At 70.4% G+C, this 57,671-nt stretch carries 49 protein-coding genes and 2 pseudogenes (1 of these 51 only partly in view); 23 read left to right on the top strand and 28 right to left on the bottom strand.

Annotation, left to right across the window (positions count from 1 at the left end; translation table 11 throughout):
• The 3 genes from ABTX18_RS18910 to ABTX18_RS18920 all read right to left on the bottom strand — a co-directional run.
• On the bottom strand, nt 1–243 hold the 5' end (the start) of the coding sequence (locus tag ABTX18_RS18910) for a helix-turn-helix domain-containing protein (protein WP_352123834.1). The gene continues 303 nt to the left of window position 1, outside the view; the window shows 243 of its 546 coding nt (coding positions 1–243); it begins with the start codon at nt 241–243; its stop codon lies off the left edge, out of view.
• 172 nt (nt 244–415) lie between these two features.
• Complete coding sequence (locus ABTX18_RS18915) at nt 416–3,052, bottom strand: ABC transporter permease/substrate binding protein (protein ID WP_352123835.1); 2,637 nt, start codon at nt 3,050–3,052, stop codon at nt 416–418.
• Entirely contained in the window at nt 3,045–4,109 is a 1,065-nt protein-coding gene (locus ABTX18_RS18920; RefSeq protein ID WP_352123836.1) for a quaternary amine ABC transporter ATP-binding protein, read from the bottom strand. Before ABTX18_RS18920 ends, ABTX18_RS18915 begins: the two co-directional genes overlap by 8 nt.
• Nucleotides 4,110–4,484: 375 nt before the next feature.
• On the opposite strand from ABTX18_RS18920, the gene ABTX18_RS18925 reads away from it, so the two are divergent.
• The 11 genes and pseudogenes from ABTX18_RS18925 to ABTX18_RS18975 all read left to right on the top strand — a co-directional run bounded on the left by ABTX18_RS18925 (nt 4,485) and on the right by ABTX18_RS18975 (nt 13,509).
• Nucleotides 4,485–5,393, top strand: a complete 909-nt coding sequence (locus ABTX18_RS18925; protein ID WP_352124012.1) for a 5'-3' exonuclease — start codon at nt 4,485–4,487, stop codon at nt 5,391–5,393.
• Between the two features lie 112 nt (nt 5,394–5,505).
• Nucleotides 5,506–6,354, top strand: a complete 849-nt coding sequence (locus ABTX18_RS18930; RefSeq protein ID WP_352123837.1) for a siderophore-interacting protein — start codon at nt 5,506–5,508, stop codon at nt 6,352–6,354.
• Between the two features lie 220 nt (nt 6,355–6,574).
• Nucleotides 6,575–6,820: pseudogene (locus ABTX18_RS18935) on the top strand (ABA4-like family protein); the annotation flags it as partial.
• Nucleotides 6,821–6,929: 109 nt separating this feature from the next.
• Nucleotides 6,930–7,514: a sigma-70 family RNA polymerase sigma factor gene (locus ABTX18_RS18940; protein WP_352123838.1), complete on the top strand. Its 585-nt coding sequence runs from the start codon at nt 6,930–6,932 to the stop codon at nt 7,512–7,514.
• Nucleotides 7,511–8,290: an anti-sigma factor gene (locus tag ABTX18_RS18945; protein WP_352123839.1), complete on the top strand. Its 780-nt coding sequence runs from the start codon at nt 7,511–7,513 to the stop codon at nt 8,288–8,290. Before ABTX18_RS18940 ends, ABTX18_RS18945 begins: the two co-directional genes overlap by 4 nt.
• 252 nt (nt 8,291–8,542) lie before the next feature.
• The gene (locus ABTX18_RS18950; protein ID WP_352124013.1) at nt 8,543–10,066 is read left to right on the top strand and encodes a molybdopterin-dependent oxidoreductase; all 1,524 of its coding nucleotides are present in this window, start codon (nt 8,543–8,545) and stop codon (nt 10,064–10,066) included.
• Between the two features lie 107 nt (nt 10,067–10,173).
• Nucleotides 10,174–10,824 (top strand): fasciclin domain-containing protein, encoded by a 651-nt coding sequence (locus ABTX18_RS18955; RefSeq protein WP_352124014.1) that lies wholly within the window; start codon nt 10,174–10,176, stop codon nt 10,822–10,824.
• Nucleotides 10,825–10,979: 155 nt separating this feature from the next.
• Nucleotides 10,980–12,518, top strand: a complete 1,539-nt coding sequence (locus ABTX18_RS18960) for an amino acid permease (RefSeq protein WP_352123840.1) — start codon at nt 10,980–10,982, stop codon at nt 12,516–12,518.
• A gap of 4 nt (nt 12,519–12,522) precedes the next feature.
• Nucleotides 12,523–12,756: an ADP-ribosylglycohydrolase family protein gene (locus tag ABTX18_RS18965; protein ID WP_352123841.1), complete on the top strand. Its 234-nt coding sequence runs from the start codon at nt 12,523–12,525 to the stop codon at nt 12,754–12,756.
• On the top strand, nt 12,668–12,964 hold the full coding sequence (locus ABTX18_RS18970) for an ADP-ribosylglycohydrolase family protein (RefSeq protein WP_352123842.1): 297 nt from the start codon (nt 12,668–12,670) through the stop codon (nt 12,962–12,964). Before ABTX18_RS18965 ends, ABTX18_RS18970 begins: the two co-directional genes overlap by 89 nt.
• Before the next feature lie 98 nt (nt 12,965–13,062).
• Entirely contained in the window at nt 13,063–13,509 is a 447-nt protein-coding gene (locus ABTX18_RS18975) for an SPW repeat protein (RefSeq protein ID WP_352123843.1), read from the top strand.
• An 82-nt stretch (nt 13,510–13,591) separates the two neighbouring features.
• Here the strand turns inward: ABTX18_RS18975 and ABTX18_RS18980 are convergent, their stop codons facing one another.
• Nucleotides 13,592–14,272 (bottom strand): TetR/AcrR family transcriptional regulator, encoded by a 681-nt coding sequence (locus ABTX18_RS18980; RefSeq protein ID WP_352123844.1) that lies wholly within the window; start codon nt 14,270–14,272, stop codon nt 13,592–13,594.
• A 157-nt stretch (nt 14,273–14,429) separates the two neighbouring features.
• Between ABTX18_RS18980 and ABTX18_RS18985 the strand changes: the two genes are divergently transcribed.
• The 4 genes from ABTX18_RS18985 to atzF are packed head-to-tail and all read left to right on the top strand — an operon-like array spanning nt 14,430 to nt 21,125.
• Nucleotides 14,430–15,248 (top strand): urea amidolyase associated protein UAAP1, encoded by an 819-nt coding sequence (locus ABTX18_RS18985; RefSeq protein ID WP_352123845.1) that lies wholly within the window; start codon nt 14,430–14,432, stop codon nt 15,246–15,248.
• Nucleotides 15,245–15,868 (top strand): urea amidolyase associated protein UAAP2, encoded by a 624-nt coding sequence (locus ABTX18_RS18990; RefSeq protein WP_352123846.1) that lies wholly within the window; start codon nt 15,245–15,247, stop codon nt 15,866–15,868. The genes ABTX18_RS18985 and ABTX18_RS18990 overlap by 4 nt, the downstream gene beginning before the upstream one ends.
• On the top strand, nt 15,865–19,410 hold the full coding sequence (locus tag ABTX18_RS18995; RefSeq protein WP_352123847.1) for a 5-oxoprolinase/urea amidolyase family protein: 3,546 nt from the start codon (nt 15,865–15,867) through the stop codon (nt 19,408–19,410). Before ABTX18_RS18990 ends, ABTX18_RS18995 begins: the two co-directional genes overlap by 4 nt.
• On the top strand, nt 19,410–21,125 hold the full coding sequence (atzF, locus tag ABTX18_RS19000) for an allophanate hydrolase (RefSeq protein WP_352123848.1): 1,716 nt from the start codon (nt 19,410–19,412) through the stop codon (nt 21,123–21,125). Before ABTX18_RS18995 ends, atzF begins: the two co-directional genes overlap by 1 nt.
• 159 nt (nt 21,126–21,284) lie before the next feature.
• Here atzF and ABTX18_RS19005 read toward each other — a convergent pair whose 3' ends face one another.
• The 12 genes from ABTX18_RS19005 to ABTX18_RS19060 all read right to left on the bottom strand — a co-directional run bounded on the left by ABTX18_RS19005 (nt 21,285) and on the right by ABTX18_RS19060 (nt 33,580).
• Entirely contained in the window at nt 21,285–24,119 is a 2,835-nt protein-coding gene (locus tag ABTX18_RS19005) for a DEAD/DEAH box helicase (protein ID WP_352124015.1), read from the bottom strand.
• Nucleotides 24,120–24,163: 44 nt separating this feature from the next.
• Nucleotides 24,164–25,072 carry a diacylglycerol kinase gene (locus tag ABTX18_RS19010; protein WP_352123849.1) on the bottom strand — a complete coding sequence of 303 codons (909 nt, stop codon included), beginning with the start codon at nt 25,070–25,072 and terminating at the stop codon, nt 24,164–24,166.
• 17 nt (nt 25,073–25,089) lie between these two features.
• Nucleotides 25,090–26,046, bottom strand: a complete 957-nt coding sequence (tatC, locus tag ABTX18_RS19015) for a twin-arginine translocase subunit TatC (protein ID WP_352123850.1) — start codon at nt 26,044–26,046, stop codon at nt 25,090–25,092.
• Nucleotides 26,047–26,095: 49 nt separating this feature from the next.
• Nucleotides 26,096–26,386 carry a Sec-independent protein translocase subunit TatA gene (gene tatA, locus ABTX18_RS19020; RefSeq protein ID WP_352124016.1) on the bottom strand — a complete coding sequence of 97 codons (291 nt, stop codon included), beginning with the start codon at nt 26,384–26,386 and terminating at the stop codon, nt 26,096–26,098.
• A gap of 226 nt (nt 26,387–26,612) precedes the next feature.
• Nucleotides 26,613–26,810, bottom strand: coding sequence for a hypothetical protein (locus tag ABTX18_RS19025; RefSeq protein ID WP_352123851.1), 198 nt, complete (start codon nt 26,808–26,810; stop codon nt 26,613–26,615).
• A gap of 47 nt (nt 26,811–26,857) precedes the next feature.
• On the bottom strand, nt 26,858–27,127 hold the full coding sequence (locus ABTX18_RS19030; RefSeq protein ID WP_352123852.1) for a hypothetical protein: 270 nt from the start codon (nt 27,125–27,127) through the stop codon (nt 26,858–26,860).
• A gap of 26 nt (nt 27,128–27,153) precedes the next feature.
• Complete coding sequence (locus ABTX18_RS19035) at nt 27,154–28,110, bottom strand: helix-turn-helix transcriptional regulator (RefSeq protein ID WP_352123853.1); 957 nt, start codon at nt 28,108–28,110, stop codon at nt 27,154–27,156.
• Between the two features lie 13 nt (nt 28,111–28,123).
• Nucleotides 28,124–29,077, bottom strand: coding sequence for a helix-turn-helix transcriptional regulator (locus tag ABTX18_RS19040; RefSeq protein ID WP_352123854.1), 954 nt, complete (start codon nt 29,075–29,077; stop codon nt 28,124–28,126).
• 151 nt (nt 29,078–29,228) lie between these two features.
• Nucleotides 29,229–29,600: an FKBP-type peptidyl-prolyl cis-trans isomerase gene (locus tag ABTX18_RS19045; RefSeq protein WP_352123855.1), complete on the bottom strand. Its 372-nt coding sequence runs from the start codon at nt 29,598–29,600 to the stop codon at nt 29,229–29,231.
• Nucleotides 29,601–29,643: 43 nt separating this feature from the next.
• Nucleotides 29,644–30,600, bottom strand: coding sequence for an FKBP-type peptidyl-prolyl cis-trans isomerase (locus tag ABTX18_RS19050; protein WP_352123856.1), 957 nt, complete (start codon nt 30,598–30,600; stop codon nt 29,644–29,646).
• Between the two features lie 140 nt (nt 30,601–30,740).
• Nucleotides 30,741–32,102 carry a Pup--protein ligase gene (pafA, locus tag ABTX18_RS19055; protein ID WP_123468669.1) on the bottom strand — a complete coding sequence of 454 codons (1,362 nt, stop codon included), beginning with the start codon at nt 32,100–32,102 and terminating at the stop codon, nt 30,741–30,743.
• Between the two features lie 218 nt (nt 32,103–32,320).
• Nucleotides 32,321–33,580: an MFS transporter gene (locus ABTX18_RS19060; protein WP_352123857.1), complete on the bottom strand. Its 1,260-nt coding sequence runs from the start codon at nt 33,578–33,580 to the stop codon at nt 32,321–32,323.
• 131 nt (nt 33,581–33,711) lie between these two features.
• On the opposite strand from ABTX18_RS19060, the gene ABTX18_RS19065 reads away from it, so the two are divergent.
• Nucleotides 33,712–34,737, top strand: coding sequence for a LacI family DNA-binding transcriptional regulator (locus ABTX18_RS19065; RefSeq protein ID WP_352123858.1), 1,026 nt, complete (start codon nt 33,712–33,714; stop codon nt 34,735–34,737).
• Between the two features lie 58 nt (nt 34,738–34,795).
• Here the strand turns inward: ABTX18_RS19065 and prcA are convergent, their stop codons facing one another.
• The 6 genes and pseudogenes from prcA to arc all read right to left on the bottom strand — a co-directional run bounded on the left by prcA (nt 34,796) and on the right by arc (nt 40,665).
• A complete protein-coding gene (gene prcA / locus ABTX18_RS19070; protein WP_352123859.1) occupies nt 34,796–35,671 on the bottom strand; it encodes a proteasome subunit alpha in 876 nt (291 codons plus the stop codon).
• Between the two features lie 59 nt (nt 35,672–35,730).
• Complete coding sequence (gene prcB, locus ABTX18_RS19075; protein WP_352123860.1) at nt 35,731–36,576, bottom strand: proteasome subunit beta; 846 nt, start codon at nt 36,574–36,576, stop codon at nt 35,731–35,733.
• Nucleotides 36,528–36,719: pseudogene (locus ABTX18_RS19080) on the bottom strand (endonuclease domain-containing protein); the annotation flags it as partial. The pseudogene ABTX18_RS19080 and the gene prcB, both read right to left, overlap by 49 nt.
• Nucleotides 36,720–36,810: 91 nt before the next feature.
• On the bottom strand, nt 36,811–37,029 hold the full coding sequence (locus ABTX18_RS19085) for a ubiquitin-like protein Pup (protein WP_352123861.1): 219 nt from the start codon (nt 37,027–37,029) through the stop codon (nt 36,811–36,813).
• Nucleotides 37,030–37,149: 120 nt separating this feature from the next.
• Nucleotides 37,150–38,661 carry a depupylase/deamidase Dop gene (gene dop / locus ABTX18_RS19090; RefSeq protein ID WP_352123862.1) on the bottom strand — a complete coding sequence of 504 codons (1,512 nt, stop codon included), beginning with the start codon at nt 38,659–38,661 and terminating at the stop codon, nt 37,150–37,152.
• Between the two features lie 237 nt (nt 38,662–38,898).
• On the bottom strand, nt 38,899–40,665 hold the full coding sequence (arc, locus tag ABTX18_RS19095; RefSeq protein ID WP_352123863.1) for a proteasome ATPase: 1,767 nt from the start codon (nt 40,663–40,665) through the stop codon (nt 38,899–38,901).
• A gap of 241 nt (nt 40,666–40,906) precedes the next feature.
• Here arc and ABTX18_RS19100 point away from each other — a divergent pair, with 241 nt between their 5' ends.
• On the top strand, nt 40,907–41,218 hold the full coding sequence (locus ABTX18_RS19100; protein WP_352123864.1) for a ferredoxin: 312 nt from the start codon (nt 40,907–40,909) through the stop codon (nt 41,216–41,218).
• Between the two features lie 82 nt (nt 41,219–41,300).
• On the opposite strand, the gene ABTX18_RS19105 is transcribed toward ABTX18_RS19100, so the two are convergent.
• From ABTX18_RS19105 to ABTX18_RS19115, 3 genes are all read right to left on the bottom strand, one after another.
• Nucleotides 41,301–41,885, bottom strand: a complete 585-nt coding sequence (locus ABTX18_RS19105) for a hypothetical protein (protein WP_352123865.1) — start codon at nt 41,883–41,885, stop codon at nt 41,301–41,303.
• A 278-nt stretch (nt 41,886–42,163) separates the two neighbouring features.
• Nucleotides 42,164–43,069 carry a tRNA (adenine-N1)-methyltransferase gene (locus ABTX18_RS19110; RefSeq protein ID WP_352123866.1) on the bottom strand — a complete coding sequence of 302 codons (906 nt, stop codon included), beginning with the start codon at nt 43,067–43,069 and terminating at the stop codon, nt 42,164–42,166.
• Between the two features lie 61 nt (nt 43,070–43,130).
• Complete coding sequence (locus ABTX18_RS19115; RefSeq protein ID WP_352123867.1) at nt 43,131–44,381, bottom strand: site-2 protease family protein; 1,251 nt, start codon at nt 44,379–44,381, stop codon at nt 43,131–43,133.
• A gap of 172 nt (nt 44,382–44,553) precedes the next feature.
• Between ABTX18_RS19115 and ABTX18_RS19120 the strand changes: the two genes are divergently transcribed.
• Both ABTX18_RS19120 and ABTX18_RS19125 read left to right on the top strand, forming a co-directional pair.
• Nucleotides 44,554–45,399 (top strand): RecB family exonuclease, encoded by an 846-nt coding sequence (locus ABTX18_RS19120; protein WP_352124017.1) that lies wholly within the window; start codon nt 44,554–44,556, stop codon nt 45,397–45,399.
• A gap of 9 nt (nt 45,400–45,408) precedes the next feature.
• The gene (locus tag ABTX18_RS19125; protein WP_148016141.1) at nt 45,409–46,080 is read left to right on the top strand and encodes a response regulator; all 672 of its coding nucleotides are present in this window, start codon (nt 45,409–45,411) and stop codon (nt 46,078–46,080) included.
• A 33-nt stretch (nt 46,081–46,113) separates the two neighbouring features.
• Here the strand turns inward: ABTX18_RS19125 and ABTX18_RS19130 are convergent, their stop codons facing one another.
• The 3 genes from ABTX18_RS19130 to metH form a co-directional block, all read right to left on the bottom strand.
• Nucleotides 46,114–47,706, bottom strand: coding sequence for an ABC transporter substrate-binding protein (locus tag ABTX18_RS19130; RefSeq protein ID WP_352123868.1), 1,593 nt, complete (start codon nt 47,704–47,706; stop codon nt 46,114–46,116).
• Nucleotides 47,707–48,067: 361 nt separating this feature from the next.
• Nucleotides 48,068–48,769 carry an HAD family hydrolase gene (locus tag ABTX18_RS19135; RefSeq protein ID WP_352123869.1) on the bottom strand — a complete coding sequence of 234 codons (702 nt, stop codon included), beginning with the start codon at nt 48,767–48,769 and terminating at the stop codon, nt 48,068–48,070.
• 119 nt (nt 48,770–48,888) lie between these two features.
• A complete protein-coding gene (gene metH / locus ABTX18_RS19140; protein WP_352123870.1) occupies nt 48,889–52,401 on the bottom strand; it encodes a methionine synthase in 3,513 nt (1,170 codons plus the stop codon).
• A 239-nt stretch (nt 52,402–52,640) separates the two neighbouring features.
• Here metH and ABTX18_RS19145 point away from each other — a divergent pair, with 239 nt between their 5' ends.
• The 4 genes from ABTX18_RS19145 to ABTX18_RS19160 all read left to right on the top strand — a co-directional run bounded on the left by ABTX18_RS19145 (nt 52,641) and on the right by ABTX18_RS19160 (nt 57,646).
• On the top strand, nt 52,641–53,405 hold the full coding sequence (locus tag ABTX18_RS19145; RefSeq protein ID WP_352124018.1) for an IclR family transcriptional regulator: 765 nt from the start codon (nt 52,641–52,643) through the stop codon (nt 53,403–53,405).
• 232 nt (nt 53,406–53,637) lie between these two features.
• Nucleotides 53,638–54,429, top strand: a complete 792-nt coding sequence (locus ABTX18_RS19150; RefSeq protein ID WP_352123871.1) for an MIP/aquaporin family protein — start codon at nt 53,638–53,640, stop codon at nt 54,427–54,429.
• A 56-nt stretch (nt 54,430–54,485) separates the two neighbouring features.
• Nucleotides 54,486–56,027: a glycerol kinase GlpK gene (gene glpK / locus ABTX18_RS19155; RefSeq protein ID WP_352123872.1), complete on the top strand. Its 1,542-nt coding sequence runs from the start codon at nt 54,486–54,488 to the stop codon at nt 56,025–56,027.
• 5 nt (nt 56,028–56,032) lie between these two features.
• Nucleotides 56,033–57,646: a glycerol-3-phosphate dehydrogenase/oxidase gene (locus ABTX18_RS19160; protein ID WP_352123873.1), complete on the top strand. Its 1,614-nt coding sequence runs from the start codon at nt 56,033–56,035 to the stop codon at nt 57,644–57,646.
• Nucleotides 57,647–57,671: the final 25 nt, after the last annotated feature.

The following is a 57,671-nucleotide window of genomic DNA, read 5'->3' on the forward strand; positions in this document are numbered from 1 at the left end:
GCGCACCACATCGACCGCGCGTGCCGAGTCCGCGGCGGCGCGCAGGCGTGCGGTGGTGGTCTCCAGGGCTTCGGCGACCCGGTCCAGGGAACGGGCGCTGGGCCTGGCCCGCTCGTTCTCGATCTGGCTGAGGAACGGTACGGACAGGCCGCTGCGTGCGGCGACCGCGGCCAGGGTGAGTCCCAGGGATCTGCGCTGTCGGCGGACCGCGGCGCCCACCCGGAGTGTTTCCTTGTCGTCCATTGTCCGGCTCCCTCCCGACTCGCCATCCTTCCGGTTGCGAGCACCTTACGCACACCGTTGGGCGAGTCCGGCCGGGAAAGTGCCGTCCGGACAGCCCGGAAGGGGTGGGTACCGCCGCCGGCGGTACCCACCCCTTTCCGTGCCGCTGCCCCTGGTGGAGCCGCTTTCCCCGTTACGGCTGAGGAGCCATCTTGTCCGCGATGCCCGGGTTCTTGTCCATCCAGGCCTTGACGGCTTCCTCCTCGTGCCCGGCGCCGCGCTGCTGGATCTGGTTCTCCAGGCCGGCGAGCTGGTCCTCGCTCAGCTTGAAGTCCTTGAACCACTTGGTCAGCTGCGGGTAGTTCGCCGGGAACTCCTTGGAGGCGATGGTGTGCAGCCGGTCGCCGTCGCCGAAGGCCTTCTTCGGGTCCTGGAGCTTGGTCATCCCGTACTCGCTGTACGCCCAGTGCGGGGTCCACAGCACTACGGCGATGGGCTTCTTCTTGGCGTACGCGCGCTTCAGCTCGGCCAGCATGGCGGGCGTGGAGCCGTCGACGACCTTGTACTCCTTGTCCAGGCCGTAGCCCGGCAGCACGTTCTTCTTCAGGTTCTCCATCGTGGCCGTGCCCGGTTCGATGCCGACGATCCGGCCCTTGAACTGCGAGCTCTTGCCCTTCAGGTCGGCCAGGGACTTGACGTCCTTGACGTAGTCGGGCACCGCGATCTCGATGGAGGTCGGGCCGTACCACGAGCCGATGTCGGTCAGCTTCGAGCCGTACTTGTCCCAGTAGTTCTTCTGGGTGTACGGCAGCCAGCCGTCGAACTGGACGTCGATCTGACCGCGGGACATCGCGGCGTACATCGGGCCGACCTCGAACTGCTTGAGGTTGACCTTGTATCCCCGGTCCTCCAGGACGGCCTTCCACAGGTACGTGGCGGCGATGTCCTCCTCCCAGGGGAACCAGGCCATCTCGACGGCGCGGTCGCGCTCGTCCTTGCCGTTCGCGCCCTTGGACGAGGCGGCCTTCTTGACCGGGGTCCACTTGTCGGCGACGCCCGGGTTGGCCTTCAGCCAGGTGCGGACGGCCTCCTGCTCCTTGCCGGAGCCGCTCTTCTGGATCTGCGCCTCAAGACTGGTGAGCTGGCCCTCGGTCATCTTGAAGTTCTTGAGCCACTCGCCGACCTCGGGGTTGTCGGCCGCGAAGCCCTTGCGGGTCAGCGTGTGGATGCCGTCGCCCTTGCCCCAGAGGTTCTTGGGGTCCTTGAGCTTGGTGAGGTCGTACTGGTTGTACGCCCAGTGCGGCGACCAGAGCGGAACGACGATCGGTTCCTTCTTGGCGTACGCGCGCTTCAGCTCGGCCAGCATGGACGGCGTGGAACCGTCGACGACCTTGTACTCCTTGTCCAGGCCGTAGCCCGGCAGGATCTTGTCCTTGAGCAGGCCCGTCTCACCGGCGCTCGGCTCGATGCCGACGACCCGGCCCTTGAAGTCGGACCCCTTGCCCTTGAGGTCGTCGAGCGAGTCGACACCCTTCACGTACGAGGGGACGGCGAGCTCCAGGGAGGTCGGGCCGTACCAGGAGCCCATGTCCTCCAGGCGGTCCTTGTACTTCTTCCAGTACGCGGCGTGGGTGACCGGCAGCCAGGAGTCGGTCTCGAAGTCGATCTGGCCGCCCGCCATACCTGTGTACAGCGCGCCGGCCTCGTACTGCTTGACGTCGACCTCGAAGCCGCGCTGCTCCAGCATCTCCTTCCACAGGAAGGTGGAGGCGATGCCTTCGTCCCACGGGATGTAGCCCATGCTGATCTTCTTGCCGGCCCCGATGTTCTCCGGGTCGGAGCTCGCGGTGCTGTCCGTGTCCGAGGAACCGAACAGGCTCATGCTCCCGGCGACGAGTGCGAGGACGACGATGCCGGCCACGGCGACGACGGGCTGCGGGCGGTAGTTCCACACCTTGAGCCCGCCGGCCACCGACTGCGCCCTGGCGAGCGCGCGGCGGGCGAGCGGGGAGACCTCGCGGCCGAGCGCGCTGGTCATGCGGTCCAGGTACATCGCCAGGATGACGATGGAGATGCCCGCCTCGAAGCCGAGTCCGACATCGACGTTGCCGATGGCCCGGTAGACGGAGCCACCGAGGCCGCCGCCGCCGACCATGCCGGCGATGACCACCATGGACAGGCCCAGCATGATGACCTGGTTGATGCCCGCCATGATCGTGGGCAGCGCGAGCGGCAACTGCACCCGCAGCAGGGTGTTGCGCGACGTGGTGCCGAAGGCCTCGGCGGCCTCGACGAGTTCGGCGTCGACCTGGCGGATGCCGAGTTCGGTCATCCGGACGCCCGGGGGCAGCGCGAAGATGATGGTGGCGATGATCCCGGGGACGACGCCGACGCCGAAGAAGATGACGCCGGGAATCAGGTAGACCATGGCGGGCATGGTCTGCATGAAGTCGAGGACCGGCCGGGTCACCGCGCTGACGGTCTTCGAGCGGGACGCCCAGATACCGAGCGGTACCGCCAGGACCAGCGTCACGATGGTCGCGACGAGGACGAGCGTGAGGGTGTCCATCGCCTCGTCCCACAGCTCGACGGAGTCGATGAGGGCGAAGCCGAGATACGCGAGCACACCGGCGATCAGGCCGCGCAGCCACCAGGCGATGACGGCGACGATGCCCGCGAAGAGCAGGGGCGCGGGTGCGGAGAGCACGGCGGCGATGCCGTCGAACATGCCGCTCACCACGGAGCTGATGGCGTCGAAGAGCCAGGCCAGGTGGGTCTGGAGCCAGTCGACGGCGGAGTCGACCCAGTCGCCGAGGGGGAGCCTAAACACTGGCCACCTTCTTCAGGGAGGCCGCGGCGTCCTGGGGAGCCTCGTTGGGGGTCATCGGCTCACCGAGCACGGCGAGCAGCCGGGCCCTCGGCACGACGCCGACGAGTTTGCCCTTGTCGTCGGTCACGGCGACCGCCACCCCGCTCTGCGAGCAGGGGGTGAAGAGCTCGATGATCGGGGTGGACTCGGCGACGGTGGCCGGGGCCTCCCGCAGGACGTCGGCGGGCGTACGCAGTTCCCTGCCGTCGTCGGTCATGGTGCCCATCACCGTGTGCGGCTCGGCCATGACGGCGCCCGCGGTCAGCACCCGGGAGCGGTCGACGTCCTGGGTGAAGGAGGCGACGTAGTCGTTGGCCGGAGTGACGAGGATGTCCTCGGCGGTACCGAGCTGGACGATCTCGCCGTCGCGCATCACCGCGATGCGGTCGCCGAGGCGCATGGCCTCGTTGAGGTCGTGGGTGATGAAGACGATGGTCTTCTTCAGCCGCTTCTGCAGCTCCAGGAGCTGGTCCTGCATGTCGCGGCGGATCAGCGGGTCGAGGGCGCTGAAGGACTCGTCCATCAGGAGCAGGTCGGCGTCGGTGGCGAGCGCGCGGGCCAGGCCCACGCGCTGCTGCATACCGCCGGAGAGCTCGTCGGGCCAGGACTTCTCCCAGCCGGCGAGGCCGGTCATCTCCAGTGCCTCGGTGGCGCGGCGGTTGCGCTCGGCGCGCGGCACGCCCTGCACCTCGAGGCCGTAGCCGGCGTTCTCCAGGACGCTGCGGTGGGGGAAGAGCGCGAAGTGCTGGAACACCATGCTGATCTTGGTCGAGCGGACGTGGCGCAGCTCGGCGGGGCTCAGGGCGGTCAGGTCCTGGCCGTCGAAGAGCACCTGGCCCGCGGTGGGCTCCAGCAGCCCGTTGAGCATGCGCAGCAACGTGGACTTGCCGGACCCGGACAGACCCATCACGACGAAGATCTGGCCCGGTTCCACGGTGAACGATGCGTCGATCACCGCTGCGGTCGTTCCGTCGGCGCGCAGCTCGTCGCGGTCGGTGCCGCTCTTGAGCTTCTGCACGGCTTGATCGGGTCGTCTGCCGAAAACTTTGTACAAGTGTTCGGCTTGCAGCCTTGACACATACACCTCACGCGTTGAACCGAAAACGGTCTGCCACCCCCTCCGGCAGACCGTGGAGCGGTGCGGGTTCGGTCCGCATGGCACGTACACCAGTTGAAAATGCAACGTGGTCCGCTCCGATGGCGCGCCTGCCCCCGCTTATCCGGGGCAAACACAAGAGTGGCCCAGCTCACAAAAGAGCGGCGGCGGTCCGGGAACCGCGTACGCGCTGTCAGTGGGGTGCGGCATCTCCGGCAGCGGCGGCGGTCCGGGAACCGCGACACGGCGGCCACCGTCAGTGGGGTGCGGCATCATCGGGGTGTGACGCGACGCCTGATGCTCCTCGACACCGCCTCTCTCTACTTCCGCGCCTACTTCGGGGTGCCCGACTCGGTGCGCGCCCCGGACGGGACGCCGGTCAACGCCGTGCGCGGCCTGCTGGACTTCATCGGCCGGCTGGTGCAGGACCACCGGCCCGACGATCTGGTCGCCTGCTGGGACGCGGACTGGCGGCCGCAGTGGCGGGTCGACCTGATCCCCTCGTACAAGGCGCACCGCGTCGCCGTGGAGACGGGCGCCGGACTGCCCGACGAGGAGGAGACGCCCGACACGCTCGCCCCGCAGGTGCCGATCATCGCCGCCGTCCTCGACGCCCTGGGCATCGCCCGGGTCGGCGTCGCGGGATACGAGGCCGACGACGTGATCGGCACACTGACCGGCCTGGCGACGGGCCCGGTCGACATCGTCACCGGCGACCGGGACCTCTACCAGCTGGTGGACGACGCCCGCGGGGTGCGGGTGCTCTACCCGCTGAAGGGGGTCGGCACCCTCCAGGCGACGGACGAACCCTGGCTCCGCGAGAAGTACGGGGTGGACGGCTCCGGCTACGTCGACCTGGCGCTGCTGCGCGGCGACCCGAGCGACGGGCTGCCGGGCGTTCCCGGCATCGGCGAGAAGACGGCGGCGAAACTGCTGGACGCGTTCGGCGATCTCGCCGGGATCATGGCCGCGGTCGACGACCCGGCCGCAAAGCTGACGCCCTCGCAGCGCAAGCGGCTCGACGAGGCCCGTGACTACCTGGCCGTAGCGCCGACCGTGGTCCGGGTCGCCGGTGACGTACCCCTGCCGGAATTCGACCCCGCGCTGCCCGCCGATCCCCGCGATCCGGCGACCCTCGAAGCGCTTGCGGACCAGTGGGGACTGGGCGGGGCGCTTCAGCGCCTGCTCTCCACACTCGCCGGCTGAGGTGTTAAGTTAGGTAACCCTAAGACCGATGGTTCCCTGTATGGGCATTCCCGTGCGCAGGCATTCCCGCACGGGGCCACCGGTCCGGCATCCGTAACAGGGAGACAACTTCGTGGCAGAACGACCGGCGCGGCAGGCACCCAAGGCGCAGGGTGCGCAGGTCCTGCGCACCGAGCAGATCACCCCGCACATGATCCGGGTGGTGCTCGGAGGTGACGGTCTCGCCGACTTCACGCTGTCCGGCTTCACCGACCACTACGTCAAGCTGTGCTTCGCGCCCGAGGGCGCCGACTACGGCCACCCCTTCGACATGGCCCGCATCCGCGAGGAGTTCCCGCGCGAGCTCTGGCCCACGACGCGCACGTACACGGTGCGTTCGTGGGACCCGGCCGCGCGGGAGCTGGCGATCGACTTCGTCGTGCACGGCGACGAGGGCCTCGCGGGCCCGTGGGCGGCCCGCGCCGCAGCGGGTGACCTGATCACCTTCCTGGGTCCCGGTGGCGGTTACGCCCCCGACGCCTCGGCCGACTGGCACCTGCTGGTGGGCGACGAGAGCGCGCTGCCGGCCGTGGCCGCGGCGCTGGAGCAGATGCCCGCCGGTGCGGCGGGGCACGCGTTCATCGAGGTCGCGGACGCCTCGGAGGAGCAGAAGATCGCGTCGCCCGACGGCATCGAGGTGACCTGGCTGCACCGGGGTGAGCGCCCCTTCGGCGAGGCGCTCACCGCCGCGGTGAAGGACCTCGAGTTCCCCGCGGGCGACGTCCAGGCGTTCGTCCACGGCGAGGCGGGCTTCGTCAAGGAGATCCGCCGCCACCTGCGGCTCGACCGCGGCATCCCGCTGCCCCAGCTGTCGATCTCCGGCTACTGGCGGCTCGGTCAGAACGACGACGCCTGGCGCTCCGTCAAGCGCGAGTGGAACGAGCAGGTGGAGCGCGAGCAGGAGGGCGGCGGCGCCGCGTAGCCCCCGGCACCCGCACCCTCGCACTGTGCCCCGGTCCGCGGACCGGGGCACAGCCATGTGCGCGGGGCCACGGGCCCAGGGCCCGTAGCGAAGGCGGGCGGGCACGTCCCACCTCATCGCCCAGCGGGCACGTCCCACCTCATCCGCACATGGGAGGGCGGGCACGCTCCACCTCGTCGACAGCCGGACGCCGCCCCCATCCCCGCGGGCTCAGTCGCCCGCCTCCTCGCCGCTGACCGTCCTCCCGGTGCTCGCCGTGTACCTGACGATGGCCGTTCCGGTCTTCCCCGAGCTCTGGACGGCGGTGAGCAGCCCGGACATCGTGGGCCCGCTGCTGGTGCTGACAATCCTGCTCTCGCCGTTCGGGCTGCTGCTCTTCCTGGTGCTGCGCGCGGCCCGTTCGCGCCGGACGCGGCCCGGGAGCGAACGCCCGGGCCGGGCGGGGAGTGTGGCGGCGGGCCGTTGACGGACGCCTCGGGGAGGACGTGGAAGCATTTCGCCCCCTGACCAATCCGCGCTGCCATCGGCTCCGAATCACCTGGCGAGACCGATGAGCATCCTTGGAGGGCGCCCGCGTGAAGGAAGCCGTACACATCAGCGGACCGGCCCCGGCGGGGCCCGATCTCCAGGAACTCCTGGGGAGGGTCGCCCGGGGCGATCAGGACGCCTTCTCGCAGGTGTACGAGACGATCTGCGGGCCGGTGCTCGGACTGGTGCGCAGCGTGCTGCGTGACCCCGCCCAGTCGGAGGAGGTCGCGCAGGAGGTGCTGGTCGAGGTGTGGAGCACGGCGCCGCGCTTCCAGGCCGCCCGTGGCAGCGCCATGAACTGGGTGCTGACGCTGGCCCATCACCGGGCCGTGGACCGGGTGCGCTCGGTGGAGGCGACGACGGCCCGGGAGCACCGGGCCGCGCTGCTCGACCGCACACCCGCCTTCGACGACGTCACCGAGCAAGTGGAGAGCCGGCTGGAGCGGGAGCAGGTACGGCGATGCATGCGGACGCTCTCCGAGCTGCAACGGGAGTCCGTCACCCTGGCCTACTACCGGGGGCTGACCTATCGGGAGGTGGCGGAGCTGCTCGCGGCGCCGCTGGGCACGATCAAGACCCGACTGCGCGACGGACTGATCCGGCTGCGCGACTGCCTGGGGGTGAGCGCATGAGCGACGCCGCACTGCACACACTGACCGGGGCCTACGCCCTGCACGCCTTGCCGGAGTCCGAACGCCGGGAGTTCGAGAGGCATCTGAGCGACTGCGAGGCCTGCTCCGTGGAGGTGCGCGAACTCTCGGAGACCGCGACCCGGCTCGGGCTCGCCGTCACGGCCGCGGCGCCGCGGGAACTGCGCGAGCGGGTGTTGCGGGAGATCGCGACCGTACGCCAGGAGCCGCCGTCCGCCGGACGTGGCGTCCACGCCTCGGCCACCGCCCGCACCGCCGCGGGCCGGACCCGGCGGTGGCCGGCGTTCGCCCTGGCGGCGAGCCTGGCCGCCGCGGCGGGCTTCGGCGGTGTCGCGGTGTGGCAGAGCCAGGAGGCCCGGGACGCCCTGAAGGAGGCCCGTGCCACGCAGGAGCGGAGCGAGCGGCTCGCCGGGGTGATCGCCGCGCCCGACGCACAGTCGCGGTCCGGCCCGCTGAAGGGCGGCGCGACGGGGACCGTGGTGGTCTCCCGGAGCCAGGACCGCGCCGTGTTCCTCGCATCGGGGCTGGCCGAGGCGCCCAGCGGCAAGGTCTATCAGCTGTGGTTCGACGACGGCGGCACCATGCGCTCCGCAGGCCTGCTGCATGGTTCGGGCGCGGTCTCGACGACGTACGCGGCCCTGCTCGACGGGCCGGTGGACGGCGCCACGGGCATGGGCGTCACCGTCGAGCCCGCAGGCGGCTCGGCGCAGCCGACGTCGGCCCCGCTGGCCTTGATGAACCTGCCGTCGGCTGCGTGAACGGAGCCTTGGAGGGTCTCGGGCGCCGGTGCCGATCCGTCGGGCCGCGCGAACGAACCGCGGACCGGTGCCGGGACCCGGTTCGGCCGACCGGCCGGGGCGAACCTTCACTCATGCGGGTGACGGACCAATCCGCCGGGCGCCGGGCGACGAATCCTGGTCGTGAGTGAAGAGCGGAACGAAGAGCAGTACGGGGCCCGAGGGTCCCGGCGGTCCCGCTGGGCACGTGCGGCCTTCGCCGCGCTCAGCGGTCTGATCGCCGGGTTCTGTGCGCTGGCCGTCGCCGAGCTGGTGGCAGCGGTCGTCCGTCCCGAGGCGGGTCCGGTCGCGGCGGTGGGCGGTGCGGTGATCGACCGCACTCCCCCGGCGCTGAAGGACTTCGCCGTACGGAATTTCGGCACGAACGACAAGCTGGTTCTGCAGCTGGGAATCCTGACCCTGCTGGCGGTCTTCGCCATGGCGGTCGGGGTGCTGGCCCTGCGGCACCGGCTGCTGGGTTCAGCGGCCGTACTGGTTTTCGGGGTGGTCGGGGCCGTCGCGGCGGCCGGCCGGCCGGAGGGCCACGTGTCCGACGCGCTGCCCTCGGCGGTGGGTGCCGTGGTGGCCGCGGGAGTGCTGTATCTCCTGGCGGGGCTGCTGGCCTCCCCCGCATCCGGTGGAACGGGCGGGGAGCGGGATCACGGCGCCTTCGACCGGCGGCGCTTCGTCATCGTGGCGAGCGCCGCGGCGGCGGCCTCGGTCGGCGCGGGCCTGCTGGGACGGCGGCTCACCTCCGCCGTGCAGGCCGGGGCAGCCGCCTCGCGGGAGGACCTGGTCCTGCCCGCACCCGATGCGGTGGCGCCGCCCGTACCCGCGGGCGCCGACCTGCGGATCCGGGGGCTGAGCTCGTTCGTCACCCCGAACAAGGACTTCTACCGGGTGGACACGGCGTTGGTCGTGCCGCGCGTCGATGCCGGCGAGTGGCGGCTGCGGATCCACGGCAAGGGCGTGAAGAGGCCCCTGACGCTCAGTTTCCAGGACCTACTGCGCCGGGAGATCGTCGAGCGCGACATCACGCTGACCTGCGTCTCCAACGAGGTGGGCGGGCCGTACGTCGGCAACGCCCGGTGGATCGGTGTACGGCTGGCCGATCTGCTGCGGGAAGCCGGCGTGAAGCCCCCGTCCCGGGGCGGACCCGCCGATCAGATCGTGGCGCGTTCGGTGGACGGCATGACGATCGGCACCCCGGTCGAGGACGTCATGGACGGACGCGACGCGCTGCTCGCGCTCGGCATGAACGGGGAGCCGCTGCCCTTCGACCACGGCTTCCCGGTCCGGATGGTCGTTCCCGGCCTGTACGGATACGTGTCGGCCTGCAAGTGGATCAAGGACATCGAGCTCACCACGTTCGACGACTACGACGCCTACTGGGTCAAGCGGTCCTGGTCACGGCAGGCCCCCATCAAGACCGAGTCCCGCATCGACACCCCCCGTCCCTTCGCCTCCCCGAGGGCCGGCACGGTCCCGGTCGCCGGAGTCGCCTGGGCCCAGCACCGCGGCGTCCAGCGGGTCGAGGTCCGCGTGGACGGCGGCCCGTGGCACACCGCGCGGCTGGCGGCGGAGGACAGCCGGGACACCTGGCGCCAGTGGATGTGGGAGTGGCCGGCCACCTCCGGCAGCCACACCCTCGAGGTCCGCGCGACGGACCGCACCGGCGCCACCCAGACCGACCAGCGCGTCGGCACCGTACCCAACGGTGCGACCGGCTGGCACTCGGTGGTGGTCGACGTGTCCTGAGCCGACCTCCCCACTCCGCTTCCGTACGGAACGCCCCACTCTGCCCACACCCCGAACCAACTACCGCTCGTGACATGTCAGTCACTCATCCGCACCAGGAGAACATCATGAAGGTCACCCACGCCCGTCGCGCCGCTGTCGCCCTCTCCGCGGCGATCGTGCTGCCGCTGGCCCTGACGGCCTGCTCCAGCGACTCGAAGGACAGCGCTTCCGGCTCCTCCGCGAGCTCGGCGAAGGCCCCGGAGGCGGCCTCCACGCCCGCCGACGACACGACGCCCATGAACAAGCCCTTCGGTCCGGCCTGTTCGACGGTGCCCAAGGACGGCGCGGGCTCCTTCGACGGCATGGCGAAGGACCCGGTCGCGACGGCCGCCTCGAACAACCCGGCACTCTCGACGCTCGTCACCGCGGTCAAGAAGGCGGGTCTCGTCGACACCCTGAACAACGCCCAGAACATCACGGTGTTCGCCCCCACCAATGACGCCTTCGCCAAGGTCCCGAAGGCAGACCTGGACAAGCTTCTCGCCGACAAGGCCGCGCTCACCAAGGTCCTCACCTACCACGTGGTGGGCCAGAAGCTGACGCCGCAGCAGCTGGAGAAGGGCTCCTTCGACACGCTGGAGAAGAGCGAACTGACGACGTCGGGTTCGGACATGGCGTACACCGTGAACGACTCCTCGAAGGTCGTCTGCGGCAACGTCCAGACCGCCAACGCGACGGTCTACATCGTCGACACGGTCCTGATGCCCGCCCAGTAGCAGATCTCCCGCGCGGGGCTTCGCGGCAGCACCCCCGGCAACCCGCCGACGGGAGTGAGCACTTCGGCCCCGCGCGGACACGGCCGCGTCACGCCCCCGAAACAGCGTGTCCCTAATTTCTGTCGCCCGACAGGAAATCGGCGACAGGGGCTGACATGACCGCCACCGCACCAACGGACGTACGACCGGATCCCACCGGAACCGGCCAGGGCGACGACCACGCCTCCCTGGCCGGTTTCGGCTACCGCCAGGAGTTGCACCGCTCGATGGGGCGCTACGCCTCGTTCGCCGCCGGCTTCTCCTTCATCTCCGTCCTCACGACCGTGTTCCAGTTTTTCGCGTTCGGCTTCTCCTTCGGCGGGGCCGCCTTCTTCTGGACCTGGCCGGCCGTCCTCGTGGGCCAGCTGCTGGTGGCCGCGTGCTTCGCCGAACTCGCCGCGCGCTACCCGCTGTCCGGGGCCATCTACCAGTGGGCGACCCGGTTGAGCACACCCGCCTTCGGCTGGTTCGCCGGCTGGATCATGGTGATCGGCCAGATCGTCGTGGTCGCCGCCGCCGCGCTCGCGCTCCAGGTGGTGCTGCCGGCCATCTGGTCCGGTTTCCAGCTGGTGGGCGGGGATCCGGCGCCCACCACGGCGACGGGCGCCGCCAATGCCGCAATCCTCGCCGTGGTGCTCCTGGCCCTCACCACGACGGTGAACCTCCTCGACAACAAGGTCATGTCGGCGGTCAACCGGGTGGGGGTGACGGCCGAGATCATCGGGGCCGTACTCATCGTCGTCCTCCTCCTCACCCACACCGAACGCACCCCGGGCGTCACGCTGCACACCGGCGGGCAGGGCGGCGCGCTCGGGGCGCTGCTGATCGGTTCGTTCACGGCGGCCTACGTCCTGATCGGCTTCGACAGCGCGGGCGAGATGAGCGAGGAGACCCGCTCGCCGCGCCGCACGGCCCCGCGCACGATCCTGCTCGCCCTGGCCTCGGCCGGGGTGCTCGGCGGACTGCTGGTGCTCGCCGGCATCCTCGCCGCGCCCGACCTGGCCGACGGCCGGCTGGCCACCGAAGGCCTCTCGTACGTGCTCACCAGCAGCCTCGGGGACGGTGTCGGCCGGATTCTGCTCGCCGATGTGGCGGTGGCCGTGGCAGTGGCCACGCTCGCCATCCAGACGGCCGGTTCCCGGATGCTGTTCTCGATGGCGCGCGACGGGGTGCTGCCCTTCTCGTCCCGGCTCGCCAAGGTCTCCCCGCGCACCGGAATGCCCGCCGCCCCCGCCCTGTTGGTCGGCGCGGCGGCGGCGGCGCTCGGGCTGCTCAATCTGGCGTCCCCCGAGGCGTTCCTGGCCATCGGCACCACGTGCATCGCGATGCTCTACCTGGCGTACGCCATGGTCACGGGCCCCATGCTGCTGCGCCGCCTGCGCCGCCTCCCCCTCTCCCCCGCCACCGGCCCGCTCCACGACGAGACCGGTAAACCCCTTTTCTCGCTGGGCCGTTGGGGGCTGCCGGTCAACGCGCTGGCCTTCGCCTACGGGGTGGTGATGACGGTCAACCTGGCCTGGCCGCGAGCCGCGGTGTACGACCCGGCGGGCGGGCACTGGTACTTCCAGTGGTTCACGGTGCTCTTCCTCGCGGCCACGGTGCTGCTGGGCGCCGCCTACCGCGTGTACGCGAGGCGGTCGCCCTCCGTACGCTGACGGGATGAACTCCCTGAGCAGGCAGGACAGGGCGGCGGGCGCGGTCGTCGGATCGGCGGTCGGCGACGCGCTGGGGGCGCCCTTCGAATTCGGTCCGGCGGGCGTCTACTCGGCCCGCTTCCCGGACGGCGCCGGCACGATGTGCGGCGGTGGCGGCTGGGACCCGGGCGAGGCCACGGACGACACGCAGATGGCCCTACGAGGACGCACTGGCCGCCGCGCTCGACGTGGGCGGTGACACCGACACGGTGGCGGCCGTGACCGGGGCGCCGGCCGGTGCGGTGTACGGGCTCGGGGCGATCCCCTCGCGCTGGACCGGGCCGCTGCACGTTCCGCTGCCCGGGTACGGGGACCGCGTGCTGCGTACACCGGATCTGGTCGTGCTGGCCGGACGGCTGGACGGCCGGCGAACGGATGCGGTTCCTGCGGATATTCGACTGCCTTGACCCTACACATAAGGGACAAATAAGAGCAGAATGGCAGAGCAGGCCACTTCTCATCCACCGTGTCGGCCAAGGCCTGCAGGATCGAAGGAGACGAACTCATGTCAAACGTCTCGCATGCCGGCCACGACATGGCCGGACACCCGGATGTCTCGGAAATGAGTGACCGCTACGCCCGGATGATGGGCGGCCGCGATGTCGCGCTCGTGGACGCACCCGTATTCCTGGTGGGCCTGTACTGCGCCATATCGCCCTGGGTGCTGCACTTCACGACCTCCCAGACCCCCCTCGTCACCAACAACCTGATCATGGGCATCGCGATCGCCGTGCTGGGACTGGGCTTCACGGTGATGCCGCAGCGCATGTACGGCCTGAGCTGGGCCATCTGCGCCATAGGCGCCTGGATGATCATCTCGCCCTGGGTGGCGGGCAGCAGCCCGGACGTGGGCGTCGTGCTGAACAACGTGATCATCGGCGGTCTGGCCGTCCTGCTGGGGCTGGTCTGCGCGGGCGCGTCCATGAGGAGCGGCACCAAGGGCCGCGTCTAGAACTGTTCGTTCGCCCCACAGCAGGAAGGATTACCCTCGTCGGCCGGGTCCGCGGGAAGCGGACCCGGCCGACGAACGTGCGTCATTCGCCGGGTACCGCAACCCCAGGTCCCCGGTCCTGACGCACCACCCCCACGATCCGCAGCGCCGCGTCCGCCGTCGCCGCCGCGAAAGGCTGCGCCGCCCGCTCCGGGCCCGACAGATGCACCAGGATCACGCCCTCGATGAGCCCGAACACGAGGTCGGTCCGCAGCCGTGCCTCGTCCGCGCCGAGCACCGCGCCCGCCTCGGTGGCGGCCACCAGTTCCCCGTACGCCGACCGCAGCGCCGCCCGCACGCGGTGGAAGTCCGCGAACCGCTCGGCCCGCACTTCCGGCAGCACGTACAGCGCGCCCAGGTTGTACGGCCCCCCGCACAGCAGCGCAACGTCCGCCCGGCACAGCTCCCACAGCCGGTCCTCGGCCGGCCGCGCCCCGTCCGCGAGCAGCTTCTCCGCGAGTGCGAGCGACGGGGCCACGGTGGACTCCAGGAGCGCCGCGAGCAGGTCCTCCTTGCCCGCCACGTAGTGGTACATCGTCGCCTGGCGCATGCCCGCCCGTTCGGCGACGGCCCGGGTGGTGGTCGCCGCGTATCCCCGGGTGGTGAACAACTCGGCCGCCGCGGCCAGGAGTTCCTCCCGGGCGGATAGTCCGCTGTCCGGTCGCTGGGTGGCGCGGGGGCGGCCGACCCGGCGGACGCCGCCGGCATCTGAGGTGCTGGGCATGGGGCCGATCGTCGCACATCCCCGCCCGCCGCGATCTTGGTGAGTACTCGGTAACTCCCGTGCAACGTACGGGCAATGACCACGACTCCACGGCGCCCTAATTTCTGTCGCGCGACAGAAACAAGCGTCGGCACCACGTCGAGCCGGAGGTTGAGCCATGGCCACAGCGACCACACAAGGGGCCCGGGACCACGCACGCGCCCAGGGCGGCTCCCGCACCGGGTCCATGCCGGTGGTGCCCGCCACCGACTGGCCGGGCGCCACCCCCGGCACCCCCGTCTGGGCCGAGACGGTCGCGGGCGGCAACTACACGCACCGCGTGCTGGCGCGCGGCACCGAGCTGCGGCTCACCGACCTCGCCGGTGACGCCTGCGCCCATCTGCTGCTGTACGCGGACGGGCGCCCGTGGGAACGGCTCAACACCGCGGACACCGTGAAGGTCCAGTGGAACGCCTATCTGGGCGCGGGCCGGCTGCTCCTCTCCGACCAGGGGCGGGTGCTCGCCTCGCTGACCGCCGATTCCTCGGGCCGGCACGACGCCCTGTGCGGCACCTCCACCCTGCGGCGGAACACCGAGCGGTACGGAGACGGCACACCCCAGTCGCCCTCCCCCGCAGGCCGGGAGCTGCTGAAGCTGGCCGCGCTGAAGAACGGCCTGGAGCCGCGCGACCTGCCGCCGTCGCTCTCCTTCTTCCAGGGCGTACGGATCCGGGCGGACGGCACCACGGAGTTCACCGGCTCGGCCGGCGCGGGCGGCTCGGTGACGCTGCGCGCCGAGCAGGACCTGACCGTGCTGATCGCGAACGTCCCGCACCCGCTGGACCCCCGCCCCGCCTACACCAGCACGCCGCTGGAGGTGCTGGCCTGGCGCGCACGGCCGACCGCGCCGGGCGACGGGCTGTGGGACGCCACGCCGGAGGGCCGCCGCGCCTTCCTCAACACACTCGACTTCCTCACCGCCCGGGGGCTCGCATGACCACGTCCGCCACGGTCCTCTCCACGACCGTCGTCCCCGCCCGCGCCGCCTGGTCCGCGACCGTCCGGGCGGGTGAGCACCTCACGCTCACGGATCTGCACGGCAACCAGGCGGTGGACTTCCTGGTGTACGACGCCGACGACACGGCGGTCCGCTACAGCGCGCCCGACACGATCCAGGCCGGTGGCGGCATCTTCCTCACCACCGGCAGCGTGCTGATGTCGAACGAGCACACCCCGCTGATGAAGGTCACCGCCGATACCTGCGGCCGCCACGACACGGTCGGCGGCGCCTGCTCCAAGGAATCCAACACCCTGCGCTACGGCCACCACACCTGGTCGCAACACGCCTGCGTGGACAACTTCCTCGCGGAGGGCGCCCGGCACGGGCTCGGCAAGCGCGATCTGGTGTCCAACATCAACTGGTACATGAACGTACCCGTGGAGCAGGACGGCACGCTCGGCATCGTCGACGGAATCTCCGCCCCCGGGCTGAGCCTGACCCTGCGGGCCGAGACGGACGTGCTCGTACTCATCTCCAACTGCCCGCAGATCAACAACCCCTGCAACGGCTTCGATCCCACGGCGGTCCAGGCCACGGTGACCGGGACGAGCCGATGAGCTTCGACACGCTGCTGATCGCCAACCGCGGCGAGATCGCCGTCCGCATCATCCGTACGGCCCGCCGCCTAGGTCTCCGTACGGTCGCCGTCTTCTCCGACCCGGACCGGTCGGCTCCGCACGTCCGCCTCGCCGACGAGGCGGTACGGCTGGGACCGGCACCCGCCAAGGAGTCCTATCTGGACGCCGACCTCGTGCTGAAGGCCGCCAAGGACACCGGTGCCGGGGCCATCCACCCCGGTTACGGATTCCTTTCCGAGGACGCGGAGTTCGCCCGGCGCTGCGAGGACGCGGGCATCGTCTTCGTCGGCCCGACCGCCGCCCAGCTGGAACTCTTCGGCGCCAAGCACACCGCACGCGCCGCGGCCGAGGCGGCGGGCGTGCCGCTCGCCCCCGGGACCGGGCTCCTGCCGGACCTGCCCTCGGCACTGGCCGCCGCGGAGGGCGTCGGCTACCCCGTGATGCTGAAGGCCACGGGCGGCGGCGGCGGGATCGGCATGTCGGCCTGCCGGTCGGCCCCGGAACTCGCCGACGCCTGGGAGCGGGTGCAGCGGGTCGCCGCCGCCTCGTTCTCCTCGGCCGGAGTCTTCCTGGAACGCCTCGTGGAGAACGCCCGCCACGTCGAGGTGCAGGTGTTCGGCGACGGGAGAGGCAAGGTGGTGACGCTCGGCGACCGCGACTGCTCCCTTCAGCGCCGCAACCAGAAGGTCCTGGAGGAGGCCCCGGCCCCCGGCCTCCCCGCTCACATCCGCGCTCAACTGACCGACAGCGCACGGGAGCTGTGCGCCTCGGTCGGCTACCGCTCGGCCGGAACCGTGGAGTTCGTGTACGACGCCGCACGCGCCGAGGCGTACTTCCTCGAGGTCAACACCCGCCTCCAGGTAGAGCACCCGGTCACCGAGGAGATCCACGGCGTCGACCTCGTCGAGTGGATGCTCCGCCTGGCCCAGGGCGACACCTCGGTCGTACAGCAGCCGGACGCCCCGCACGGCCACGCCGTGGAGGCCCGCGTCTACGCCGAGGACCCGAGCCGCGACCACCGCCCCGGTGCCGGCCTGCTGACCCGGGTCGACTTCCCCCGGGGCGAGGGCCTGCGGGTGGACGGCTGGATCGAGACGGGCACGGAGGTGACGACGGCGTACGATCCGATGCTGGCCAAGGTCATCGCGTACGGCAGCGATCGCACCGAGGCCCTGGCCCGGCTGGACGCGGCGCTCGCCGCCACGCGTATCGACGGCATCGAGACCAACCTCGGGCTGGTCCGGGCCGCGCTGGCCGACGAGCGGGTCCGTACCGCCACGCACTCCACGGCCACGCTCGCCACGATCGACGACCCGACGCCCCGCATCGAGGTGGTGGCCGGCGGCACCCTCACCACTGTGCAGGACTGGCCGGGCCGCACCGGCTACTGGCAGGTCGGGGTGCCGCCGTCGGGCCCCATGGACGATCTGTCCTTCCGCCTGGGGAACACGGCTCTCGGCAACGCGCCGGGCGCGCCCGGCCTGGAGTGCACCCTCCAGGGCCCCACCCTCCGCTTCACCCACCCCACGACCGTGTGCGTCACGGGCGCCCCGGCTCCGGTGACCCTCGACGGCGCGACCGTCCCGCAGTGGGAGCCGCTGACCATCCCGGCCGGTGCCACGCTCGCGATCGGCGCCCCGGCGGAGCACGGGCTGCGGACCTACGTCCTGTTCGCCGGCGGCGGTCTGGACGTCCCCGCGTTCCTGGGCAGCGCGGCCACGTTCACGCTCGGCGGCTTCGGCGGGCACGGCGGCCGGGCCCTGCGCACCGGCGACGTCCTGCACGGCGGCGGCCGGGCGCCCGAGGCCCTCCCCGTACCGGTGCCCGAGCGGCCCCGCTTCACCGCCGGCTGGCGGATCGCCGCGGCCGAGGGCCCGCACGCGGCGCCCGAGTTCTTCACCGAGGAGGACATCCACGACTTCTACGCGGCCGACTGGAAGGTCCACTTCAACTCGGCCCGCACCGGTGTCCGCCTCATCGGCCCGAAGCCGCGCTGGGCCCGCGCGGACGGCGGTGAGGCCGGGCTGCACCCGTCCAACATCCACGACACTCCGTACTCCGTGGGCGCGGTCGACTACACCGGCGACATGCCGGTGCTCCTGGGCCCGGACGGCCCCTCGCTCGGCGGCTTCGTCTGTCCGGCGACGGTGGTGACGGCCGAACGCTGGAAACTGGGCCAGCTGCGCCCCGGCGACACCGTCCGCTTCATGCCGGTCACGGTGACCGGCGAGCCCCGCCCGGAGATCACCGACGGCGGCATCCTGTACCGCGACGACGTCCTCACCTACCGCCGCAGCGGCGACGACAACGTGCTGGTCGAGTACGGGCCGATGCAGCTGGACCTCGCCCTGCGCATGCGCGTCCACGCCCTCATGGAGGCGCTGACGGAAGCGGCCGTTCCCGGTATCACCGGTCTGACGCCGGGCATCCGCTCGCTCCAGATCCAGCTCGACCCCACCGTCCTCGCCCAGACCGAACTGCTGGAGCTGCTGCACCGCACCGAGGCCGCGCTCCCGCCCACCGACGCCCTGACCGTCCCCTCCCGCACCGTGCACCTCCCGCTGTCCTGGGACGATCCGGCGACCCGGGAGGCCATCGCCCGGTACATGGCGGGGGTACGGGACGACGCGCCGTGGTGTCCGTGGAACATCGAGTTCATCCGCCGCGTCAACGGCCTGGAATCGGTCGACGACGTCTACCGCACGGTGTTCGACGCGGAGTACCTGGTGATGGGCCTGGGCGACGTGTATCTGGGCGCACCGGTGGCCACCCCGCTGGACCCGCGCCACCGCCTGGTCACCACCAAGTACAACCCGGCCCGGACGTGGACGGCGGAGAACTCCGTCGGCATCGGCGGCGCGTACCTCTGTATCTACGGCATGGAGGGCCCGGGCGGCTACCAGTTCGTCGGCCGCACCACCCAGGTCTGGTCGGGCTGGCAGCAGCGCGGCGCCTTCGAGCCGGGCTCACCGTGGCTGCTGCGCTTCTTCGACCGCATCAAGTGGTATCCGGTGGAGGCGGACGAGCTCCTGGAACTGCGCGCGGACATCCTCTCCGGCCGCTTCGTCCCGCGCATCGAGGAGGGCGAGTTCTCGCTGGCCCGGTACGAGGATTTCCTGGCCCGGAACGCGGAATCGATCGCCGCGTTCCGTACCCGCCAGGGCGCGGCCTTCGCCGGTGAACGGGACGCGTGGGAGGCCGCGGGCGAGTTCGCCCGGGCCGACGCGGCCGACGCCCCGGCGCCGCCCGCGGCCGCGGTGACGGTGCCTCCGGGCGGCCACCTGATCGAGGCCGAGTTCGCGGCGTCGGTCTGGCAGCTCGATGTGGCCGAGGGCGACACGGTGACGGCCGGTCAGCCGCTGCTGGCGCTGGAGGCGATGAAGATGGAGTCCCGGGTGCACGCCCCGGCGGACGGCGTGGTGGAACGCGTCCTCACCCGGCCGGGCGCCCAGGTCGAAGCGGGCACCGCTCTGATCACCCTGGCGCCACCCACCCGTACGAACCGAGGAGCACACCTCTGATGCCCACGCCCACGCTCACCCGGGTCCGCGCGGCGTACGCCCGGATCGAAGCGGTGGACCGCCCGGAGATCTGGATCGGTCTGCGGCCGCAGTCCGCCCTGGAGGAGGAGGCCGGCGCCCTCGACACCCGGCTGGCGGCAGGAGAGTTCCTGCCGCTGGCGGGCCGCCTGCTGGCCGTCAAGGGCAACATCGACGTGGCCGGCCTGCCCACCACGGCGGGCTGCCCGTCCTACGCGTACGAACCCGCCGCCGACGCCCCCGTGGTGGCGCGCCTGCGTGCCGCGGGGGCTCTGGTGATCGGCACGACGAATCTGGACCAGTTCGCCACGGGTCTGGTCGGCACCCGCTCCCCGTACGGCGCGGTCCGCAACGCCTTCGACCCGGATCGCGTCAGCGGCGGTTCCAGCTCCGGTTCGGCCGTCGCCGTCGCACTCGGCATCGCGGATCTGGCGCTCGGTACGGACACGGCGGGCTCCGGCCGGGTCCCGGCGGCCTTCAACGGCATCGTGGGCCTGAAGCCGACCCGCGGTCTCGTCCCCGCCGACGGCGTGGTCCCCGCCTGCGCGAGCCTGGACTGCGTCACCGTCTTCGCCCGTACGCTCACCGAGGCTGAGGCGGCGCTCTCGCTGATGTCCTCCCCCACCACCACCCCCGCCGTCCCCGCGCGCGTCCCGGGTCCCTGGCGGATCGCGGTGCCGTCCGCGGAACAGCTGGGCGAACTGGACCCCGGCTGGGCGGAGGCCTACGCGTCCACGGCGGCCCGCCTCCGGGCTGCGGGCGCCGTCCTGCTTCCCGTCGACCTGACGCCGTTCACGGAGGCGGCGGCCATGCTCTACGAGGGGGCGTTCGTCGCGGAGCGCTACACCGCGGTGGGCGCGTTCGTCGACAGCGGCCCCGCCGGCCTGGACCCCACGGTGGCGGGCATCATCACCGCGGCCCGGGACCTCCCGGCCCACCGCCTGTTCGCGGACCGGGACCGGCTGGCCCGGCTCCGTAGCGCGGCCGAGGCCGCGCTCGGCGACGCGGACGCGCTTCTGCTCCCCACCACGCCCGGCCACCCCACCCTCGCCGAGGTGGCGGCCGACCCGCTGGCCACGAACGCCCGGCTCGGCCGGTTCACCAACTCCACCAACCTGTTCGACCAGTGCGCGGTGGCCGCCCCCGCGGGCGAGGTGGCCGGCCTGCCGTTCGGCGTGATGCTGATCGGCCCGGCCCACACGGACGAACGCCTGACCCGGATCGCCGCCCTGCTGACCCCGCCCGTCCAGCTCGCGGTGGCCGGCGCCCACCTGACGGGCGAGCCGCTCAACCCTCAGCTCCTGTCCCTGGGCGCCCGGCTGATCCGCACCACGACGACGGCCCCCGTCTACCGCCTGCACGCCCTGCCGACCGACCCGCCCAAGCCGGGCCTGGTCCGCACGGACAAGGCAGGCGCCGCCATCGAAACAGAGATCTGGGAACTCCCCGCCGAGGGCCTGGGCACCCTCACGGCAGCCCTGCCGCACCCCATGGTGCTGGGCCGGGTGGACCTGTCGGACGGCACAACGGCCGCGGGCTTCCTCTGCGAGCCGTACGCGGTGGAGGGATCGCAGGACATCACCGGATACGGCGGCTGGCGCGCCTACAGATCGAGCCAGGAGGGCATCCCCGGCACCCTTCTCAGCTCCCGCACCACTTCCAGCCCTTCCGCCCCTTTCAGCCCCTCCGGCGATTGAGGAGCGGGGGTCCGGGGCGGAGCCCCCGGTTACGGGGCGGGTAGGGGACAAGCCCGCCGCAGGCGCACCGCACCCACAGACGGACCGCACAAGCGCCCGCCCCGCAGGGCAAGCGCCCGCCCCGCAGGCGACCAAGGACCCGGGGGCAAAGCCCCCACCTCACCCCACAGAGCTGTAAGCCACCACGCCCCGCAACACCTCATCAACCGCCTTCCGCGCATTGCGCCCCACCGAACTGCCCTCGCGCGGCGCCGCCGCGGCCACCTGCCCCAGCACGTCGATGACCTGCTTGCACCACCGCACGAAGTCCCCCGCCGGCATCTCCGCCTCGCGCAGCACCTCGTCCAGCGTCCGGCCGGACGCCCACATGTAGACCGCCCAGGCGAACCCGAGATCGGGTTCGCGCTGTCCGACCCCCTCCGCCTGGCGGATCTTGAAGTCCTCCTCCAGGGCGTCGAGCCGACCCCAGATGCGAACCATCTCGCCCATCGCGGTCTTCGCCGGCCCGGACGGCAGCTTGGGCGCCACCGCGTCATCGGCCTGCCGGGCCTCGTACACGAGCGCCGACACGCATGCCGCGAGCTCGGCGGGGTTGAGGCCTTCCCACACCCGGGCCCGCAGGCATTCGCTCGCCAGCAGGTCCAGCTCGCCGTACAGCCGGGCCAGCCGCTTGCCGTGCTCGGTGACCTCGCTGCCCCGCAGATAGTCGAGCTCGGTGAGCAGGGCCACGATCCGGTCGAAGGTGCGGGCGATCGTGTTCGTCCGCCCCTCGATGCGCCGCTCCAGCTGCTGCGTGTCCCGCTGCAGCCGGTGATACCGCTCGGCCCACCGCGCGTGGTCCTCGCGCTCGTCGCACCCGTGGCAGGGGTGGGCGCGCAGCTCGGCCCGGAGGCGGGCGATCTCGCGGTCGTCGGCGGCGGCGGACCGGTCCCGGCGGTGCCGGTCCGGCACGATGTGCCCGGCCTTCGTGCGCAGCGCGGACGCCAGGTCGCGGCGCGACTGCGGCGAGCGCGGGTTGAACGACTTCGGGACGCGCATCCGCTCCAGCGCCTCGACCGGCACCGGGAAGTCGATCGAGGCCAGCCGCTTCACCTGGCGCTCGGCCGTGAGCACCAACGGACGCGGCCCGTCGTGGTATTCGAGCCCCCGGTGCCCGTGCCCGTTGGTCCGCCCCGCGGGCAGCCCCGGGTCGAGGACGAGCGCGAGACCGGCGAACTTGCCGGTCGGCACATGGATGACGTCACCGGGCTTCAGCTTCTCCAGCGACGCCGCGGCGGCGGCCCGCCGCTGCGAGGCGCCCTGCTTGGCGAGGTCCGTCTCGCGGTCCTTGAGGTCGCGGCGCAGCCGCGCGTACTCCTCGAAGTCACCGAGGTGGCAGGTCATGCCCTCCCGGTAGCCCTCCAGGCCCTCCTCGTTCTTCTGGACCTGGCGGGAGATCCCGACGACCGAGCGGTCGGCCTGGAACTGGGCGAACGAGGTCTCCAGCAGCTCGCGCGAGCGGTGCCGCCCGAACTGGTGGACCAGGTTGACGGCCATGTTGTACGAGGGCCGGAAGCTGGAGCGCAGCGGATACGTGCGCGTGCCCGCGAGTCCGGCCAGGGCGCCCGGGTCCATGCCCCGCTGCCACAGCACCACGGCGTGGCCCTCGACATCGATGCCCCGACGGCCGGCCCGGCCGGTCAGCTGGGTGTACTCACCGGGGGTGATGTCGGCGTGCTGCTCGCCGTTCCACTTGACGAGCTTCTCCAGGACCACGGAGCGCGCGGGCATGTTGATGCCGAGCGCGAGGGTCTCCGTCGCGAAGACCGCCTTGACGAGCCCGCGGACGAAGAGCTCCTCGACGACCTCCTTGAAGGTCGGCAGCATCCCGGCGTGGTGCGCGGCGATGCCCCGCTCCAGGCCTTCGAGCCATTCGTAGTAGCCGAGGACGTGCAGGTCCTCGGTGGGGATGGACGCCGTGCGCTGCTCGACGATCTCCCGGACCAGCCGGCGCTTGTCCTCGTCGTTGAGCCGCAGTCCGGCGTGCAGGCACTGCTGCACGGCGGCCTCGCAGCCGGCCCGGCTGAAGATGAACGTGATCGCGGGCAGCAGCCCCTCGGCGTCGAGCCGGTCGATGACCTCGGCCCGCGACGGTGTCCAGATCCGGCTGCGCTCACGCCGCTCGCGCTCGCGGTCCGCCTCGCGGACCATCTTCCCGCGGCGGCGTTCGCGCGGGTTGTATCCGCGCTGGATCTCCATGCGGGCGAGCCGGACCAGGTCGGGGTTGACCTCGCGGCGCCCGGACCCGCGGCCGCCGTGGTCGCTCTCCTCCTCGAAGAGGTCGTACATCCGGCGGCCTGCCAGCACGTGCTGCCAGAGCGGCACGGGCCGGTGCTCGGAGACGATCACCTGGGTGTCGCCGCGGACGGTGTCCAGCCAGTCGCCGAACTCCTCGGCGTTGGACACGGTCGCCGACAGCGACACCAGGGTGACGGACTCGGGGAGGTGGATGATCACTTCCTCCCAGACGGCGCCCCTGAAGCGGTCGGAGAGGTAGTGCACCTCGTCCATCACCACGTGACCGAGGCCGTTCAGCGCCTGGGAGCCCGCGTACAGCATGTTCCTCAGCACCTCGGTGGTCATGACGACCACCGGTGCGTCGGCGTTGACGCTGTTGTCCCCGGTCAGCAGGCCGACCTTGTCCGCGCCGTAGCGCTTGACCAGGTCGGCGAACTTCTGGTTGGACAGGGCCTTGATCGGCGTGGTGTAGAAGCACTTGCGGCCCTGGGCGAGAGCGAGGTGCACGGCGAACTCGCCGACGATCGTCTTGCCCGAACCCGTCGGCGCGGCGACGAGCACGCCCTTGCCGGCCTCCAGCGCCTTGCACGCCTCGATCTGGTAGGGGTCCAGATCGAACTCGTACATCTCGCGAAACGGGCCGAGCGCGGTCGCCCGTTCGGCGGCTCGGATACGGGAAGCCTGGTATCGCTCAGCTGGTGAGAGGTCCTCTGTCATCTTGTCCACGAGCCTACCCGCCGCCTCTGACAGTCACTCGATCTTTAATCGCCCGTGGTGGAAAGCGCCCCCAGCACCCGTGCGGCACCCGGTACGCAGGTGGCGGTCAGCGGCAGCGGGCCGAGCGGTTCACCGTCCGCGTACGCGGTGACACCGACCGCTTCGAGCGCGATGGAGGACACCCGGTGCACGGTGACAGCCGGGTGGCCGAGGTGGGTCCCCTTGTAGACCTTGGGGAACACCTTGAGAAGGGTGGTGCGGCTGCAGTCGCCGACGACGGTCACGTCGAAGAGGCCGTCGTCCATGACGGCGTCCGCGCAGATCCGCATGCCGCCGCCGTAGGTCGATCCGTTGCCGACGGCGATGAGCGTCGCCTCGATCTCCCGGAACGGTCCGCCGTCCAGGCTGATGCGGTACGCGATGGGCTCGAAGGCGGCGAGTTCGGCGAGGATCGCCAGGTCGTACTTGAACCGGCCGCCGACCCACCGCATCCGGTTGCCGCGGTCGTTGACGCGCGAGTCGAAGCCGGAAGCGAGCACGGACCCGAACCAGCGCTCACCGACCCGGCCGAGGTCGATCTCGCGGACGGCGCCGCCCTTGAGTGCCTCGGCGGCCAGCCGCCCCGCCGCGGCGGGGTTCCGTATCGGCAGGCCGAGGGCGCGCGCGAAGTCGTTGCCCGTACCGACGGCGACGACACCGAGCGGGGTCAGGGTCCCGGCGACGGCCTGGAGGGCGAGGGACATCATCCCGTCCCCGCCGACGGCTATGAGCGCGCCGGTCCCCCCGGCCACGGCCTCCCGCGCCCGCCGCAGCGCGTCGTCGGCGTCCTCACCGAGCACCGTACGGACGGAGAATCCGGCGTCCCGCAACGCCGAAGCGGCCGGCTGCGCGGCGTGCGCGCCCCGGCCGCGTCCCGCGGTGGGATTGACGAAAAGGGTGATCTCGCTGGTCACCCGCCGGACCCTACAGCTCAGGTGATGTCGTCGTAACCGTTGAGCCGGCCCGATCGTCCGCCGTCCTGTTCGCCGTCGGCCTGTGCGGGCAGCGACGCCGACACGTTCTCCATGTCGCCGATGTCCTCGGGGGTGAGGTCCAGGTCCGAGGCCTCGTCGTCGTCCAGCTCGGCGTCGGGGTTGTTGCGACGCCTGCGCCGGTCGTTGGCGATACAGATGCCGAGCGCGATGAAGTACAGCAGCACGATCGGTGCGGCGAGTGCCGTCATCGTCAGCGGGTCACCCGTCGGGGTGGCGACCGCGGCGAAGACCGTGATGCCCATGATCATCGCGCGCCACCAGGACGCGAGCCGCTTGGCCGTGAGGACGCCGGTGAAGTTCAGCAGGACGAGCAGGAGCGGCAGCTCGAAGGCGAGACCGAACACGATCACCATGCGCGTGACGATGTCGAGATAGTCGTCCACGGGCAGCAGGTTCGTCGTGTTGTCCGGCGTGAAGTCGAGCAGCACCGCCGCGGTCTGCGGCATCAGGATGTACGCGAGCGCGGCTCCCACGCAGAACAGCGGCACCCCCGCGCCGACGAAGCTCAGCGCGTACTTCTTCTCGTTCTTGTGCAGACCCGGGGCCAGGAACGCCCAGAGCTGGTAGAGCCAGACCGGAGTGGAGAACACCACCCCCGCCATGAGGGAGACCTTGAGGGCGATGGAGAACGGCGCGACCAGACCGTTCACCGTCATTTCGGCGCAGGGGCGGCCGTTCGCCTGCTTCTTCTGGCCGTCGGTGCACCCCACCGACTCCAGGATCGGGCGGATCAGGAAGTCGATCACGTCCTGGTAGAAGAAGGCTGTGACCGACGTGATGACGACGACCGCCACCACCGCGATCATCAGTCGGTTACGCAACTCACGCAGGTGATCAACGAGAGGCATCCGCCCCTCGCCGTCCTTCTCCTGCTTGCGGGCAGACTTGAGCAACCCACTTCCCTCGTTTCGTGCGGCAGCCTTCGGACGAATCCGTCAGCTTTCAGCTCTGGGTGGTGGGCTTCGCTTCGTTCACCGGGCGGGAGCTCGTCACATCGCCGGGAGCGGCCTGGATCGTGCGCGCGGCGGCGGGCTGCTGAGGCACCTGGTCGGCGACCGTGTCCGTCGTGGGCGCCGGCTCGTCGTCCTTCTTCATCGCCTTGGCCTCGCTCTTGAGGATGCGGGCCGACTTGCCGAGGGAACGGGCCATGTCGGGAAGCTTCTTGGCGCCGAACAACAGCAGGATGACAGCGATGATCAGGATGATCTCGAGAGGCTTCAGATTGCCCATGATGTGCTTCCTTCTCGCTGAGGCGGCTGGAGGGGGGCTCGCTGCCCTGGGGTCGGACACACGTCCGGCCATTCGCTGCGAGCGATCGTAACCCGCGGGAGTAAACGCGAGGCAATGCCCGTGCATACTTTCCGGGCGGCCCGCCCCTCCTGCCAGGGCCGTCACCAGCAGCGTACCCTCCGCCACCGGGAAAAAGGAGGCCGCGCCCCTCCGGATCGAACAGGCCCCGCTAGCGCAGGCTTTCGCCCGTGGCGGCGAGTTTCTCCGCCGCGCGCTCCAGGTCCTCGGCCGCCCGGTTGATGCGCTGAGTGGTGCGTGTCACCTGGTGACCGAGGCGCTGGGCCTCGACGAAGACCTTGACGGCCAGCACGCCCAGGACGGCGATCCCGAGGAATCCCAGGGCGATGGCGAGCATGGGCCAGAACATGCGCAGTGCCTCGATGTGTCTCGTATCCGATGGTCCGCGGTGATGCCTCAGGCACCGGTGTGCAGGCGCAGCGTCCGCACGCCGCCGCCCGTGAGGAGTTCCACTATCCGCTCCCCCGCGGGCCGGCGGACGGACGCGTCGCACGCGGGACAGGTGAAGGAGTAGAACGTGGTACGGCTGCTCGCGCCGATCGCGAGCCGGAACTCCGCCGCGGCCAGTTCGAACCGCTCGCGGCACTCCGGGCAGGCGGCCTTGAACCGGACGGATTCGGGAACGACCACGGTCGACACATCGGAAATACCGGATATCACAGACATGTTTCCCCTGCCCCTCTGGTATTCCCTCACGCCAGGCCGTCGTACGCGGCGAGCGCCGCCCGGGCCGCTGTCCGGGCGCTCCGTGCCAGCTCCGGCGGCGAGACGATGCGCCCCTCCCCGCCGAGCCGGAGCGCGAGCCTGCGCAGGGAGGCGGGGTCGGGGGTGCGCAGGGTGATCCGCAGCCCGCCGTCGGGCCGTTCCTCGGCACTGTCGTGCGGGTAGTACTCGGCGACCCAGCGTCCGCCCGGGCCCACCTCGATCACGACCTCCGGGTCCTCGGCCGCGGGCTGGACCAGCCCCTCCGACAGGTCCCGCAGCTCCAGCTCGGGCGGCGCGGCCGGTTCGTCGAGCAGCCGGATCTCGGCGACCCGGTCGAGGCGGAACGTGCGCCGGTCCTCGGAGGACCGGCACCAGGCCTCCATGTAGGTGTGCCCGACGGCGAACAGCCGGATCGGGTCCACCTCACGCTCGGTGAGTTCGTCGCGCGCGGGCGAGTAGTAGCGCAGCCAGAGCCGGCGGCGCTCGGAGATCGCCCGGTCGACGTCCGCGAAGACGCCGCCCTCGGACTCGAAGGTGACCGAGAGCCGGGAGCTCGCGGCCCCCACCTCACCGGCGGCGGCCTCCAGCTTGGCGGTGGCCCGCAGCAGTGCCTGCCGGTCGCTCTCGCGCAGCCCGGGCAGCGTCGCGACGGCGCGGGCGGCGACCAGCAGGGCCGTCGCCTCGTCGGCCGCGAGCCGCAGGGGCTCCGCGACGTCGTCCGGGTTGTGCCACCAGATGCGGTCGCCGTCGGTGTCGATGTCCAGGAGATCGCCGCCGCGGAAGCTCGTCCCGCACATGGGCAGGACGTCGAGGTCCGAGATCAGCTCGTCCTCGGTGATCCCGAAGGCCCGGGCGACGTCCTGGACATGGGCGCCCGGGCGCTCACGCAGATATGTCACCAGGGAGAGCATCCGGCGGGTCTGGTCAATGGCGTTCGTGGCCATGAATACGGTCCCCTCAGTCCTTGGCCACGGCGCGCAGCCGGTCCACCACGTCGGCCCGCAGATCCGCAGGTTCCTGCACGACGACGTCGGGGCCGAACTCGACGAGCCAGGCGTCCAGGCCGTGTCCGTACGGAATCTCCAACTCCTCCCACCCGTCCCCGAGTTCCCGTACCGATATCGCCCGGGCCCGCAGCGGGTAGCCGGAGTCGGCCCGCAGCCTGATCAGCGCGGTGCGCGTGGCCGTCTCGCCCGCCCAGCTCTCGACGGTCTCGCGGACGGTGACCACGTCGGGGACCTCGGCGGTGAAGGCGCCCGCCCGGGAGCGGACCTTGCCCGTGATCCGGGAGAGCCGGAACACCCGCTCGGCGCCCCGCCCCCGGTCCCAGCCGGCCAGGTACCAGTGGCCGCGCCAGCACTCCAGCGTCCAGGGCTCGACCTGGCGCTGTTCGGGGCGGGCCGCGTTGCCCTTGCGGTAGTCGAAGGTCACCGGCCGGCGGTCGCGGCACGCCAGCATCAGCGGCTCGAAGGCGGCCTCATGAACGGGGATACGGGGTTCGAGGGCGCTGTGCACCTCGTACGCGTCCTCGGCCTCCGGCATGCCCGCGGCCCGCAGTTTCTGCAGGGCTCCGCTGGCCGCTCCGGCCAGCCGGGCCTGCTGCCAGACCTTGGCGGCGAGCCCCAGGGCCGCGGCCTCCTCGGCGTCCAGCGTGATCGGGGGCAGGCGGTTGCTGTCGCGGCGGGCGAGGTAGCCGGTGTCGCCGTCCAGGTTCTCCACGGTGTCGATGACCAGACCGAGTTCGCGCAGATCGTCCTTGTCGCGCTCGAACATCCGGTTGAAGGCGTCGTCGGATCCCGCTTCGAGGTAGGCCTCGATGGAGCCGCGCAGTTCACGCTTGCTGAGCGGGCGCCGGGTCCCCAGCAGACACAGCGCCAGGTTCATCAGCCGCTCGGCCTTGGCAATCGCCATCGACGCCCTTTCTGTTTTGCTCTACGACCCTCGACCGTACCGCCCCGGGGTGTCCGGACGAAAGCGAGTGTCGCGACGGGCAAACGTTGCCTGCCGCAGCACGAGGGCCCGCGCCTTGCGGCACGGGCCCTCGTAGCGCGCAGGCGCCGGATCAGACGGCCATCAGGTCACAGACGAAGATCAGCGTCTCGCCCGGGGCGATGGCGGCGCCGGCGCCGCGCTCACCGTACGCGAGGTGCGCGGGGATGGTCAGCTGGCGACGGCCGCCGACCTTCATGCCCTGCAGGCCCTGGTCCCAGCCCGGGATGACCCGGCCGGCGCCGAGCGGGAACTGGAGCGGAGTGCCGCGGTTCCAGGAGGAGTCGAACTCCTCGCCGGTGGAGAAGGCCACGCCCACGTAGTGGACGGAGACGGTCTGGCCGGCCTTGGCCTCCGGGCCGTCGCCTTCCCAGATCTCCTTGATCTCCAGGTCGGCCGGCGGCTCGCCACCCGGGAAGTCGATCTCGGGCTTCTCGATGCTCACTGACTTGCTCCTCTAAATGATGAACTGGGCAACCGGGACAGTCTTACATCTTTGTCAGGATGTCCACGGCGAAGACGAGCGTGGAGTTCGCCGGGATGGACTGCTGTGCCTTGTCACCGAGGCCCTGGTCCGGCGGGACGACGAGCAGCACGCGGCTGCCGATCTTCTTGCCGATCAGGCCGTTCTTCAGCCCCTTGAGGGTGACCTGGGCGAGCGGGAAGGAGGCGGTCTTGCCGGTGGCGTAGGTGTCGTCGAACACCTTGCCGTCCTTCCACAGCTTGGCCACGTAGTTCACGACGACCGTGTCGGTCTCCTTGACGACCTCGCCCTTGGACTCCAGGACGTAGTTGGAGACCAGCTTCTTGGGCGGGGCGACCTTGCTCGGGACCGTGACGGTCGGCGCCTTGCCGTCGGTGTTCGTGCCCACCTTCGGCAGGTCGGTGTTGTCCTGGGCGACCGGGGTGCCCTTGGCCGACGCCGGGATCTGCTTCGCCTTCAGGATGTCGACCACGAAGACGAGCGTGGCGTTCGGCTTGATGTCGCCCTGGCCCTGCGCGCCGTAACCGAGGTCCGGCGGGATGACGAGTTCGACCCTGCTGCCGACCTTCTGACCGGCCAGGCCCTTGTCCCAGCCCTGGATGACCATGCCGGCGCCGAGCGTGAGATCGAACGGCTGCTTGCGGTCGAAGCTGTTGTCGAACGGCTTGTCGGAGTCCCAGGCCTGCCCCAGGTAGTTGACCTGGATCGCGTCCCCGTTCTTGAGCGTGGCGCCGTCGCCCTCACTGATGACCTTGGTCTTCAGCTCCTTGGGCGGCGTACCCGAGCCCTTGGCCAGGGTGGGCTTCTCGCCGAACTTCGCACCCGCGGTGATGGCGGGGAACCCGCCCTTCGTGGGGGCGGTCGCGGAGGTGGAAGCGGAGTCGGAGCCCTTGTCGTCGCTGCCGCAGGCCGCTGACACCAGCAGCAGGGGGATGACGAGAAGGCCGGCAATTCGGCGCACTGGTTCCTCAGATCTCAGACGACACATTTGTTGGCATGCACCCCGGGGGGTCCCCGACACTCTAGGGCGTGCGCAGGGCCCCGTACGAGGAACGTACGGGGCCCGAGTCGCGCGAGGGCCGAGGCGCGTCCTGCGCCGGCTCACATACCCGCGATCAGCTTCTCCACTCGGTCGTCGACGGATCGGAAGGGGTCCTTGCACAACACGGTGCGCTGCGCCTGGTCGTTGAGCTTGAGGTGGACCCAGTCGACGGTGAAGTCCCGCCGCTGCTCCTGGGCCCGCCGGATGAAGTCGCCCCGCAGTCGCGCCCTGGTGGTCTGCGGGGGCACGGACTTGCCCTCGAAGATCTTCAGGTCGTTGCAGATACGGGCGGCCTGACCCTTGCGTTCCAGCAGGTAGTACAGGCCCCGGCGGCGATGGATGTCGTGGTAGGCGAGGTCTATCTGGGCGACCCGCGGATTCGACATGGTCATGTTGTGCTTGGCCCGGTACCGCTCGATGAGCTTGTACTTCATGACCCAGTCGATCTCGGTGCCGATCCGGTCGAGGTCCTCGGCCTCGATCGCGTCGAGCGTACGGCCCCACAGTTCGAGGACCTTCTCTACGTTGCCCGTACGGATGCCGCGGCGGTCCACGAAGTCCACGGCCTTCTCGTAGTACTCGCGCTGCACCTCTATGGCGGATGCCTCGCGGCCGCTGGCGAGGCGGACCTTGCGCTGCCCCGTGATGTCGTGACTGACCTCGCGGATCGCCCGGATCGGGTTCTCCAGGGTCAGATCCCGCATCACCGTGCCCGCCTCGATCATGCGGAGCACCAGGTCGGTCGCGCCGACCTTGAGGAGCATGGTCGTCTCGGACATGTTGGAGTCGCCGACGATGACGTGGAGGCGGCGGTAGCGCTCCGCGTCCGCGTGCGGTTCGTCGCGGGTGTTGATGATCGGACGGGAACGCGTCGTCGCGGAGCTGACGCCCTCCCAGATGTGCTCGGCACGCTGGCTGACGCAGTACACGGCGCCGCGCGGGGTCTGCAGCACCTTGCCGGCGCCGCAGATCAGCTGTCTCGTGACGAGGAAGGGAATGAGGATGTCCGCGAGCCGGGAGAATTCTCCGTGCCGGGCCACGAGGTAGTTCTCATGGCATCCGTAGGAGTTTCCCGCCGAGTCGGTGTTGTTCTTGAAGAGATAGACGTCGCCCGCGATTCCCTCCTCGTGCAGGCGGCGTTCGGCGTCGACAAGCAGGCCTTCGAGAATGCGCTCGCCGGCCTTGTCGTGGGTGACCAGTTCGGTCAGGTTGTCGCATTCGGGGGTGGCATATTCCGGATGCGATCCCACGTCGAGGTAGAGGCGGGCGCCGTTCCGCAGAAAGACATTGCTGCTGCGGCCCCATGACACAACACGGCGGAAGAGGTAGCGCGCCACTTCATCAGGAGACAGTCGGCGCTGTCCCCTGAACGTGCACGTGACGCCGTACTCGTTCTCCAGCCCGAAAATGCGGCGGTCCATGACTGAACATTACGCCTGATGGCCCGAGCTGAAACCGGGTTCGACGGCACCGTTCCGATCATTTTCGATCCTCGCACCACGAGAGCACCGCGCCCGGGAGCTGCGAGGACCTTTCCGGCGGCCCGGGGAACGGGCGGCGTCACCACTCCACCGGCCCCGGCGACGGGGGTGTCGCGGCGCCGCGTCCGGGCGGTCCCGGACGCCCAGGGCGCTTCCCTTCATGCCTGGGGTTCCGGGCTCAGGCCGGGTTCGGCGGCGCCGTCGCGGCCGTCCTGCGGACCGTGCGCCGCGACAGCACCGCGTCCCGGAGCCGCGAGGACCTTTCCGGTGGCCAGCAGTACGAGCAGCGCGGCCGCTCCCCCGGCCGCCGCGACGGCGAAGCTCCACACGGTCCCGCCCAGTTCGACGGCCGGACCCGCCACGGCCGTGCCCGCCGCCGCGCCCACCCCGAACGTCGTGACGAGCCAGGAGAACGCCTCCGTCACCGTGCCCCGCGGGGCGTGCCGGTCGACGACGATGAACGAGCAGGCGATGGCCGGGGCGAGGAACACCCCGGCGACGGCGGCCAGCACGGTCATCGCCACCACGCCCGGCGTCAGCATCAGCGGCAGATAGCCGAGCGCCAGCAGCGCCACGATCACCCGGAGCCTGCGCTCGGGCGGCCCCGACCACTGCCGTGCCCCGTACACCGTGCCGCCGAGCAGCGCGCCCAGCCCGAGAGCGGCCATCAGCCATCCGTAGACGGACTCCTGGCCGTGGTCGTCGGCATAGGCGACGCCCGCCACCGTGATGGATCCCAGGGCCAGTCCGACGAAGAAGAAGGAGCCGAGCAGCGCCAGCAGTCCGGGCGAGCGCAGCGCCCCCAGCCAGTGCGCCTCGCGCGGAGCGGAGCGCCAGGTCCTGGACGGCTCGGACAGGACGACGGAGAGCGCCCCGAGGACACCGATCGCGTTGATGACGAGCAGCGCGGCGGCGGGCGACCAGAGGGAGACCAGCACCGTCACCAGCAGCGGTCCGACCGTGAACATGACTTCCTGCGCGACCGCGTCCATGGCGTACGCGCGATGCACCCGGTCCTCGCCGCCGAGGACGCTCGGCCACAGCGCCCGCAGGCCCCCCTCCAGGGGCGGGGTGGCCACCCCTGCGACGGCGACGGCCGCGTAGGCGAGCGGGAGCGATCCGAAGCCCGCCACGGCGAGCAGGGCCATGCCGAGGGCCGACAGCACGGCGGCGGGCAGCTGGACGCGTGGCTGGCCGTACAGGTCGACGGCACGGCCCAGCAGCGGCTGTCCGACCGCCGTGCCCAGTCCGTACACGGCGGCGAGTGCGCCCGCGAGGGCGTAGCTGCCTCCCTCCGCACGGGTGAACAGCACGATCGCGATGGGCGCGGTGCCGTTCGGCAGCCGCCCCACCAGGGTTCCCGTCAGCAGCCGGGCGGCATGCCGCGCCCGGAGGATGTCCAGATATCCCGCGGCCATGTCCCGCCCTCTCCTTGGAGCGCCCTTCGGGCACCCGAGGTTTTACGTATAACTTCCTGGTTCATACGTACCATGAGCCCAGTCCGCAGGTCCACCTCACGGCGCCTGCCCCGACCGGCCGGGAGGCCCGCGTGACCAGCCCAGCACCGCCCGGCCCGCCCCGGCCCACCAGCCGCGACGTCGCACGGGCCGCAGGCGTCTCCCAGGCCACGGTCTCCCTGGTCCTCGGCGAGAAGTGGCAGGGCAGGGTCTCCGAGACCACCGTCGGGCGGGTGCGCGACGCCGCCCGGGACCTCGGCTACCGGCCCAACCTGGCCGCCCGCAATCTGCGCCTCGGCCGCACCAGGACCGCCCTGCTCGTGGTCCCCGCCCTCACCAACGAGTTCTTCGCCCGGGTCTACACCGGCGCCGCGGCGGTCGCCGCCGAACACGGCTTCGGCGTGGTCCTCTATCCGTCACCGGACGGCACAGGCCCGGCCCGGGACCCCTTCGCCTCGGCACGCGCCGCCCTGGACGGGGTGATCGCCTCCTCCATGGCGGCCGACGCCCTCGGCGCGCTGCACGGCGCCGGGCTGCCCCTGGTGATGCTGGACAGCGATCCCGCGGCGCCGGGCCCCGCGGCCCGCGTCAACCTCGACATCGCCGACGGGATGCGTCAGGTGACGGAACATCTGCTCGCCCTCGGCCACCGCCGCTTCGTCCACCTCGCCTCGGCCGTCGACTCCTGGACGTTCGCGGTCCGCGCCCGCGCCCTCCACGAGGCCCTGCGGGGGGTGTCCGGCACCGAGGTCCGCACCGTGCCGGCCGCGCTGAACGTACGGGCCGGTGTGGAGGCGGCGGAACGTGCGCTCGGGCTCCCCGGGCCCCGCCCCACCGCCCTGGTCTGCGACGACGACATCCTGGCCGCGGGCGCCTGCAAGGCCGCACGCCGGCTCGGGCTGCGCGTGCCGGACGACGTCTCCGTCACCGGCTTCGACGATCTGGCCCTGGCGACAGCGGTGGAACCGGAGCTCACCACGGTGCGACTGCCGGCCGAGCAGGTGGGCGAGCGCGGCATGAGCGCCCTGCTGGCCGTGCTGGAGGGCCGCGCGGCCCAGGCCGGCAGCCTGCCCGTGCACCTGGTCGTACGGGGCTCCAGCGCACCCCCCTCCTCATGACGGTGCCCCGGCCCGCCGAGGAGGCGGACCGGGGCATCGCGGGCACGCGCGGAACCGGCTACTCGACGTCGCCGCCGGAGTCGGTGGACTCGCCGGCCGCGGAGGAATCCGGGCCGGCCTTCTTCGTGCCCGGCTTGTCCGTGTCCTTCGTGGCCGCTGAGGTGTCTGCGGAGGTGTCCGCGCCTTCGCCGTCCTCCGTGTCCGAGGGGGCGTCGGTAGGCGTCGCACCGGCGCCGTCGGCCTCCAGCAGCCGGGCCAGCTGCCGGCCGATGATGCGCTTGAACTTGCGCTGCTGCGGCCGCGTACGGTCCAGGACCGCGACCTCCAGCCGCTCGGCGGGGATCTCCCGCTCACTGCCGTTGGGATCGCGGGACAGCGCCTGAACCGCCAGCTTCAGCGCCTCGGCGAGAGACATCCCGTCCCGGTGGCGCTGGTCCAGGAAGGTACTGATCTGCTCCGCGTTTCCGCCGACCGCGACAGAGCCGTGCTCGTCCACGATCGAGCCGTCGTGCGGCAGCCGGTAGATCTGGTCGCCCTCGGGCCCGGCGCCGACCTCGGCGACCACCAGCTCCACCTCGTACGGCTTCTCGGCCGCGCTGGAGAAGATGGTGCCGAGCGTCTGCGCGTAGACGTTCGCCAGTCCACGCGCCGTCACATCGTCGCGGTCATAGGTATATCCGCGCAGATCGGCATAACGCACTCCGCCGATGCGGAGATTCTCGTACTCGTTGTACTTGCCGGCGGCGGCGAAACCGATCCGGTCATAGATCTCGCTGAACTTGTGCAGCGCACGGGACGGGTTCTCGCCGACGAACACAATGCCGTCGGCGTACTGCAGCACTACCAGGCTGCGACCACGGGCGATGCCCTTCCGGGCGTATTCCGCCCGGTCGGCCATGGCCTGCTGAGGTGAGACATAGAACGGCGTCGACACCGGCTATCCGTCCCTTTCTGTCAGTGGCGGGAGCATCGAAGAAGCCTCGGAACGGGCGGTCAGAGCAGCGCGGCGCGCGGGCCGTCGGGCTGTTCCAGCCGGCGTTCCAGAATCGAGCGGGCGATCTCGGCGGATTCCGTCTCGGTCAGCTTCCGGAAGCCCTCGTCGGTGATGACGGTGACGATCGGATAGATACGGCGGGCCACGTCCGGTCCGCCGGTCGCCGAGTCGTCGTCCGCCGCGTCGTACAGCGCCTGCACGACCAGCGTGAGCGTCTGCTCCTCCGTCAGGTCCTCGCGGTAGAGCTTCTTCATCGAGCCACGGGCGAAGATCGAGCCGGAGCCGGTGGACGCGTACCCGTGCTCCTCGGAGCGGCCGCCGGTGACGTCGTAGCTGAAGATCCGGCCCCGCTCCCGGTCGACGTCGTAGCCGGCGAAGAGCGGCACCACGGCGAGGCCCTGCATGGCCATCGCGAGATTGCTGCGGATCATCGTGGAGAGCCGGTTCGCCTTGCCCTCCAGGGAGAGCTGAGCACCCTCGACCTTCTCGAAGTGCTCCAGCTCCAGCTGGAAGAGCTTGACCATCTCCACGGCCAGTCCGGCCGTGCCGGCGATGCCCACCGCCGAGTACTCGTCGGCCGGGAAGACCTTCTCGATGTCGCGCTGCGCGATCATGTTGCCCATGGTCGCCCGCCGGTCACCCGCCAGGACCACCCCGCCGGGGAAGGACGCGGCGACGATCGTGGTGCCGTGCGGCGCCTCGATTGCCCCCTTCATGGGCGGCAGCTGCCGGTTGCCCGGGAGCATCCCGGGCGACTGGTCGGACAGGAAGTCCATGAACGAAGAGGACCCGGGCGTCAGGAAGGCAGCTGGTAGACGCCCGGTGCTACGAGTGTTGGCTTCCACGCGTTTCCCTCCAGGTAAGCGATGGCCCTGCGCAAGGTGTCAGGATCATCTCCCAACTTGCCTACGGCCGAATTGCAGTTGAAGCACCGTATGCCACGGACCCTACCCGTCCGGCGGCGGTGATCCACATGTGTGGCGGAGGCATTCGGACCGATCGCGGTCCGTGCCCGCGGTCGTGCGGCACGGGCCGGAGCCCGTGCCGCACGCCGGTCATCGGCCAGGGCGCCGGGCCGGCTACTCCCCGCCCTTTTGGACGAATGAGCGCACGAAGTCCTCGGCGTTGGACTCGAGGACGTCATCGATCTCGTCCAGGACGTCGTCGACGTCGTCGCTCAGCTTCTCCTGCCGCTCCTTGAGATCCTCGGAGCCCTGCGCCTCCTGCGCCTGCTCCTCGGTCTCCTCGGTGGATCGCGTCGCCTTCTGCTGTCCGCCGCCGGTGTCCTTGGTCGCCATATAGCTCACCCCGCTCGGTTCGAAGCACTTGATCAGACCCTACCTACGGGGTCCGACATTGGCCCGGTACTTGTCTCAACGTCCGGAGGTCATCGGAATGATTCCCAGTCGGCGGCCCTTTCAGCCGCCCGACAGCACCCGGACCAGCTCCTCCGCCGTGCGGCAGCGGTCCAGGAGGGCCTTGACGTGGTCCCGGGTGCCCCGCAGCGGCTCCATGGTGGGAACCCGCTGAAGGGAGTCGTGGCCCGGCAGGTCGAAGATGACCGAGTCCCAGGAGGCCGCGGCCACGTCGTCCGCGTACTGCTCCAGGCAGCGACCGCGGAAATACGCCCTGGTGTCCTCCGGAGGCGCCGTACGGGCCTTCTGCACCTCGTCCTCGTCCAGCAGGCGGTTCATCCGGCCGCGGGCCACCAGGCGGTTGTAGAGGCCCTTCTCGGCCCGTACGTCGGCGTACTGCAGGTCCACCAGGTGCAGGCGCGGCGCGTCCCAGTCCAGGCTGTCGCGGCGGCGGTAGCCCTCCATGAGCTCCCGCTTCGCGATCCAGTCCAGCTCGCGCGACAGGCTCATCGGATCGTTCTCCAGCCGGTTGAGCGTGTCCTCCCAGCGGACCAGGATGTCCTTGGTCTGCTCGTCGGCGTCCGCCCCGTACCGCTCCTCCACGTATTTGCGGCCCAGCTCGAAATACTCCATCTGGAGCTGCACCGCGGTGAGTGTCCGGCCGCTGCGCAGCGTGATCAGCTGCTGGAGGTCCGGGTCGTGCGAGACCTGGTGCAGGGTGCGCACCGGCTGGTCGACGGCCAGGTCGACATTGATGAAACCGTCCTCGATCATGGAGAGGACCAGCGAGGTGGTGCCCAGCTTGAGGTAGGTGGAGATCTCCGAGAGGTTCGCGTCTCCGATGATCACGTGGAGCCGGCGGTACTTCTCGGCGTCGGAGTGGGGCTCGTCGCGCGTGTTGATGATGGGGCGCTTGAGGGTGGTCTCCAGACCGACCTCGACCTCGAAGTAGTCGGCGCGCTGACTGATCTGGAAACCGTGCTCGTGGCCGTCCTGGCCGATCCCGACCCGGCCCGCTCCGGTGACGACCTGGCGCGAGACGAAGAACGGCGTCAGATGGCGCACGATGTCCGAGAACGGGGTCTCGCGCTTCATCAGGTAGTTCTCGTGGGTGCCGTACGAGGCGCCCTTGTTGTCGGTGTTGTTCTTGTAGAGGTGGATCGGCTGGGCGCCCGGCAGCTGGGCCGCGCGCTCGGCCGCCTCGGCCATGATGCGTTCGCCGGCCTTGTCCCACAGGACCGCGTCCCGCGGATTGGTGATCTCCGGCGAGCTGTACTCGGGGTGCGCGTGGTCGACGTAGAGCCGTGCGCCGTTGGTGAGGATGACATTGGCCAGGCCGATGTCCTCGTCGGTGAGCTGGCTGGAGTCGGCGGTCTCGCGGGCGAGGTCGAAGCCTCGCGCGTCGCGCAGCGGGTTCTCCTCCTCGAAGTCCCAGCGGGCGCGGCGCGCCCGGTGCATCGCCGCCGCGTAGGCGTTGACGATCTGGGACGAGGTGAGCATGGCATTGGCGCTGGGGTGGCCGGGCACGGAGATCCCGTACTCGGTCTCGATGCCCATTACTCGCCGTACGGTCATGCGGCCCTCCTTGCCCGGCGACGCTCCCTTGCGGGGCGGCGCTCAAGTACCGCTTCTTCTCCGGTGCGTGCGCGGTCTGCCCGTTCCCGCACTGCGCGACCGGGCGGTATGCCAGAGCCTAGAACGCCTCTGTGCCGGTGGGGAGATCAATTACGTCATTACTGCGGTGTCGTGGGAGCTGTCCGGAAAGCAACCGGCTGCGGATGCCCGGCCGGGCATCCGCAGCCGGTACGCCTTCTAGAGGTACTGCCCGGTGTTCGCCACCGTGTCGATGGAGCGACCGGTGTCCGCGCCCTGTTTTCCGGTGACGAGCGTGCGGATGAAGACGATCCGCTCGCCCTTCTTGCCGGAGATCCTGGCCCAGTCGTCCGGGTTGGTGGTGTTCGGCAGGTCCTCGTTCTCCTTGAACTCGTCCACGCAGGCCTGGAGGAGGTGGGAGACGCGCAGGCCCTTCTGGCCGTGCTCGAGGAATGCCTTGATGGCCATCTTCTTGGCCCGGTCGACGATGTTCTGGATCATCGCGCCGGAGTTGAAGTCCTTGAAGTAGAGGACTTCCTTGTCGCCGTTGGCGTACGTGACCTCGAGGAAGCGGTTCTCCTCGGACTCGGTGTACATCCGCTCGACGACCGACTGGATCATCGCGTGAGCCGCGGCCTCCTTGGAGCCGGTGTGCTCCGCGAGATCGTCCGCGTGCAGGGGCAGCGAGGGCGTGAGGTACTTCGCGAAGATGTCCTTCGCCGCCTCCGCGTCCGGACGCTCGATCTTGATCTTCACATCGAGGCGGCCGGGTCGCAGGATCGCGGGGTCGATCATGTCCTCGCGGTTGGAGGCGCCGATGACGATGACGTTCTCCAGGCCCTCGACGCCGTCGATCTCGGCGAGCAGCTGGGGGACGATGGTGTTCTCCACGTCCGAGCTGACGCCGGATCCCCGGGTACGGAACAGGGACTCCATCTCGTCGAAGAAGACGATGACGGGGGTACCCTCACTCGCCTTCTCACGGGCACGCTGGAAGACCAGGCGGATGTGGCGCTCGGTCTCGCCGACGTACTTGTTGAGAAGCTCCGGGCCCTTGATGTTCAGGAAGTAGCTCTTCCCGGCGGGCTGGCCGGTGACTTCGGCGACCTTCTTGGCAAGGGAGTTGGCCACGGCCTTGGCGATGAGCGTCTTGCCGCAGCCAGGCGGACCGTAGAGCAGGATGCCCTTCGGCGGCCGGAGCTCGTGCTCCTTGAAGAGGTCCGGGTGCAGGTAGGGGAGCTCGACCGCGTCCCGGATGAGTTCGATCTGGTCGCCCAGTCCACCGATCTTGTCGTAGTCGATGTCCGGGACTTCTTCGAGGACGAGCTCTTCGACCTCGCTCTTGGGGACGACTTCGTAGACGTAGCCGGACCTGGGTTCGAGCAGCAGGGCGTCGCCGGGGCGGATGGTGATGTCCAGCAACGGCTCGGCGAGCCGCACCACCCGTTCCTCGTCGGTGTGCCCGATCACCAGGGCCCGTTCGCCGTCCTCGAGGATTTCCTTGAGGGTGACGATGTCCCCGGCCCGCTCGAATTCCATGGCGTCGACCACGTTGAGCGCTTCGTTGAGCATGACTTCCTGGCCGCGCCGGAGGTCCTCGAGCTCAACGCTGGGACTGACGTTCACCCGGAGCTTGCGGCCCCCGGTGAAGATGTCGCAGGTACCGTCCTCGTTCGCCTGCAGGAACACACCGAAGCCGGCCGGCGGCTGTGCGAGCCGGTCGACCTCTTCCTTGAGGGCCACGATCTGGTCGCGGGCCTCGCGGAGTGTACTGGCGAGCCGCTCGTTCTGAGCGGACACGCCTGCGAGGTTGGTCTGCAACTCGACGATCCGCTCTTCGAGAATCCTCGTATGACGCGGAGAGTCGGCGAGCTTACGTCGCAGGACGGCGATTTCCTGCTCGAGATAGGCGACCTGGCCGGCGGGGTCTTCGGACCCCCGCCCGGGCCGGATGCCGCGGTTGATGTCGTCGTCGTGGGCTGCCACGGTCCTCACCTCCTCCAAGGGGAGCTGGACGCTTCCTGACCCTACCTGGGTGGGTGATGATTGAAACCCCTAGATCACAAAGACTCTGGGGTGTGTCCGATCTTCACCCTTGCGCTCTCCCTCGTGTCAGGGGAATACCCACCCTTCAACATCGGAAAGCCGCCGGTTGTATCGTCGAAGTGTTCAACACCCGCCAGGGCTGGCTTTTTTTGGTTCGGATACGCAGGAAACGGCAGGCGAAATGACCGCGCAGCAGGACGCTCCCACCGGCAGCGAGACGCAGGACCTGGAGGTCTGGATCGACCAGGACCTCTGCACGGGGGACGGGATCTGCGTGCAGTACGCGCCGGAGGTGTTCGAGCTGGACATCGACGGTCTCGCCTATGTGAAGAGCGATCAGGACGAGCTGCTCCAGGACAAGGGCGCGACCACGCGGGTCCCGCTGCCGATCCTGCAGGACGTGGTCGATTCGGCCAAGGAGTGCCCGGGCGACTGCATTCATGTACGGCGCGTTTCGGACAGGGTCGAGGTCTACGGCCCCGAGGCCGCCTGACCGCGGTCCCGTCCACGGCCCGGTCCGGTACGAGGCGCCCTGCCGCCGTCCCGGGCGGCACGGCGGACACGCCGGGTGACGGTCAGACGCCGGCGCCGGCCGGGTCCGTCGACTGGCTGCTGCGGACGAAGGCGCCGTTCTGCCACTGCCAGGTGACCTTCTCCTGCTCGTCCGGGCAGCAGGACGGCACCTCGGGCGAGGAGTAACCGAGCAGCGTCGCGGAGACGACGCCGTCACGCACGGCGAAGTCGCCGACACTCATCTTCTGGACGGGGTCCACCAGGGTCGCGACGATCCGCGGTGCGGCCGCGCTCCCCTGTGTGAGCACGTAGACGCCGCTGGGCGGGGTACCGGATCCGGCCGCGCAGTGGACCACCGCGACTGTTTCCGGCCGCCCGTCGCCGTCCAGGTCGCCGGGAGCCTGCTTGGTCACGGTGTAGCCCGCACCGCCGCATTCCAGGGGGAAGTCCGCACGGGCCGGGTCGGGCGCGGGGGACGGCGCGCCGCGCTGCGCCGCGGTGCGGTGGGGCGTGGAGGCCAAAGCGCTCGCGTCGGGCTGGAGCAGACCGGCTGCGGCGACGACGGCGGCCATGGCCGCTGCGGTGGCGAGCCAGTGCATCGGCTTGGTGTCGGTGTGCGCGAGGTCCGGGAGCGCGGAGGTCTGCACGCGGGAGGTCTCCTGTGGTTCCTGTGGTGCGGAATGCCCGAAGGGCAGTGCCGTCGGCGGGACGTCGGCGGCGGGGTGGGGGTGGCCAGCATCGTGCCACACCTCACACGGCAGCGGAACGGTGGGGTCGCTACGGATCGCGCTCGGCGTGCACCGCCCGGCTCCCGGGCAGGGAAGGCGGAAACGAAAAGGCGCCGCCGCCGGGTTCCCGGGTCGGTCCGGGAACCCGGCGGCGGCGCCGGTACGTCGGGGCGCGCGGCACGGGCCGCGCCCCTGGTTCAGTCGCGGTCGGAGCCGCTCTGGCTGCCCGGGCCGGTGTAGTCGTCGCCGTAGGCGCCCTTGGAGGGGCGGCGGCGGCGCGGCGGGGCCTGGACCCCGTCGGCCAGCCGGCGGGCGGTGACGAGGAAGCCGGTGTGGCCGATCATGCGATGGTCCGGGCGTACGGCGAGGCCCTCGACGTGCCAGTTGCGGATCATCGACTCCCAGGGCTGCGGTTCGGCGAAGCAGCCGATCTCGCGGATGGACTCGACCGTCCGGGAGAGCTGGGTGGTGGTGGCGACGTACGCGCAGAGGATGCCGCCGGGGACGAGCGCCTTGGAGACGACGTCCAGGCACTCCCAGGGCGCGAGCATGTCCAGGATGACGCGGTCCACGTCGGTTTCGCTCAGGTTGTCCTGGAGGTCGCCGACGGTGAGCTGCCATGCGGGGTGCGGGCTGCCGAAATAGCGCTCGACGTTCTGCTGGGCGATCTCGGCGAAGTCCTCGCGGCGCTCGTAGGAGTGCAGCATGCCCTGCTCGCCGATGGCGCGGAGCAGGAAGGTGGAGAGTGCGCCGGATCCGACGCCGGCTTCCACGACGCGGGCGCCGGGGAAGATGTCGGCGAAGGCCAGGATCTGACCCGCGTCCTTGGGGTAGACCACGGCGGCGCCGCGGGGCATGGACAGGACGTAGTCGGGGAGCAGGGGGCGCAGCGCCAGGTAGACGACGTTTCCCGTGGTACGGACAACACTGCCCTCGGGAGCACCGATCAGCTCGTCGTGCGAGAAAGAACCCTTGTGGGTGTGGAAGTTCTTTCCGGCTTCGAGCGTGAAGGTGTAGTGGCGTCCCTTGGGATCCGTGAGCTGGACCTGGTCCCCGACCTTGAAGGGCCCGCGTCGGCGGGCGGCACCGGTCGGTTCAGACATGTGACCAGCGTACCGGTGTTTCGGGGGGCTCCGACCGCCCGCCCCGGGGGCCGGCGGCCACTCAGGCGGTGGGGCGGGCCATGGCGGCGACGAACGCCCGCTCGACGTCGGCGGTGGACAGCACCCCGTAGATCTCACCGGTGTCCTCGACGACGAGGTACTCGGTGGCGGGGCTGGCCTTGAGGCGGTCCAGGAGGGGTTCACCGGCGAGTTCGGCGGAGACCTTCATGCCGTCGGTGAGGTCCTGGGCGAGGCCGCCGACGGCGACCCAGGGGCGGCGGTGTTCGGGGACGGCGACGATGGCGGCCTCCCGGACGACGGCCTTGGGGTCGCCGGTGGCGTCGACGACGACGAGGGCGCGGGCGCCTGCCTCGTTGGCCCGGCGCAGGGCCTCGGAGAGCGGGGTGTCGGCCTCGACCGGGACGGCGCGCCGGGTGAGGGCGCGGGCCTGCAGGTCGGGAAGGTGTTCGCGGAGCCGGGCCATGCGCAGGCTGTTGCCCGCGCCGGTCCAGATGATCGCGGCGAGGATCGCGGCGAGCAGGGCGTCGGTCACGGTGTCCATGCCGCTGATCTCGCGGTCGCCGTTCCCGAGGAGTTCGGTGTGGGTGAGGAGCGGCAGGCCGATGAGGGTGACGACGGCGAGAGCGCGGCCGACCCAGGCGGCGGCGACGGTGCCGCTCATCGGGCGGCCGGTGATCTTCCACACGACCGCGCGCAGCATCCGGCCGCCGTCGAGGGGCAGGCCGGGCAGGAGGTTGAACGCGGCGACGATGAGGTTGGAGATCATCAGTCCGCCGAGCAGGACGCCGGGGACGGTGCCGGCTTCGACGAACTTCATCGGGATGTAGAAGACACCGGCGAGGACGAGGGAGAGCAACGGGCCGACGAAGGCGAGGACGAATTCGCGGCCGGGGGTCTCGGACTCCTTCTCGATCTCGGAGACGCCGCCGAAGAACTGGAGCTGGATGCGGCGGACGGGGAGCTTGTAGCGCAGGGCGGCGACCGTGTGCGCGAGTTCGTGGACGAGGACGGAGGCGTAGAACGCGATCGCGAAGAAGAGGGCGACCAGGTAGCGCGCCGCGCCGAGGTCGGGCAGGACGCGGTCGAGCTGGCCGCCGAAGACCCAGGTGATGAGGGCGGCCACGACGAACCAGCTGGGCGCCACGTAGACCGGTACCCCGAAGGGGCGGCCCATGAGGATGCCGCCTCCCGGCTCTTCCCCGCGTCCCGGTGCGCCCTTGTCGGGGCCGTCGCCGGGGCCTTTGTCCCCTGCGCCGGGCTGCGGCCGCCCGCTGTTGCCGCTCTCGTCCACGGGGTCCCTTCGGTCGGTGCCGTTTCGGCACGGTCATGCAGTGTTCGAGGGTCTGTGGTCGATGGTATGCCGATTGATGTCAGTGGCGGGCCGTAGGGTCTTCGTCATGACCTCTGTGCCCCGTCCGCCCCAGCCACCCTCGTCCCTTTCGCCGTCGAGGGCGAGCGATTTCATGCAGTGCCCCCTGCTGTACCGCTTCCGGGTCATCGACAGACTGCCGCAGAAGCCCAGTGAGGCCGCGACCCGGGGCACGCTGGTGCACGCGGTGCTGGAGCGGCTCTTCGACAACCCCGCCCCCGAGCGCACCCCCGGCCGGGCCACGTCGCTGATCCCGGCCCAGTGGGACCGGCTGCTGGAGTCGAAGCCGGAGCTGGCGGAGCTGTTCGCCGAGGATCCGGAGGGCGAGCGGCTCACGCGGTGGCTGGCGGAGGCGGAGCGGCTGGTGGAGCGCTGGTTCTCGCTGGAGGATCCGACGCGCCTGGAGCCGGCCGAGCGGGAGATGTTCGTCGAGACCGAGCTGGAGTCGGGGCTGCGGCTGCGCGGGGTCATCGACCGGATCGACGTGGCGCCGACGGGCGAGGTCCGGATCGTGGACTACAAGACGGGAAAGGCGCCGCGTCCGGAGTACGCGGAGGGTGCGCTGTTCCAGATGAAGTTCTACGCGCTGGTCATCTGGCGGCTCAGGGGTGTGGTGCCGCGCCGGCTCCAGCTGGTCTACCTCGGCAGCGGCGACGTGATGACGTACGACCCGGTGGTGGCGGACCTGGAGCGGGTGGAGCGCAAGCTGCTGGCGCTGTGGGACGCGATCTCGCTGGCCACGGAGACCGGTGAGTGGCGGCCGCGGCCGACGAAGCTGTGCGGCTGGTGCGACCATCAGGCGCTCTGTCCCGAATTCGGCGGGACTCCCCCGGTGTATCCGTTGTCGGTGCGCCCGGCTCGGTCGCCGCAGGATGACCAGGGCAGAATGGAGCCGGTCCGGGCCGAGGCCGGCCGGCCTGGTGCCCTTGAAGGACATTGAGGAGATCCCGTGGCAATCCGCGTCCTGCTGGTCGACGACCAACCACTGCTGCGCACCGGCTTCCGGATGATTCTGGAGGCGGAGGGCGATCTCGCGGTGGTGGGCGAGGCCGGTGACGGTCTCCAGGCGCTCGACCAGGTGCGGGCGCTGCAGCCCGATGTGGTGCTGATGGACATCCGGATGCCGCGGATGGACGGGGTCGAGGCGACGCGTCAGATCACCGGTCCGGGGCGGGACGGTCCGGCGAAGGTGCTGGTGCTGACCACCTTCGATCTCGACGAGTACGTGGTGGAGGCACTGCGGGCGGGTGCCAGCGGCTTCCTGCTGAAGGATGCTCCGGCCAACGAGCTGGTGCAGGCGATCCGGGTGGTCGCCGGCGGCGAGGCGATGCTCGCTCCGAGCATCACGCGACGGCTGCTCGACAAGTACGCGGACCATCTGCCCTCCGGCGAGGAGCCGGTGCCGGACACCCTGCACACGCTCACGGACCGGGAGGTGGAGGTCCTGAAGCTGGTGGCCCGCGGCCTGTCGAACGCGGAGATCGCCGCCGATCTGTTCGTCAGCGAGACCACGGTCAAGACGCATGTAGGCCATGTGCTGACCAAGCTGGGGCTGCGCGACCGGGTGCAGGCCGCGGTGTACGCGTACGAGAGCGGGCTGGTGCGCCCCGGCGCCCAGTGACCCCCTGCGGGGACGGGCGGCCGGGGCGGCGGATCAGTTGGTGCCGAGTTCCCAGAGGTTGATGTCGGCGGACGAGGTGACCGCCCATTCGACACCCGTGAGGCCTTCGCGGGAGGCGACGTACTGCTTGCCCTGCCAGACGGGCAGGACGGGGACGTCCTCGGCGACGATGTCCTGGAGCCGCTGGAAGGTCTTGGCGGCGGCGCTGCGGTCTGCTTCCCGGCGGGATTCCGGGATGAGCGCCTGGGCCGCGGCCGACCGGTAGGGCGAGTTGAGGAAGTTGTCCTTGTCGAGGAACGGCGCCGTGTAGTTGTCCGGGTCGGGGAAGTCGGGGAACCATCCCATGCCGTACGCGGCGTACTCGCCGCGCAGCTCCGCGGGGCGGTACTTCGCCCAGGGGGTGCCCTTGACGGTGACGTCGAAGAGTCCGGTGCTGTTGAGCTGCCGCTGCAGCGTCCTGAACTCGTCGGCGGTGGCTGAGCCGTAGTAGTCGCTCGTGTAGTTCAGGGTGAACTTCACCGGGGTGTCGATCCCGGCGTGCTTCAGGATCGCGGCGGCCTTGGCCGCGCTGGGTTCGCCGTACTTGTTGAAGAACGAGTTCGTGTGTCCGGCGATGCTGGACGGGATCAGCGAGTACAGCGGCTCGGCGGTGGTGCCGTACACCTCGCTCGCGATCTCACCCCGGTCGATGATCTGCGCCATGGCCTGGCGGACCGCCTTGTTCTTCACGGCGGGGTCCTCGGTGTCGAAGCCGAGGTACCGGATGGCGAGGCCGGGCATTTCGGTGAGCTTGATGCTGTCCTCGGGGTGCTCGACCATCTGCTGGGCCTGTTTCGGCGACATGGTGCGGGTCATCATGTCGATCTTCTTCTCGTCGAGCGCCTTGCCCATGGCCGTGGCGTCCGGGAAGGAATCCAGTTCGACCTTCTCGTTCAGCACCTTGAGATCCCCCTTGTAGCGGGGGTTCCTGGTGAAGACGACCTTCTCCACATGGCCGTTCTTCACTTCCGGCTTCATCGTGTACGGGCCGGAGCCGTCCACCTGGAATCCGGTGCGCGCCGTGTTCGCGGGGTATTTATCCCGCTGGACTATTCCGGCCGGCGGTGTCGCGAGTTTGTACGGGAAGGTGGCGTCCGGGGTCCGGAGGTGGAATACGACCTCGCGGTCGCCCTTGGTCTCGATGGTGTCGATGTTGTTGAGCAGGACCACCGGCCCGTTGGTGGACTTGATCCGGATCACGCGGTCGATGGAGTACTTGACGTCCTCTGCGGTGACCGGGCTGCCGTCCGCGAAGGTCAGCCCGCTGCGCAGGGTGCAGCGGTAGCTCTCGTTGGCCCTGTCGGTGAACAGGCAGCTCTCGGCGGCCTCGGGCTCCGGCCGGCCGCCGCTGCGCGGGATGTGCGTCAGGGTCTGGACCGTCTGTCGCAGTACGTTCCAGACGCCCGCCTCGTAGCCGATGGCGGGGTCGAGAGGCGCGGGGGCGTCCTTCGAGGCGACGAACTGGTCCGTAGTGCCGACAACGATGGCGCCGTTGCCATCGCTCCCGCCGTCCGACGCGCCGCAGGCGGCGAGTACGGGCGCGAGCAGGCCGACAACGGCCGGCAGCACCAGAGTCTTGCGGTTCATCGTGGACGTTCTCCCTCATGCGGTCATGGAGAAAACGACATTAGTAGGCACCTCGTCCTGGCCGGACCGGTCCTGCGCCGCACCTATTCAGGGATGCGGCGAACTCGGCGGTGAGACGAATTCGCGCACGCGGAATGATTCGTACACGGATTCACCAATCGGGACACTTGGACACACCCGACGGGCGGTGCGACAGATTTTCGTGGCGCTTCGAGCACCGAATGAGTGAGGAAGGTCACGCGCGATGCGACCGGTCAATGTGACATGTTCCCGCCTAATGAACACCGGGTTGCGACACAAAACGCACGGCCTTTCGCGAGAGCTTTTCCATTCATTCACAGAAATACTCTCGGTGCGCGGATCACCGCGCTCCCGTCACCAGCCCCCGGAGGAATGCGAGATCGACCTCTTCGAGCGAACCGACGACGACCCGGCCGGCGGCCGGTGCGATCGGCGACACGGACGGTACGGCGACCACCCGGCATCCCGCGGCCTCCGCGGCGGCCACCCCGGTCGGTGTGTCCTCGATGACGGCACAGAGCCGCGGGTCGGCCCCGAAGCCGCGCGCGGCCGTGAGGTAGGGCTCCGGGTGGGGCTTCGTGCGGGTGACCTCGTCGCCTGCGACGGTGAGCGCGAAGTGGTGACGGCCCACCGAGTCCAGGACCCGGTCGATGATCCGGCGGTGCGAGGCGGACACGAGTGCGGTGGGGACCTCGTGTCTCGCGAGTTCGGCGAGCAGCCGCGCCGCACCCGGCATCAGCGGCACACCGTCGGCGATGCGCTTTTCGAAACGGTCGTTGAGCAGCACGGTCAGTTCGTCGAGGGTGATGTCCGCGCCGGTGACGTCCATGAGGTATCCGGCGCTGCGGGTCATCGGGCCGCCGACGACCACGTCCTTCCACGCCTCGTCCAGCCGGTGCCCCAGATCGGCGAAGACCGACACCTCGGCGTCCCACCAGAAGCCCTCGGTGTCCACGAGGGTGCCGTCCATGTCGAGCAGGACGGCCTGCAGGGCGCCGCCCTCGGCCGTACGGGTCGGGGACGCGGGGATCGTACTGGTCATCCGGCACACCTTCCATGAGGGACGAGAAGGCCGGCCGCCTTTCCCGGAGGGAGGGCGACCGGCCTGCACTGGACCGACCAGTGTACGACTCCTGCTGCTACCGCGCGTTGAACGGAGTCCTACCGCGCGTTGAAGTACTTCGCCTCGGGGTGGTGGATGACGATCGCGTCGGTGGACTGCTCGGGGTGGAGCTGGAACTCCTCCGAGAGGTGCACTCCGATCCGCTCCGGCTGGAGCAGGTCGGCGATCTTCGCGCGGTCCTCCAGATCCGGGCAGGCGCCGTATCCGAGGGAGAAGCGCGCGCCGCGGTACTTGAGCGCGAACATGTCCTCGACGTCGGCCGGGTCGTCGCCCGCGAAGCCGAGCTCGGAGCGGACCCGGGCGTGCCAGTACTCGGCGAGGGCCTCGGCGAGCTGGACGGACAGACCGTGCAGCTCCAGGTAGTCGCGGTAGGAGTTGGCTTCGAAGAGCTTGGCGGTCTCGCCGCCGATCTTCGAGCCGACCGTGACGACCTGGAGGCCGACGACGTCGGTCTCGCCGGACTCCTCGGGACGGAAGAAGTCGGCGAGGCACAGGCGACGGCCACGGCGCTGGCGCGGGAAGGTGAAGCGGGTGCGCTCGGAGCCGTCCTCGTGGAGCAGGATCAGGTCGTCGCCCTTGGACACGCAGGGGTAGTAGCCGTAGACGACGGCGGCTTCCAGAAGGTTCTCGGTGTGGAGCTTGTCGAGCCAGCCGCGCAGGTGCGGCCGGCCCTCGGTCTCGGCGAGTTCCTCGTACGTCGGTCCGTCGCCGGCCCTGGCCTGCTTGAGGCCCCACTGGCCCTTGAAGAGCGCGCCCTCGTCGAGCCAGGAGGCGTACTCCTTGAGCGGGATGCCCTTGACGACCCGGCTCCCCCAGAACGGCGGGGTGGGGACCGGGTTGTCGACGGCGACGTCGGAGCGCACGCCCTCCTCGGGCTCCTCGACCTCCAGAACCGCGCTCTCGCGTGCGGGGACGCGGCGCTGCTTGAGTTCGGGGAGGGTGGCGCCGGGGACGCCGCGCTTGACGCCGATCAGGGCGTCCATGAGGCGCAGACCCTCGAAGGCGTCGCGGGCGTAGCGGACTTCGCCCTCGTAGATCTCGTGGAGGTCCTGTTCGACGTAGGCGCGGGTGAGGGCGGCGCCACCCAGGATGACGGGGTAGTCGGCGGCCAGCTTGCGCTGGTTGAGCTCCTGGAGGTTCTCCTTCATGATCACGGTGGACTTGACCAGGAGGCCGGACATGCCGATCACGTCGGCCTTGTGCTCGTCGGCGGCTTCCAGGATCGCCGAGACGGGCTGCTTGATGCCGATGTTGACGACGTTGTAGCCGTTGTTGGACAGGATGATGTCGACGAGGTTCTTGCCGATGTCGTGGACGTCGCCGCGCACGGTGGCCAGGACGATGGTGCCCTTGCCCTCCGCGTCCGACTTCTCCATGTGCGGCTCCAGGTAGGCCACGGCGGTCTTCATCGCCTCGGCGGACTGGAGGACGAACGGAAGCTGCATCTGGCCGGAGCCGAACAGCTCGCCGACGACCTTCATGCCCTCCAGCAGGGTGTCGTTGACGATGTCGAGCGCGGGGCGGGTCTGCAGGGCCTCGTCGAGGTCGGCCTCCAGGCCCTTCTTCTCGCCGTCGATGATCCGCCGCTGGAGGCGCTCGTCGAGGGGCAGGGCGAGGAGTTCCTCGGCCTTGCCCTCCTTCATCGACTTCATGTTGACGCCCTCGAACAGCTCCATGAGCTTCTGCAGGGGGTCATAACCCTCGGCGCGGCGGTCGTAGACCAGGTCGTGGGCGACCTTGACCTGCTCCTCGTCCAGGCGGGCGATGGGCAGGATCTTCGAGGCGTGCACGATCGCCGAGTCGAGACCCGCCTTCACGCACTCGTCGAGGAAGACGGAGTTCAGCACCACGCGGGCGGCCGGGTTCAGACCGAAGGAGATGTTCGACAGACCCAGGGTGGTCTGGACGTCGGGGTGGCGCTTCTTCAGCTCGCGGATCGCCTCGATCGTCGCGATGCCGTCCTTGCGGGACTCCTCCTGACCCGTGCAGATCGTGAAGGTCAGGCAGTCGATCAGGATGTCCGACTCCCGGATGCCCCAGTTCCCGGTCAGGTCCTCGATGAGCCGCTCGGCGATCGCGACCTTGTGCTCGACGGTCCGGGCCTGGCCCTCCTCGTCGATCGTCAGCGCGATCAGCGCGGCACCGTGCTCGGCGGCCAGCTGGGTGACCTTCACGAAGCGCGAGTCGGGGCCGTCGCCGTCCTCGTAGTTCACCGAGTTCAGGACCGCACGCCCGCCCAGCTTCTCAAGACCCGCCCGCAGCACCGGCAGCTCCGTGGAGTCCAGCACGATCGGGAGGGTGGAAGCGGTCGCGAAGCGGCCGGCCAGCTCCTCCATGTCCGCGACGCCGTCACGCCCCACGTAGTCGACACACAGGTCGAGCATGTGCGCGCCTTCGCGGATCTGGTCGCGGGCCATCTCCACGCAGTCGTCCCAGCGCGCTTCGAGCATGGCCTCGCGGAACTTCTTCGACCCGTTGGCGTTGGTCCGCTCACCGATCGCCAGGTACGAGATGTCCTGTCGGAACGGCACCGTCTGGTAGAGCGAGGCCGCGCCGGGCTCGGGGCGCGGGTCGCGGACGGCCGGCGTGAGGGCGCGGGCCCGCTCGACGACCTGGCGCATGTGCTCGGGCGTCGTACCGCAGCAGCCGCCGATCAGCGACAGGCCGTAGTCGGTCACGAAGGTTTCCTGCGCGTCCGCCAGTCCCTCCGGGTCGAGCGGGAAGTGCGCGCCGTCCTTGGTCAGCACCGGCAGGCCCGCGTTCGGCATGCACATCAGCGGCGTACGCGAGTGCTGGGCCAGGTAGCGCAGGTGCTCGCTCATCTCGGCCGGGCCCGTCGAGCAGTTCAGCCCGATCAGATCGATACCGAGCGGCTCCAGGGCGGTCAGCGCGGCGCCGATCTCGGAGCCGAGCAGCATGACGCCGGTCGTCTCGAAGGCGAGCGAGCAGATCAGCGGCACGTCGACGCCCAGGGCGTCCATCGCGCGGCGCGCGCCGATGAGGCTGGACTTGGTCTGCAGCAGGTCCTGCGTGGTCTCCACGATCAGCGCGTCCGCCCCGCCGGCGAGCAGGCCCTCGGCGTTCTGCTGGTAGCCGTCCCGAAGCACGTCGTACGCGATGTGGCCGAGCGAGGGCAGTTTGGTGCCGGGACCGATGGAGCCGAGGACCCAGCGCGGGCGACCGTCCTTCGCGGCGAACTCGTCGGCGACCTCGCGGGCGATGCGGGCGCCCGCCTCGGACAGTTCGACGATCCGGTCGGCGATCTCGTACTCGTTCGCCGCCGAGTGGTTCGCGCCGAAGGTGTTCGTCTCCACGCAGTCCACGCCGACCGCGAAGTACTCCTCGTGCACCGATCGCACGATGTCGGGGCGCGTGAGGTTCAGGATCTCGTTGCAGCCCTCGAGGTTCTGGAAGTCCTCCAGCGTGGGGTCCTGCGCCTGGAGCATGGTGCCCATGGCACCGTCGGCCACCACGACCCGGGTGGCGAGCGCCTCACGAAGGGCTTCGGCTCGGTTCCGGCTGTCGGCGGAAGGGGTCGGCAACGAGGCCATGGATGTACTCCCTGGGATGCGACGGCTGTCGGCTTTGCGGCTTCGGCGGAAGGCGCACCCGGCCAGAGTAGCCGGGCGGTGCCTGAGCGCGTCACTCTGTCCCACGCATCGGACGTCATGCTGTGCGAGCGGTCGTTCCGGGCTGCCGGGGTGCCGCAGAATTCCCATGCGATCGAGCACGGGTCGGCATCGACCGATAGTGTTCAGCATTGTCGAACCGAGTGGAGGAGTACGGCGCGATGGCCAAGAACATCCAGTCGCTGGAGCGGGCGGCCGCGATGCTGCGCCTGCTGGCGGGCGGTGAGCGGCGGCTGGGACTGTCCGACATCTCCTCCGCCCTGGGCCTGGCCAAGGGCACCGCACACGGCATCCTGCGCACGCTCCAGCACGAGGGCTTCGTGGAACAGGACGCGGCCTCCGGCCGCTACCAGCTGGGCGCCGAGCTGCTGCGGCTGGGCAACAGCTATCTGGACGTCCATGAGCTGCGGGCCCGGGCGCTGGTCTGGACGGACGACCTGGCCCGCTCCAGCGGCGAGAGCGCCCACCTGGGCGTGCTCCACCAGCAGGGCGTCCTGATCGTCCACCACGTCTTCCGCCCCGACGACAGCCGGCAGGTCCTGGAGGTCGGGGCCATGCAGCCGCTGCACTCCACAGCCCTGGGCAAGGTCCTGTCGGCCTACGACCCCATGGCCCACACGGAGGTCATGGAGGCCGAGCGGCAGTCCTTCACGCCCCGCACGGTCACCGATCCGGAGGAGTTCGAGTCGATGCTCGACCTGATCCGCGCGCGCGGCTGGGCGGACGACGTGGAGGAGACCTGGGAGGGCGTGGCCGCGGTGGCCGCCCCGATCCACGACCGGCGCCGGATGCCGGTGGGAGCCGTGGCCGTGACCGGTGCGGTGGAGCGGGTGTGCGCGGAGGGAGAGCTGCGGCCCGAGCTGGTCGCGGCCGTACGGGACTGCGCCCGCGCGGTGTCCCGGGATCTGGGCGCCAGGCGCTTCTGAAGCCCCTGCGGCATCATCGGTAACGATCGAGTTATAGGACACACAACCCTTGACGCCTCATTCACCGGGGAGAAACACTGCCGTTCATCGGTCGGCATTGTCGAACGGCTAACGGAAATACGCGTTAGGGTGTGTGACAGTGCAAGGGCCGGCAACGCCCTCACCTGAGGGCGCGGACCACCGGAGGGACCCGGGGTTCGGCTTCCCTGGACGAAGGACAAAGGAGTCGCGGGTGTCCAGCTCCGACATCTTCATCGGCGAGACCATCGGTACCGCCGTACTCATCCTGCTCGGCGTCGGTGTCTGTGCCGCCGTCACGCTCAAGCACTCGAAGGCACAGAACGCCGGCTGGCTCGCCATCACCTTCGGGTGGGGCTTCGCGGTGCTTACCGGCGCGTATCTGGTCGGCGGCGTCTCCGGAGCGCATCTCAACCCGGCCGTCACCGTCGGTCTGGCGATCGAGGGCGGCACCAAGTGGAGCGACGTACCGCTCTACCTCGGCTCCCAGCTGTTCGGCGCGATGATCGGCGCGGCGTTGGTCTGGCTGGCCTACTACGGACAGTTCCGGGCCCATCTCACCGATCCGGAGATCCTGAGCACCCATACGGGTGAGGAGGGCATGGTCGACCAGGCTGCCGCCCCCAAGGCCGGACCCGTGCTCGGCATCTTCTCCACGGGTCCCGAGATCCGCAACGCCGTCCAGAACGTCGTCACCGAGGTCATCGCCACGGTGGTGCTGGTCCTGGCGATCCTCACCCAGGGCCTCAACGACGGCGGCAACGGCCTCGGCACACTCGGCGCGCTGATCACCTCGCTGGTGGTCGTCTCCATCGGTCTCTCGCTCGGCGGCCCGACGGGCTACGCGATCAACCCGGTTCGCGACCTCGGTCCGCGTATCGTGCACGCGCTGCTTCCGCTGCCGAACAAGGGCGGATCCGACTGGGGTTACGCCTGGATCCCGGTCGTCGGACCGCTCATCGGCGGCGCGATCGCCGGCGGGCTCTACAACCTCGCGTTCGCGTGAGCCACAGGGCCCGCAGCCGTCACCCCCAAGACCACACAGACTTCCGGGAGCACACCGTGACCGACGCACACACCACCGGCACCCACGGCACCGGGCCGTTCATCGCGGCCATCGACCAGGGCACCACCTCCAGCCGCTGCATCGTCTTCGACAAGGACGGCCGGATCGTCTCCGTCGACCAGAAGGAGCACGAGCAGATCTTCCCGAAGCCGGGCTGGGTCGAGCACAACGCGACCGAGATCTGGGAGAACGTCCAGGAGGTCGTGGCGGGCGCCATCGTCAAGGCCGGCATCACCGCCGCCGACGTGAAGGCGATCGGCATCACCAACCAGCGCGAGACCACGCTGCTCTGGGACAAGCACACCGGTGAGCCCGTCCACAACGCCCTCGTCTGGCAGGACACCCGCACCGACGCGCTCTGCAAGGAGCTCGGCCGCAACGTGGGCCAGGACCGTTTCCGCCGCGAGACCGGGCTGCCGCTCGCCTCGTACTTCGCCGGCCCCAAGGTCCGCTGGCTGCTCGACAACGTCGAGGGCCTGCGCGAGCGCGCCGAGCGCGGGGACATCCTCTTCGGCACCATGGACTCCTGGGTCATCTGGAACCTGACCGGCGGCACCGACGGCGGCGTCCACGTCACCGACGTCACCAACGCCTCGCGCACGCTCCTGATGAACCTGCACTCCATGACGTGGGACGAGAAGATCCTCTCCTCCATGCAGATCCCGGCGGCCCTGCTGCCCGAGATCCGGTCCTCGGCCGAGGTGTACGGCAACGCCAAGGGCGGCGTGCTCGACGGCGTGCCGGTCGCCTCCGCGCTCGGCGACCAGCAGGCCGCGCTGTTCGGCCAGACGTGTTTCGCCGAGGGCGAGGCCAAGTCCACGTACGGCACCGGCACCTTCATGCTGATGAACACCGGCGAGACACCCGTCAACTCCTACAACGGGCTGCTGACCACGGTCGGCTACCGGATCGGCGACCAGAAGCCGGTCTACGCCCTCGAGGGCTCGATCGCCGTCACCGGTTCGCTGGTGCAGTGGATGCGCGACCAGATGGGCCTGATCCAGTCCGCCGCCGAGATCGAGACCCTGGCCTCGTCGGTCGAGGACAACGGCGGCGCGTACTTCGTGCCGGCCTTCTCCGGCCTGTTCGCCCCGTACTGGCGCCCCGACGCCCGCGGCGTCATCGCGGGCCTCACCCGCTACGTCACCAAGGCGCACATCGCCCGTGCCGTGCTGGAGGCCACCGCCTGGCAGACCCGCGAGATCAGCGACGCCATGACCAAGGACTCCGGCGTCGAGCTGACCGCGCTCAAGGTCGACGGCGGAATGACCTCCAACAACCTGCTGATGCAGACGCTCGCCGACTTCCTGGACGCACCCGTGGTGCGCCCGATGGTCGCCGAGACCACCTGCCTCGGCGCCGCCTACGCCGCCGGCCTGGCCGTCGGCTTCTGGCCGGACACCGACGCGCTGCGCGCCAACTGGCGCCGGGCCGCCGAGTGGACCCCCCGCATGGACGCGGACATCCGCGACCGCGAGTACAAGAGCTGGCTCAAGGCCGTGGAACGGACCATGGGCTGGCTGGACGACGAGGAGTAGACAACATGACCACCCTGCAGAGCGTCCCCGCCCTCGGGACGCACCCGGCCTCCGGCTCCCTTCCGAGCCGTGCCGAGACTCGGGAGCAGCTCTCCAAGGCGACGTACGACCTCCTGGTGATCGGTGGCGGCATTCTGGGCATCTCCACTGCCTGGCACGCCGCGCAGTCCGGGCTGCGGGTGGCTCTGGTGGACGCCGGCGACTTCGCCGGCGCCACCTCCTCCGCCTCCTCCAAGCTGCTCCACGGCGGTCTGCGCTACCTGCAGACCGGCGCGGTGAAGCTGGTCGCGGAGAACCACTTCGAGCGCCGTGCGGTATCGCGTCAGGTGGCCCCCCACCTGGCCAATCCGCTCACCTTCTACCTCCCCGTCTACAAGGGCGGGCCGCACGGCGCGGCGAAGCTCGGCGCGGGCGTGTTCGCCTACTCGGCGCTGTCCGCCTTCGGTGACGGCGTCGGGCATGTGATCAGCCCGGCGAAGGCGCGGCGCGATGTGCCGGAGCTGCGTACGGACAATCTGAAGGCCGTCGCGGTGTACGGCGACGACCAGATGAACGACGCGCGGATGGCGCTGATGACGGTCCGCGCGGCCGTCGACGCGGGGGCGACCGTCCTCAACCACGCGGCGGTGACCGGGCTGCGGTTCACCAAGGGCCGGGTGACGGGCGCGGACCTCGAGGACCGCACCGACGGGACGGAGTTCGGGGTCACGGCCCGGCTGGTGCTGAACGCCACCGGTCCGTGGGTCGACCACCTGCGGAAGATGGAGGACCCGGCCGCGGCGCCTTCCATACGTCTGTCCAAGGGCGCCCACCTGGTGCTCAAGCGCACCCGCCCGTGGAAGGCCGCGCTGGCCACACCCATCGACAAGTACCGCATCACGTTCGCCCTGCCGTGGGAGGACATGCTGCTGCTCGGCACGACGGACGAGGAGTACGAGGGCGACCCGGCGGACGTCTCGGTGACCGAGAAGGACACCGCGCAGATCCTGGACGAGGCGGCGTTCTCGATCCGGGACCAGCAGCTGTCGCGCGATCTGATCACGTACTCCTTCGCGGGGCTGCGGGTGCTGCCGGGCGGGCCCGGCGACACGTCCAAGGCCAAGCGCGAGACGGTGGTGACCGAGGGACGGGGCGGGATGCTGTCCGTCGCGGGCGGCAAGTGGACGACGTTCCGCCACATTGGCCGCACGGTGATGAACAAGCTGGCCGCGCTGCCCGGGCACCCCCTGGCCGAGGACATGGAGCCGATGGCCCGGCTGCCGAAGAAACTGCCGCTGCCGGGCATCGCCAACCCGAACGCGGTCGCGCACCGGCTGCTCGTCGACGGGGGTACGCCCGGTCCCCGGATGTCGGCCGACACGGCGCGGCACCTGGCCACGCACTACGGTTCGCTGTCCTTCGACATCGCCCGGCTGGCCAACGAGAACCCGGCGCTCGCCGAGCGCGTCCACCCCGACGCGCCGGAGATCTGGGCGCAGGTCGCCTACGCGCGGGACCACGAGTGGGCCGAGACCGCGGACGACGTGCTGCGGCGCCGGACGACGCTGACGATCCGGGGCCTGGCGACGGACGAGATCCGGGCCGGCGTCGAGTCGGTGCTGGGCGACCGCAGGAGCTGAGCCACCGGGGAGGGGGGCTGCGTCC

This window comes from Streptomyces sp. NPDC096323 (genome assembly GCF_040302845.1).
Lineage (GTDB): Bacteria > Actinomycetota > Actinomycetes > Streptomycetales > Streptomycetaceae > Streptomyces.

What these genes read in the sequence shown, in the direction of transcription:
- ABTX18_RS18925 (WP_352124012.1), top strand. Translation starts at nt 4,485, where the DNA reads ATGCTCCTCGACACCGCCTCTCTCTACTTCCGCGCCTACTTCGGGGTG.
- ABTX18_RS18945 (WP_352123839.1), top strand. Translation starts at nt 7,511, where the DNA reads ATGAGCGACGCCGCACTGCACACACTGACCGGGGCCTACGCCCTGCAC.
- ABTX18_RS18955 (WP_352124014.1), top strand. Translation starts at nt 10,174, where the DNA reads ATGAAGGTCACCCACGCCCGTCGCGCCGCTGTCGCCCTCTCCGCGGCG.
- ABTX18_RS18960 (WP_352123840.1), top strand. Translation starts at nt 10,980, where the DNA reads ATGACCGCCACCGCACCAACGGACGTACGACCGGATCCCACCGGAACC.
- ABTX18_RS18965 (WP_352123841.1), top strand. Translation starts at nt 12,523, where the DNA reads ATGAACTCCCTGAGCAGGCAGGACAGGGCGGCGGGCGCGGTCGTCGGA.
- ABTX18_RS18975 (WP_352123843.1), top strand. Translation starts at nt 13,063, where the DNA reads ATGTCAAACGTCTCGCATGCCGGCCACGACATGGCCGGACACCCGGAT.
- ABTX18_RS18980 (WP_352123844.1), bottom strand. Translation starts at nt 14,272, where the DNA reads ATGCCCAGCACCTCAGATGCCGGCGGCGTCCGCCGGGTCGGCCGCCCC.
- ABTX18_RS18985 (WP_352123845.1), top strand. Translation starts at nt 14,430, where the DNA reads ATGGCCACAGCGACCACACAAGGGGCCCGGGACCACGCACGCGCCCAG.
- ABTX18_RS18990 (WP_352123846.1), top strand. Translation starts at nt 15,245, where the DNA reads ATGACCACGTCCGCCACGGTCCTCTCCACGACCGTCGTCCCCGCCCGC.
- ABTX18_RS18995 (WP_352123847.1), top strand. Translation starts at nt 15,865, where the DNA reads ATGAGCTTCGACACGCTGCTGATCGCCAACCGCGGCGAGATCGCCGTC.
- atzF (WP_352123848.1), top strand. Translation starts at nt 19,410, where the DNA reads ATGCCCACGCCCACGCTCACCCGGGTCCGCGCGGCGTACGCCCGGATC.
- ABTX18_RS19005 (WP_352124015.1), bottom strand. Translation starts at nt 24,119, where the DNA reads ATGACAGAGGACCTCTCACCAGCTGAGCGATACCAGGCTTCCCGTATC.
- ABTX18_RS19025 (WP_352123851.1), bottom strand. Translation starts at nt 26,810, where the DNA reads ATGTTCTGGCCCATGCTCGCCATCGCCCTGGGATTCCTCGGGATCGCC.
- ABTX18_RS19030 (WP_352123852.1), bottom strand. Translation starts at nt 27,127, where the DNA reads ATGTCTGTGATATCCGGTATTTCCGATGTGTCGACCGTGGTCGTTCCC.
- ABTX18_RS19035 (WP_352123853.1), bottom strand. Translation starts at nt 28,110, where the DNA reads ATGGCCACGAACGCCATTGACCAGACCCGCCGGATGCTCTCCCTGGTG.
- ABTX18_RS19040 (WP_352123854.1), bottom strand. Translation starts at nt 29,077, where the DNA reads ATGGCGATTGCCAAGGCCGAGCGGCTGATGAACCTGGCGCTGTGTCTG.
- pafA (WP_123468669.1), bottom strand. Translation starts at nt 32,102, where the DNA reads ATGGACCGCCGCATTTTCGGGCTGGAGAACGAGTACGGCGTCACGTGC.
- ABTX18_RS19060 (WP_352123857.1), bottom strand. Translation starts at nt 33,580, where the DNA reads ATGGCCGCGGGATATCTGGACATCCTCCGGGCGCGGCATGCCGCCCGG.
- ABTX18_RS19085 (WP_352123861.1), bottom strand. Translation starts at nt 37,029, where the DNA reads ATGGCGACCAAGGACACCGGCGGCGGACAGCAGAAGGCGACGCGATCC.
- dop (WP_352123862.1), bottom strand. Translation starts at nt 38,661, where the DNA reads ATGACCGTACGGCGAGTAATGGGCATCGAGACCGAGTACGGGATCTCC.
- ABTX18_RS19100 (WP_352123864.1), top strand. Translation starts at nt 40,907, where the DNA reads ATGACCGCGCAGCAGGACGCTCCCACCGGCAGCGAGACGCAGGACCTG.
- ABTX18_RS19110 (WP_352123866.1), bottom strand. Translation starts at nt 43,069, where the DNA reads ATGTCTGAACCGACCGGTGCCGCCCGCCGACGCGGGCCCTTCAAGGTC.
- ABTX18_RS19120 (WP_352124017.1), top strand. Translation starts at nt 44,554, where the DNA reads ATGCAGTGCCCCCTGCTGTACCGCTTCCGGGTCATCGACAGACTGCCG.
- ABTX18_RS19130 (WP_352123868.1), bottom strand. Translation starts at nt 47,706, where the DNA reads ATGAACCGCAAGACTCTGGTGCTGCCGGCCGTTGTCGGCCTGCTCGCG.
- ABTX18_RS19135 (WP_352123869.1), bottom strand. Translation starts at nt 48,769, where the DNA reads ATGACCAGTACGATCCCCGCGTCCCCGACCCGTACGGCCGAGGGCGGC.
- metH (WP_352123870.1), bottom strand. Translation starts at nt 52,401, where the DNA reads ATGGCCTCGTTGCCGACCCCTTCCGCCGACAGCCGGAACCGAGCCGAA.
- ABTX18_RS19145 (WP_352124018.1), top strand. Translation starts at nt 52,641, where the DNA reads ATGGCCAAGAACATCCAGTCGCTGGAGCGGGCGGCCGCGATGCTGCGC.
- ABTX18_RS19160 (WP_352123873.1), top strand. Translation starts at nt 56,033, where the DNA reads ATGACCACCCTGCAGAGCGTCCCCGCCCTCGGGACGCACCCGGCCTCC.